At 66.2% G+C, this 57671-nt stretch carries 46 protein-coding genes and 1 tRNA gene (2 of these 47 only partly in view); 33 read left to right on the forward strand and 14 right to left on the reverse strand.

Annotated elements, in window-relative coordinates; translation table 11 throughout:
* The 3 genes in view from FB548_RS15740 to FB548_RS15750 are tightly spaced (at most 56 nt apart) and all read left to right on the forward strand, a layout consistent with a single transcriptional unit that may run on beyond the window.
* A protein-coding gene (locus tag FB548_RS15740; protein WP_142125918.1) for a fimbria/pilus periplasmic chaperone crosses the window boundary here: on the forward strand, positions 1–311 show its final stretch. It extends 442 nt beyond the left edge of the window; only the last 311 of its 753 coding nucleotides appear in the window; its start codon lies off the left edge, out of view; it ends in the stop codon at positions 309–311.
* 56 nt (positions 312–367) lie between these two features.
* On the forward strand, positions 368–2737 hold the full coding sequence (locus tag FB548_RS15745) for a fimbria/pilus outer membrane usher protein (RefSeq protein WP_185742140.1): 2370 nt from the start codon (positions 368–370) through the stop codon (positions 2735–2737).
* Positions 2725–3777 carry a spore coat U domain-containing protein gene (locus FB548_RS15750; protein ID WP_185742141.1) on the forward strand — a complete coding sequence of 351 codons (1053 nt, stop codon included), beginning with the start codon at positions 2725–2727 and terminating at the stop codon, positions 3775–3777. Before FB548_RS15745 ends, FB548_RS15750 begins: the two co-directional genes overlap by 13 nt.
* Before the next feature lie 274 nt (positions 3778–4051).
* Here FB548_RS15750 and ybaL read toward each other — a convergent pair whose 3' ends face one another.
* A complete protein-coding gene (gene ybaL / locus FB548_RS15755; protein WP_142125743.1) occupies positions 4052–5740 on the reverse strand; it encodes a YbaL family putative K(+) efflux transporter in 1689 nt (562 codons plus the stop codon).
* A 171-nt stretch (positions 5741–5911) separates the two neighbouring features.
* Entirely contained in the window at positions 5912–8311 is a 2400-nt protein-coding gene (locus FB548_RS15760) for a TonB-dependent receptor (protein ID WP_142125744.1), read from the reverse strand.
* 204 nt (positions 8312–8515) lie between these two features.
* On the opposite strand from FB548_RS15760, the gene FB548_RS15765 reads away from it, so the two are divergent.
* Genes FB548_RS15765 through FB548_RS15775 form a run of 3 tightly spaced genes read left to right on the forward strand, consistent with a single transcriptional unit; the run spans position 8516 to position 11419 of the window.
* Positions 8516–10366 (forward strand): ABC-F family ATP-binding cassette domain-containing protein, encoded by a 1851-nt coding sequence (locus tag FB548_RS15765; RefSeq protein ID WP_142125745.1) that lies wholly within the window; start codon positions 8516–8518, stop codon positions 10364–10366.
* 54 nt (positions 10367–10420) lie between these two features.
* Positions 10421–10756 carry a zinc ribbon domain-containing protein gene (locus FB548_RS15770; RefSeq protein ID WP_142125746.1) on the forward strand — a complete coding sequence of 112 codons (336 nt, stop codon included), beginning with the start codon at positions 10421–10423 and terminating at the stop codon, positions 10754–10756.
* Between the two features lie 45 nt (positions 10757–10801).
* Complete coding sequence (locus FB548_RS15775) at positions 10802–11419, forward strand: hypothetical protein (RefSeq protein ID WP_142125747.1); 618 nt, start codon at positions 10802–10804, stop codon at positions 11417–11419.
* Between the two features lie 168 nt (positions 11420–11587).
* Here the strand turns inward: FB548_RS15775 and FB548_RS15780 are convergent, their stop codons facing one another.
* A complete protein-coding gene (locus FB548_RS15780; RefSeq protein WP_142125748.1) occupies positions 11588–12508 on the reverse strand; it encodes a DUF3011 domain-containing protein in 921 nt (306 codons plus the stop codon).
* Between the two features lie 165 nt (positions 12509–12673).
* On the opposite strand from FB548_RS15780, the gene aspS reads away from it, so the two are divergent.
* The 3 genes from aspS to FB548_RS15795 are packed head-to-tail and all read left to right on the forward strand — an operon-like array spanning position 12674 to position 15262.
* Positions 12674–14425 carry an aspartate--tRNA ligase gene (aspS, locus tag FB548_RS15785; protein WP_142125749.1) on the forward strand — a complete coding sequence of 584 codons (1752 nt, stop codon included), beginning with the start codon at positions 12674–12676 and terminating at the stop codon, positions 14423–14425.
* 16 nt (positions 14426–14441) lie between these two features.
* The gene (locus FB548_RS18830; RefSeq protein WP_185742142.1) at positions 14442–14738 is read left to right on the forward strand and encodes a DNA primase; all 297 of its coding nucleotides are present in this window, start codon (positions 14442–14444) and stop codon (positions 14736–14738) included.
* Between the two features lie 2 nt (positions 14739–14740).
* Complete coding sequence (locus FB548_RS15795; RefSeq protein ID WP_142125751.1) at positions 14741–15262, forward strand: GNAT family N-acetyltransferase; 522 nt, start codon at positions 14741–14743, stop codon at positions 15260–15262.
* Between the two features lie 275 nt (positions 15263–15537).
* On the opposite strand, the gene FB548_RS15800 is transcribed toward FB548_RS15795, so the two are convergent.
* Together FB548_RS15800 and FB548_RS15805 are read right to left on the reverse strand one after the other, a co-directional pair.
* Positions 15538–16479, reverse strand: a complete 942-nt coding sequence (locus FB548_RS15800; RefSeq protein WP_142125752.1) for an alpha/beta hydrolase — start codon at positions 16477–16479, stop codon at positions 15538–15540.
* A 40-nt stretch (positions 16480–16519) separates the two neighbouring features.
* A complete protein-coding gene (locus FB548_RS15805) occupies positions 16520–16948 on the reverse strand; it encodes an organic hydroperoxide resistance protein (RefSeq protein ID WP_142125753.1) in 429 nt (142 codons plus the stop codon).
* A 123-nt stretch (positions 16949–17071) separates the two neighbouring features.
* Between FB548_RS15805 and FB548_RS15810 the strand changes: the two genes are divergently transcribed.
* The 20 genes from FB548_RS15810 to FB548_RS15905 all read left to right on the forward strand — a co-directional run bounded on the left by FB548_RS15810 (position 17072) and on the right by FB548_RS15905 (position 36540).
* On the forward strand, positions 17072–17899 hold the full coding sequence (locus tag FB548_RS15810) for an AraC family transcriptional regulator (RefSeq protein WP_142125754.1): 828 nt from the start codon (positions 17072–17074) through the stop codon (positions 17897–17899).
* A 43-nt stretch (positions 17900–17942) separates the two neighbouring features.
* Positions 17943–18581 (forward strand): alpha/beta fold hydrolase, encoded by a 639-nt coding sequence (locus tag FB548_RS15815; protein ID WP_185742152.1) that lies wholly within the window; start codon positions 17943–17945, stop codon positions 18579–18581.
* A 57-nt stretch (positions 18582–18638) separates the two neighbouring features.
* Entirely contained in the window at positions 18639–19370 is a 732-nt protein-coding gene (locus tag FB548_RS15820; RefSeq protein WP_142125755.1) for a YebC/PmpR family DNA-binding transcriptional regulator, read from the forward strand.
* A gap of 42 nt (positions 19371–19412) precedes the next feature.
* Entirely contained in the window at positions 19413–19934 is a 522-nt protein-coding gene (gene ruvC / locus FB548_RS15825) for a crossover junction endodeoxyribonuclease RuvC (RefSeq protein ID WP_142125756.1), read from the forward strand.
* Between the two features lie 64 nt (positions 19935–19998).
* Positions 19999–20586 carry a Holliday junction branch migration protein RuvA gene (ruvA, locus tag FB548_RS15830; RefSeq protein WP_142125757.1) on the forward strand — a complete coding sequence of 196 codons (588 nt, stop codon included), beginning with the start codon at positions 19999–20001 and terminating at the stop codon, positions 20584–20586.
* 121 nt (positions 20587–20707) lie between these two features.
* Entirely contained in the window at positions 20708–22567 is a 1860-nt protein-coding gene (locus FB548_RS15835; RefSeq protein WP_255470601.1) for a potassium transporter Kup, read from the forward strand.
* A 56-nt stretch (positions 22568–22623) separates the two neighbouring features.
* Entirely contained in the window at positions 22624–23664 is a 1041-nt protein-coding gene (gene ruvB, locus FB548_RS15840) for a Holliday junction branch migration DNA helicase RuvB (RefSeq protein WP_142125759.1), read from the forward strand.
* A gap of 51 nt (positions 23665–23715) precedes the next feature.
* Positions 23716–24171 (forward strand): tol-pal system-associated acyl-CoA thioesterase, encoded by a 456-nt coding sequence (gene ybgC, locus FB548_RS15845; protein WP_142125760.1) that lies wholly within the window; start codon positions 23716–23718, stop codon positions 24169–24171.
* Positions 24172–24210: 39 nt separating this feature from the next.
* The gene (tolQ, locus tag FB548_RS15850; protein ID WP_142125761.1) at positions 24211–24984 is read left to right on the forward strand and encodes a protein TolQ; all 774 of its coding nucleotides are present in this window, start codon (positions 24211–24213) and stop codon (positions 24982–24984) included.
* A 12-nt stretch (positions 24985–24996) separates the two neighbouring features.
* On the forward strand, positions 24997–25425 hold the full coding sequence (locus FB548_RS15855; RefSeq protein ID WP_142125762.1) for an ExbD/TolR family protein: 429 nt from the start codon (positions 24997–24999) through the stop codon (positions 25423–25425).
* Between the two features lie 6 nt (positions 25426–25431).
* The gene (gene tolA / locus FB548_RS15860; RefSeq protein ID WP_142125763.1) at positions 25432–26466 is read left to right on the forward strand and encodes a cell envelope integrity protein TolA; all 1035 of its coding nucleotides are present in this window, start codon (positions 25432–25434) and stop codon (positions 26464–26466) included.
* Between the two features lie 86 nt (positions 26467–26552).
* On the forward strand, positions 26553–27860 hold the full coding sequence (gene tolB, locus FB548_RS15865; RefSeq protein WP_142125764.1) for a Tol-Pal system beta propeller repeat protein TolB: 1308 nt from the start codon (positions 26553–26555) through the stop codon (positions 27858–27860).
* Between the two features lie 60 nt (positions 27861–27920).
* The gene (pal, locus tag FB548_RS15870) at positions 27921–28436 is read left to right on the forward strand and encodes a peptidoglycan-associated lipoprotein Pal (RefSeq protein ID WP_142125765.1); all 516 of its coding nucleotides are present in this window, start codon (positions 27921–27923) and stop codon (positions 28434–28436) included.
* 15 nt (positions 28437–28451) lie between these two features.
* Positions 28452–29285, forward strand: coding sequence for a tol-pal system protein YbgF (ybgF, locus tag FB548_RS15875; protein ID WP_142125766.1), 834 nt, complete (start codon positions 28452–28454; stop codon positions 29283–29285).
* Positions 29286–29348: 63 nt separating this feature from the next.
* Entirely contained in the window at positions 29349–30032 is a 684-nt protein-coding gene (gene queE / locus FB548_RS15880) for a 7-carboxy-7-deazaguanine synthase QueE (RefSeq protein ID WP_142125767.1), read from the forward strand.
* A gap of 153 nt (positions 30033–30185) precedes the next feature.
* Entirely contained in the window at positions 30186–30851 is a 666-nt protein-coding gene (gene queC / locus FB548_RS15885) for a 7-cyano-7-deazaguanine synthase QueC (RefSeq protein WP_142125768.1), read from the forward strand.
* Positions 30852–30925: 74 nt separating this feature from the next.
* Positions 30926–31001 (forward strand) — tRNA-Lys (locus tag FB548_RS15890).
* 61 nt (positions 31002–31062) lie between these two features.
* Positions 31063–32175: a PLP-dependent cysteine synthase family protein gene (locus FB548_RS15895; protein ID WP_142125769.1), complete on the forward strand. Its 1113-nt coding sequence runs from the start codon at positions 31063–31065 to the stop codon at positions 32173–32175.
* Between the two features lie 24 nt (positions 32176–32199).
* Positions 32200–34227 (forward strand): M3 family metallopeptidase, encoded by a 2028-nt coding sequence (locus FB548_RS15900; RefSeq protein ID WP_142125770.1) that lies wholly within the window; start codon positions 32200–32202, stop codon positions 34225–34227.
* 132 nt (positions 34228–34359) lie between these two features.
* Positions 34360–36540, forward strand: coding sequence for a glycoside hydrolase family 3 N-terminal domain-containing protein (locus FB548_RS15905; RefSeq protein ID WP_142125771.1), 2181 nt, complete (start codon positions 34360–34362; stop codon positions 36538–36540).
* Here the strand turns inward: FB548_RS15905 and FB548_RS15910 are convergent.
* The 5 genes from FB548_RS15910 to FB548_RS15930 all read right to left on the reverse strand — a co-directional run bounded on the left by FB548_RS15910 (position 36537) and on the right by FB548_RS15930 (position 43698).
* On the reverse strand, positions 36537–36989 hold the full coding sequence (locus FB548_RS15910; RefSeq protein ID WP_142125772.1) for a hypothetical protein: 453 nt from the start codon (positions 36987–36989) through the stop codon (positions 36537–36539). The two genes, FB548_RS15905 and FB548_RS15910, sit on opposite strands and share 4 nt — an antisense overlap.
* Positions 36990–37092: 103 nt before the next feature.
* On the reverse strand, positions 37093–38886 hold the full coding sequence (recQ, locus tag FB548_RS15915) for a DNA helicase RecQ (protein WP_142125773.1): 1794 nt from the start codon (positions 38884–38886) through the stop codon (positions 37093–37095).
* A gap of 54 nt (positions 38887–38940) precedes the next feature.
* The gene (locus FB548_RS15920) at positions 38941–40959 is read right to left on the reverse strand and encodes a VCBS repeat-containing protein (RefSeq protein ID WP_185742143.1); all 2019 of its coding nucleotides are present in this window, start codon (positions 40957–40959) and stop codon (positions 38941–38943) included.
* A 41-nt stretch (positions 40960–41000) separates the two neighbouring features.
* Positions 41001–43031, reverse strand: a complete 2031-nt coding sequence (locus FB548_RS15925) for a VCBS repeat-containing protein (RefSeq protein WP_221625981.1) — start codon at positions 43029–43031, stop codon at positions 41001–41003.
* Between the two features lie 112 nt (positions 43032–43143).
* The gene (locus tag FB548_RS15930; protein ID WP_142125776.1) at positions 43144–43698 is read right to left on the reverse strand and encodes a Dps family protein; all 555 of its coding nucleotides are present in this window, start codon (positions 43696–43698) and stop codon (positions 43144–43146) included.
* A gap of 93 nt (positions 43699–43791) precedes the next feature.
* On the opposite strand from FB548_RS15930, the gene hrpA reads away from it, so the two are divergent.
* A complete protein-coding gene (gene hrpA, locus FB548_RS15935) occupies positions 43792–47913 on the forward strand; it encodes an ATP-dependent RNA helicase HrpA (RefSeq protein WP_142125920.1) in 4122 nt (1373 codons plus the stop codon).
* A 15-nt stretch (positions 47914–47928) separates the two neighbouring features.
* On the opposite strand, the gene FB548_RS15940 is transcribed toward hrpA, so the two are convergent.
* The gene (locus FB548_RS15940) at positions 47929–48405 is read right to left on the reverse strand and encodes a hypothetical protein (protein ID WP_142125777.1); all 477 of its coding nucleotides are present in this window, start codon (positions 48403–48405) and stop codon (positions 47929–47931) included.
* A 20-nt stretch (positions 48406–48425) separates the two neighbouring features.
* Positions 48426–48938: a hypothetical protein gene (locus FB548_RS15945; protein ID WP_255470588.1), complete on the reverse strand. Its 513-nt coding sequence runs from the start codon at positions 48936–48938 to the stop codon at positions 48426–48428.
* Positions 48939–49015: 77 nt separating this feature from the next.
* On the opposite strand from FB548_RS15945, the gene FB548_RS15950 reads away from it, so the two are divergent.
* Together FB548_RS15950 and FB548_RS15955 are read left to right on the forward strand one after the other, a co-directional pair.
* The gene (locus tag FB548_RS15950) at positions 49016–51160 is read left to right on the forward strand and encodes a bifunctional (p)ppGpp synthetase/guanosine-3',5'-bis(diphosphate) 3'-pyrophosphohydrolase (RefSeq protein WP_142125779.1); all 2145 of its coding nucleotides are present in this window, start codon (positions 49016–49018) and stop codon (positions 51158–51160) included.
* A gap of 167 nt (positions 51161–51327) precedes the next feature.
* Positions 51328–52764 (forward strand): hypothetical protein, encoded by a 1437-nt coding sequence (locus FB548_RS15955; protein ID WP_255470589.1) that lies wholly within the window; start codon positions 51328–51330, stop codon positions 52762–52764.
* Positions 52765–52772: 8 nt separating this feature from the next.
* Here FB548_RS15955 and FB548_RS15960 read toward each other — a convergent pair whose 3' ends face one another.
* Together FB548_RS15960 and FB548_RS15965 are read right to left on the reverse strand one after the other, a co-directional pair.
* Entirely contained in the window at positions 52773–54080 is a 1308-nt protein-coding gene (locus FB548_RS15960; RefSeq protein WP_142125780.1) for a glycosyltransferase, read from the reverse strand.
* On the reverse strand, positions 54081–55127 hold the full coding sequence (locus tag FB548_RS15965; protein WP_221625982.1) for a glycosyltransferase: 1047 nt from the start codon (positions 55125–55127) through the stop codon (positions 54081–54083). It lies immediately after the preceding gene.
* Between the two features lie 361 nt (positions 55128–55488).
* Here FB548_RS15965 and mrcB point away from each other — a divergent pair, with 361 nt between their 5' ends.
* On the forward strand, positions 55489–57671 hold the 5' portion of the coding sequence (gene mrcB / locus FB548_RS15970; protein ID WP_142125782.1) for a penicillin-binding protein 1B. Its footprint extends 229 nt past the window's final position; 2183 of the gene's 2412 nt are visible here — the first part of the coding sequence; the start codon lies at positions 55489–55491; the stop codon falls past the right edge of the window.

Below are 57671 nucleotides of genomic sequence, written 5' to 3' on the forward strand. Positions count from 1 at the left end.
CTGATACCCGCGGCGATGCGGTAGCAAAGGGCCTGCGCTGGCGACTCCAGCGCGACAAGGGTAGCAGCTACCTGGTGGTACGCAACGAAGGCGCGGTTTCGGCGCGATTGTCGGCAGTCGGTCTGTTGAATCCGGATGGTACAAAGACCGACATCGTCGCCGGGCTGCTCGGGTATGTTCATCCGCGGCGGCAGATGCGATGGAAGCTGCCGGGAGCGCCTGCGGGGAGCGAAGGGCAAACACTCAGTGCGCGGATCAACGACGATCATGCGCCGACCTCCATCGCGCCATCGCCGATGCAGGAAGAATGAGCGTGGCGCGGAGACGAGGCAGGACGTGGGGCTGGTGCGGCGCAATCTGGCTGGCCGTGAGTCTGTCCCCGTTCCGGCTGGCGCTGGCCGGCTCAGAGCCTGCGCCCGACATCGATACGCTGGCGTCCACGCCGCAGGTGTTGTATCTGGACGTGGTGGTGAATGAGGTCGCCACTCATGAAACCATCCAGGTCGCCCTGCGCGACGGTGACCTGTTCGTTGCCAGCGACGTGCTGACCCGGTTGGGCGTTCCAGATCTTCCTTCTGGGCGTGAGCTGGCGCTGGGTCGGATTCCGCGCCTGCTTGCCCGGTACGAGCAGGAGACCCAGCGACTGAAGCTGACCCTGCCGATGGACTGGTTCCCGGTACAGCGGGTCCAGTTGGGGCCGCGCGGGATCGCTTACACGCCCGCACGGGGCAGCCCGGGTGCGGTATTCACCTACGACGCCCACGCCAGTGACGGCAGTGATACGTCGCCCAGCCTGCGCGTGTGGACCGAGACGCGGGTGTTCGCGCCACGCCTCGGGGTGATTGCCAGTACTGGGTTGTGGCACCGGGATGCGTCGCATGGCGGTGGTAGCCGCATTGATCGGCAAGGCTACCTGCGCTACGACACGTTCTGGGAGCGCGTCGATGACAGCGCCCGCAGCCGGCTGGTGGTGGGGGACTTCATCGGCGGGGCGTTGAACTGGACACGTGCAGCACGAATGGGGGGGGTCCAGTTTGCCCGCGATTTCAGCGTCCGTCCCGACCTGGTGACCTACCCACTACCGGAGTTCGACGGTCAGGCGCTTGTCCCTACGTCGGTGGACCTATACGTCGGCAACTACCAGCTTAGCCGCCGCGAACTGCAGCCAGGACCATTCACTCTCAGCACGCAACCGTTCATCAACGGTGCGGGGGAAATGACTGTGGTCACCCGAGACGTACTCGGTCGCGAGATACGGGCCACTGTGCCTTTCTACGTCAGCAATGCGCTGCTGCAGCGGGACTTGAGCGACTGGTCGTTGAATCTGGGAAAGCTGCGCGAACGCTACGGCCAGGCCTCGTTCGACTATGGCCCATGGGTCGGCACCGCGTCCTGGCGACGCGGCATGACAGATACCTTCACCCTGGAGGCTCACGCGGAATTCGCACGCGCGCTCCGCGTGGCTGGCGCGGGAGCGGTGACCCGCCTCGGACGATTCGGCGTGCTCAGCGCATCCGCGATGTACGGCCGCCACGACGCAAGTCCGCTGGCTGATCATGATGGCACTGATCGGGCCGTGGCCCTCGGGGGGAAAGGGGGGTGGCAGTATCGGCTGGGCTACGACTACACCAACCGCCGCTTTGGGTTCTTCGCGCAGCAGGAGCGTACCCACGGCGACTTCGCGGATGTGGCCGCGCTGGTTCCGTCGCATGGCTCGCCCTATGAGCGCCGGACCGCCCGGTACGGCATCGCCGGTGGTCTGCCGCGGTCGGGCACGCTGAGCCTGACCTATCTGGATATCCGTGGCGAAGGTGGCGACGGGGGGGAGCGCAAGCGCCTGCTCAACCTGTCCTGGGGTCGCGGTATCGGCAACAGCAGATCCCTGTATCTGTCCATGAACCGCGACATGGAAAGCGGCGACATGGCCGCCTCCCTGTCCCTGATGGTGCCGCTGGGCACCCGCGCATACGCCGATGGGTCATTGCAGCGCGAAGCGGACGGCGACGTCAGCGCACGCCTGTCGTACAGCCGCCCTGTGCCGGTGGATCGCGGCATAGGCTGGAACGTGGGCGCGTCGTTCGGCGACCAGACTGCGGTGCAAGCCGCACTGGGTTGGCGCAATGGATGGTCGCGGGGGGAGATCGGGGCCTATGACGGCTCGGGACCGGGATACCGTTGGGCGTCGGTGGGAGGATCGCTGGCTGCGATGGGCGGCGGTGTGTTCTTCTCGCCTCCGATCCACAACAGCTTCGCGGTGGTCGACACCGGTTATCCGGGCATTCCGGTGTTGTACGAAAACCAGCTGATCGGCCATACCAATGCCCGAGGTCATCTCTTGGTGCCCACCATCACCGCCTATAACCGCATCAAGCTCAACATCGATCCGCTGGACTTGCCGGCCAACATCGCCAGCCCCGTCACCGAAGTCTACGTGGCGGTGCCGTCGCGCGCGGGAAGCCTGGTCGAAATGAGGGTGGCGGAGGTGCGCGCGGCCAATGTGCGGTTGGTCGGTCTGGACGGAAAGCCAGTGGCGCGCGGCGCGCGCGTGGTCAATTCCGCCGACGGCGCGGAAACCATCGTCGGCTGGGATGGCCTGGTCTTTCTCGAGAATCTTGCCGATCAAAACGAGTTGGACATCGTGCCGCCCGATGGCGTGCCATGTCGCGCCCACTTCGCCTGGAGCGATCCTGGCGATCAATCCCTGCCGACTCTTGGACCGATCGTATGCACGCCATAAAGCCGACATTGAAGGACGACGCGGCGAACCTCCTTTGTCACGACGTCTGGCGATGGCTGTCCGGTGCGTTGTTGCTTCTCACGGGCCTGGGTGCAGTGTCGCCGGCAGTGGCCTGTTCCATCGTTGCCACGCCTACGATTCAATTGGGGACGACATCATCCTTCGCCATCCAAACAGCGGATGGTGAAGCGGGCTCTGGTTCGGGGGGGCTGTCCTGCTCCGGCCTGAGTCTGGCCCTGCTCACGAGCCAGTTCATCTACGTGCGGCTGGACAGCGCCAATCCACTGCAGATGACGCATGCCGCCACAGGTCACAGCATACCGTTTGCCGTTTCCAGTCAGCAGAACGGCGTGCCGATGGGTACGGGGGCGATCAGTCCCAATCTGGCCGGACTGAACCTGCTGTCGTTGGGTGGCACCAACAACGAGGTTCAGATGTTCGTCCAGCGCGGTGGAGCCAATGTTGCCGCTGGCGTCTATACCGGCAGCTTCAATCTGCGATGGTTCTATGCGACCTGTCCGCTGATCAGCGCGGTTGGCATCTGCATCGGCAGCTGGAACACCAGCCCCGGAATCACCCAGAACTGTCTGCTCGGCTTATGCACCCTCGACCAGAGCAGTCTGCCTGGCAGTGGCCTCTCCGTGACGGTGAATGTCACCCTGAGCGTGGCCAAGGACTGCGTCAACCTTGTCGCGCCAGATGTCGATTTCGGCGCTGCTGCGCTGCCGGCGCAATTCCCTGTCGTGGTCCAGTCGCTCCAGGTCAGCTGCACCCTGACCGAAGGTTACGTGCTGAAGCTGGACATGGGTGATCACGCTGCCGCGCCCTGGCGGCAGTTGCAGAACGGCAGCAATGTGCTGCAGTACAACCTCTATCAGGCCGATGGCGTAACGGTGTGGGACGATGCGAGCAATACGGTCAGCGCGGTCGGTACGGGCTTCCCGCAATCCTTCACCTATCATGCCCGCATCAACGCGGTTCAGTCACCGGTACCGGCGGGCGCTTACGCGGACAGCGTGCGACTGATCGTCGAATTCTAAGGTCTGGGCGCAGTGTCGACGGGACTGCGAGATGGTGGGCCATGCCCGTGTCTGGGATTTCCCGTCCTCTATGGCCTGGCTTGGCCTGGCCCACATGCGGTCCAGGCAATGCCTGCGCACACGCGTATCGGACGCGCTCTTGACTGTGGATGGTCGCGCCCGGACGGGCGGCGAGTCCCGGTCCACTCCGCCATTCGGCCTGCTGCGCATGCCGCATGAGATGGCGGCCGATACCGCGACCAAAGTCACGGCCTGCGGCGGCCGATCGACCGGGTCAGCCCGCGACGCGCTGGGGGCGGTAAGGCGGCGTGGACATCACCATTTCCGCCAGCGAGAACGCCAGTTCGCGCTCGGCCAGCACGGCGCCGTCTGCGCCGTGTTCCAGCAGGTGCTTCACTTCCCCCTCGCTGTGCGCGCGGGCGAGCAGGGTCAGCGAGGGATTGATCGCGCGCAGCTTGGCCAGTGCCTCGCCGGCTTCCAGCGGCTGCGGGATCGCCAGTACGGCGATCTTCGCGCGTTCGGGATGCGCCTCTGCCAGCACCTTGTCGGCCGCTGCGCTGCCGCGGATCGCGGGGATGCCGGCATCATGCGCGCGTGCCACGTGGTCGCCGTTGTCGTCGATGACGATCAGCGGCACGCCCCGGTCGCGCAGCACGCGCGCCAGTTCGCTGCCAACGCGGCCATAGCCGATGATGATGGCGTGGCCGGTGACGTCCAGTGACGGGCCCGGCGGTACTTCGGGCTCGGCCGGTACCGGTGCCAGCGCTTCCTGCTTCATCTGCCAGCGGTCAAGCCAAGAGAACAGGAACGGATTGGCGATGATCGAGAGCAGCGAGCCGGCCAGGATCAGGTCGCGCCCCTCCGGCGGCAGGATCTTCAGCGACACGCCCAGTGCGGCCAGGATGAAGGAGAACTCGCCGATCTGCGCCAGGCTGACCGAGATCGTCAGTGCGGTGCCGGTGGGGTGCTTGAACGCCTTGACGATGTAGTACGCGGCTACCGACTTGCCGATCACGATGATGCCGAAGGTGGCCAACACCTGCCACGGATGCGCCACCAGGATCGCCGGGTTGAACAGCATGCCGACCGACACGAAGAACAGCACCGCGAACGCATCCCGCAGCGGCAGCGAGTCGTTGGCCGCTTTGTGGCTCAGCTCGGATTCGTTGAGCAGCATGCCGGCGAAGAACGCGCCCAATGCGAAGGACACGCCGAACAGCGTGGCCGAGCCGAACGCCACGCCCAGCGCGATCGCCAGTACCGACAGCGTGAACAGTTCGCGCGAACCGGTCGCGGCGATCTTTTCCAGCGTCCACGGGATGACGCGGCGACCCACCACCAGCATGAAGGCGACGAACGCGCCCAGCTTGATCAGCGTCCACGCGATGGCGACCATGAAGGCCCCGAAACTGGCCGGCGTGTCGCCCGTGCGCTCGCCAAAGGTCTCCGCCAGCACCGGCAGCATCACCAGCGCCAGCACCATGGCGATGTCTTCCACGATCAGCCAGCCCACCGCGATGCGGCCGCGTTTCGTATCCAGCAGGCGCCGGTCTTCCATCGCGCGCAGCAGCACCACGGTGCTCGCCACCGACAGCGCCAGCCCGAACACGAAGCCGTTCAACGGCGTCCAGCCCATGCCCCATGCCAGCGCCCAGCCCAGCGCCGTGGCGACCACGATCTGCGCGATGGCGCCGGGAATGGCGATCGCCTTGACTTCCAGCAGGTCCTCCAGCGAGAAGTGCAGGCCCACGCCGAACATCAGCAGCATGACGCCCAGTTCCGACAGCTGGTTGGCCAGTGCCTGGTCGGCCACGAATCCGGGAGTGAAGGGGCCGACGAAGACCCCGGCGAGCAGGTAGCCGACCAGCGGTGACAGGCGAAGCTTGTGCGCGAGCGCGCCCAGCACGAAGGCCAGGGCGAGGCCTACCGCGATGATGTTGATCAGGTCGGCGTCATGGTGCATCTAATCGCGCGTTTCCTCTGCATGTCCGTCGAGTGTCGCCGATGCGGGCGCCATGCCGCAAACGGATACCGGCCGCAGCGCGCGTCGTATTCCTGTTTCCGTCGTCATCGCCGCAACGGAAACGCCCCGCGCAGGGCGGGGCGTTCCGAAGAAGTCAGGCGATGCGTCGCCTCACCACGTGTAGGCGACGCGCCCGTACACGTAGGCGCCGTTGAAACCGCCCGGCGACTGGCTGCTGTAGGGGAACTGGCCACTGTTCGAGTTCGGGAAGATGGTGCGGTCCGGATACTCGTCGAGCAGGTTGTCGGCGCCCAGCGTCAGCGTCCAGTTTTCGCTCGGGCGATAGCTGGTGGAGGCATCCAGGATCCACTTGGCGCCGTAGGTCTGGTCATTGACCGGATTGCCCGTCTCGCTGACGCGCGTGGTGAACTCGCCGTAACGGGTGGCGCCGAAGGTGAAGTCCCAGCGTGCCAGGTTCCACGCCGCCGTCAGCGTGGTCTTGTCGCGCGGATAGCCTTCCTCGATACGGCCCTGCTCATCGCGGCCGATGCGCCACAGGTTCGCGCCCAGGGCGGTCAGCTCCGGCGGATTCGGTGCGATGCGCTGGATCTCGGTCTTGTTGTAGTTGTAGCCGGCGGTCAGGTTGAGGGTGCTGTTGGCCAGCGGCACGGTGTACTGCGCGATCACGTCGACGCCGCGCGTGCGGGTGTCGGCTGCGTTGGTGAAGTAACGCGCACTGGTGACGCCGTTGACACCGAGGCTGGCCAGCAACGCTTGCGCCGCCGCATTGCCGCCCAGCAGCAGGTTGGAGGACAGCACGATGCGATCGTCGATGTCGATCTGGTACGCATCGATGGTGACGTACAGGCGATCAATCGGCTGCAGCACCAGGCCCAGCCCGTACGACAGCGAGGTCTCGGCGGTCAGTGCATCGGCCCCCAGCGCCTGCGCGACCGGGCCAGTGGCGGGGAACGTGCCCGATTCGAAGAAGCGATCGAGCGTGGCGTTGTACTGCGAGGTCACCACCTGGTAGTACTGCTGCGCCAGCGCCGGTGCGCGGAAACCGCTTGCCACCGTCGCACGCAGCGCCACGGCATCAGTGAAGGCGTAGCGTGCGGACAGCTTGCCCGATACCTCGCTGCCGAAGTCGGAGTAGTCCTCGTAACGACCGGCGATGCCGGCCGAGAACTTCTCGGTCACGTCGGCTTCCAGGCCCATGTACGCCGCGTAGCTGTCGCGGTCGGAATGCACGGCGTTGGCCGGAGTGAAGCCGGCGAAGCCCTGGGCACCGCTGCCGGCGTACGAGTTCGACTCGCCGGGTGACTGGTTCCACTTCTCCTGGCGGTACTCGGCGCCGAACGACAACGTGGCCGGGTACGCCAGACCGATCTCCAGCGGCTTGCTGATGTCGGCGTTCAGCACGTTCTGGGTGTACTCCAGCGCACCGTCGTAGAAGCGGCGCGGGCTGGTCGCGCCCAGGCTGTAGTTGATGCTGTTCTGGGTGTAGAACTTCAGGTGGTTGTAGCCGTAGTTGTAGCTGACGTCCCACTTCCAGCCGCTCTCCGTGTCGCCCTTGATGCCGGCGACCAGCGAGCGGTCCTGCGACAGCTGGTTGATCTCCGGCACGTAGCCGTCCGGATAAACCTGGGCCAGGAGCGCGCCCTGGCCGCTGTGATTGGGGGAGCGGTAGAAGGCGAACGACACGATGTCGCGGTTGCTGGCGATGGCGGTGGCGTAAGCATCCACCGTGTCGCTGATCGCGAAGCCGGCGTTGGCCGACACGGCGCCCGCATCCACCTGGGGATCGCCGTAGACGAACGCCACCTCGCCGATGGCGGGATTGTTGCCGGTGTTCGGCGCGGTGCCCTGGTAGGGGCCGGCGCGATCGGTCTCGTCCTGCTGGGTCAGCTGCCCGGCGACATGGACAAAGCCACGTCCGTCGCCGAACGACACGCCGGTGTCGCCCGACAACTGCGTGCTGCGGCCGTCGCCGGCGGAATAGCCGCCGACGTCAACGATCAGGCTGCCACCCTTGCCCGAACCTTTCAGCACGATGTTCACCACGCCGGCGATGGCGTCGGAGCCATATTGCGCGGAGGCGCCGTCCCGCAGCACTTCCACGCGTTCGATTGCCGACACCGGGATCGCGTTGAGGTCCACCGCCGACGAGCCGCGGCCGATGCTGCCGTTGACGTTGACCAGCGCCGAGATGTGGCGACGCTTGCCGTTGACCAGGATCAGCACCTGGTCCGGCGACAGGCCGCGCAGTTGCGCCGGGCGGACGCCGCTGGTGCCGTCGGTGACGGCCGGGCGCGGGAAGTTCAGCGAGGGCAGGGCGCGTGCCAGTGCCGTTGCGAGTTCGGTGGTACCGGTGGCCTGCAGGGCCTCCGGCGTGATGATGTCGATCGGCGACTGCGATTCGGCGACGGTGCGGTCGGAGACGCGCGTGCCGGTGACGATCAGGGTGTCCAGCGTGCGCGCCTCGGCAGGGGCGGATTCCTGGGCGAATGCGGCGGGGGCGACCAGCGCCAGGCTGATGGCGAAGGTCAAGGGCGACAGTTTGCGGGTCATGGGGGAGCTCCGGGAAGGACTGCGAAGTGATGCTTGAAATGGATCAGGGCTCGCAAAGTTTCCTTTGAAACCATGGACTTAGGTGCTACAGACTCTGGTTACAGGGCCATGACATGGATGTCAATGGTTTCTTAACATCTGTGGACACAGGCGCTATCGATAAACTACGCGGCCGCTTTCCCCCAAATCCCCTTAGGTTGTTTCTTGATCTCCCTTCGTAATTTCGCGCTGCGCCGCGGTGAGCGCCTGTTGCTGTCCAATGTCGACCTGACCCTGCATGCGGGCTACCGCGTGGGCGTGGTCGGCCGCAATGGCGCGGGCAAGTCCAGCCTGTTCGCCGCCGTACAGGGCGAACTTGAAGCCGACAAGGGCGACCTCGACCTGCCCGGCAAGGTACGCATCGCCAGCGTGGCGCAGGAAACCCCGTCGCTGCCCGATCCGGCGCTGTCGTTCGTGCTCGGGGGCGACACCGAGGTGGCCGCCGTGCTGCAGGCCGAAGCCGACGCCACCGCGCGCGAGGACTGGGAGGCGGTGGCCAACGCGCATACCCGCATGGCGGAGATCGGTGCCTACGACGCCGAGGCGCGCGCCGGCAAACTGCTGCATGGCCTGGGCTTCCCGGCCGACACGCACCACCGGCCGGTGTCGTCCTTCTCCGGCGGCTGGCGCGTGCGCCTGAACCTGGCGCGTGCGCTGATGATGCCCAGCGACCTGCTGTTGCTGGACGAGCCCACCAACCACCTCGACATGGACGCGGTGCTCTGGCTGGAGCAGTGGCTGCTGAAGTACCCCGGCACACTGCTGCTGATCTCGCACGACCGCGAGTTCCTCGACAACGTCGCCACCCACACGCTGCACCTGCACGGCGGCGGCGCGAAGCTGTATACCGGCGGCTACACCGACTTCGAACGCCAGCGCGCCGAGCAACTGCGCCAGCAACAGATCGCGCACGAGAAGGAGCAGGCCGAGCGTGCGCACCTGCAGAGCTTCATCGACCGCTTCAAGGCCAAGGCCTCGAAGGCCGCGCAGGCGCAGAGCCGCATGAAGCGCCTCGCCAAGCTGGCCGGCACCGAGGCGGTGCGCGCCGAGCGCGAATTCCGAATCGAGTTCGCCGAACCGGCCAAGCTGCCGTTCTCCCTGATCCGCTTGAATCATGTCGAAGCCGGCTATGGCGGCGACGCGGTGATCCTCCACGATGTCGGTTTCGGCCTAGAAGCGGGCCAGCGCATCGGCCTGCTCGGCCCGAACGGCGCGGGCAAGACCACGCTGGTGAAGACCCTGGTAGGTGAGCTGCCGGTGATGAGCGGCGACCGCATGGCGCACCCGGACCTGCGCATCGGTTACTTCGCCCAGCACACGGTGGAGTCGCTGCATGAAGGCCAGTCGCCGATGGACCACTTCCGCGATCTGTCGCCGGATGCCAGCAACCAGTCGTTCCGCGACTTCCTCGGCAAATGGAATTTCCCCGGTGACCGCGCGTTCGAACCGGTCGATGGCTTCTCCGGCGGCGAGCGCGCGCGCTTGGCCCTGGCGCTGATCGCCTGGCAGCAGCCCAACGTGCTGCTGCTCGACGAACCGACCAACCACCTTGATCTTGAAATGCGCGAAGCATTGGCCGAAGCGCTCAGCGACTTCGATGGCGCCATCGTCATGGTCTCGCACGACCGCCACCTGATCGGCCTGGTCTGCGATACGTTCTGGCGCGTGGCCGATGGCGTGGTCGAACCGTTCGATGGCGACCTGGACGAATACGCCGCATGGCTGCGCACGCGCGCCTCCGCGCAGGGCAGCAAGCCGCTGCGCAGCGAACCGGCGCCTGCGCCCAAGCCTGCTCCCGCACCGGCGAAGAAGGTCAATCCGGTCAAGCTGGCCGAGGCGGAAGCGAAAGTCGCTGAACTGGAAGGCAAGCTGGCGGACGTGGACGCGCAGCTCGCGGACTCGCAGACCTATGTCGATGCCGACCTGGCCGCGCGGCTGGGTCGGGATCGGGAGGCGTTGCAGCAGCAGCTCGCCAGGGCGGAGCAGGCCTGGTCGGCGTTGTACGACGACGCTTGATTCGCGCACCTCGCATCCCCACAACACCCCCCGTCCGTTTGGCCCATCATCCCCATGCCTATTTACGCCTTCGAATGCACCCAGTGCGGCCACAGTTTCGACCGCCTGCAGAAGCTGTCCGACCCTGATCCCGATACCTGTCCGTCCTGCGGCGCGCAGACGGTCAAGCGGCAGCTGACGGCGCCGTCGTTCCGGCTGGCCGGCAGCGGCTGGTACGAGACCGATTTCAAGAAGGACGGCGACAAGAAGCGCAACTTGGCCGACGGTGGCGAAGGCGCCAAGCCGTCCAGCGAGTCCAAGCCTGCCGAGTCGACGCCGGCGAAGACCGAAAGCGTGCCTGCGAAGACGGACGCCAAGCCTGCAACGCCGTCGTCGACGTCCTCGACCTGAGGCCGGCGGTGTAAGGTGCATCCCTTCCTGTAAAGAAGGGATGCCATGAAGAAGACCCTGCTCGCGTTCGCTGCGCTGTCCGTCGCAGGCTGCGCCACGTCGTCCAAGGGGGCGTCGACATCGACGCCTGCCGACACGTTCCTCGCTGCGCTGGCGACCCAGTGCGGCAAGGCCTACGCCGGCCGTATCACTGCCAACCAGCCCGCGTCTACCACGCCGGACGCGTTCGAGGGCAAGGCGCTGGTGATGCATGTCCGTGGCTGCGATGACCCTGACCGCGAGATCCGCGTGCCTTTCCATGTCGGTGACGATCATTCGCGTACCTGGGTGATCACGCGTACGGCGGCTGGCCTGCGTTTGAAGCATGACCATCGCCATGAAGACGGTACGCCGGATGCGGTGACGATGTACGGTGGAGACACGGTGGATGCGGGCACGGCGCAGCGGCAGGCGTTTCCCGTGGATGCCGAATCGGTGGCGATGTTCAAGCGCGAAGGCCTGAATGCTTCGCTCAACAACACCTGGGCCATGGAACTGGTGCCAGGCAAGATCTTTGTCTACGAACTGAGCCGGCCGAATGGCCGGCTGTTCCGGGTGGAGTTCGATCTGACCGCGCCGGTCGGACTGCCGCCAGCGCCGTGGGGTAGCAGCGGGGGCGGCTGAGGCGCGAGCCTCGTTGCCTAGCGGGAGGTAAGAGCCCCAGTGGGTCCCTGCTTTCGCTGGGACGGCGAAAGCCTGCGATCACCCGACTCCGTGGTCCCAGCGAAAGCTGGGACCCAAGTGGACGTTGCCGTTTGGTCCGTTGACGGGAACGCAACGAGCGGCGGCGGCTCAGCGCGGCCCGAAACGCCCGCGGCATCCGCGATCCACCCACACCTGGGTGCCGGTGTAGCCCCAGGAGTAGCCTTCGCGGCAGCTGGTGTTGGAAAGTTGCTGCTGCAGGACCGGCCGGCCTTGGCGCGGGTCATAGGCGCAGGTCTTGCGGCGGTTGTCGTCGCTGCTGCACGTGATGGTGTAACCGCTGCCACCACCCCCGCCCCACCCGTTGCCCGAGTCGCGGAACTCGGCGCGGCAGCCGCTCCGTACCCAGATCATGCCTCGGCGCTGGCCCCAGTTCTGGTTCTCGTTGCAGCGGGTCGAGGACAGGTTGCGCTGGACCACTGCGCGTCCGCGGAAGTTCGTGCGGCACTCGCGGTAGGCATTGTTGGCGCTTTCGCAGACCACGGTGGAGCCGCCCGAACCGCCCCAGCCTCCGCCCGACCCTTCGGTGAAACGGCCGCGGCAGCCGCGATCCACCCAGACCATGCCATTGCCGCTGCCCCAGTTCTGGCCCTCCACGCAGCGGGTGTTCGAGAGGTTCTGCGCGAGCACGGCGTTGCGCCGGAAGCCGGTCCGGCATTCGCGGCGACGGTTGTCCTTGCTCTCGCAGGTGACCTGGCCGTTGGCGGGTGGATTCGGATTCCAACCGCCATTGTTGCCGCCAAGCGACTGGGCGATGTCCTGCTTGATGCGGCTGAAGGTCCAACGGGAACGGTTGACCTGGTCAAGGTAGAAGCGGAGCTGGTCGTCCGGGATGCGGCGACCGCGGGACTGCTCCGAATATTCCAGGCTGATGACGCGCGTCTGGTCCTGGATGGACAACTGGCGCAGGTCCTCCGGGGCGTAGGCCCGTGTACCGACCTGGGCGACCGCGCTGCCGGCCACGAAGGCCAGCAACAGTACGAGGACGGACTGCAACAACGGCTTCTTCATGGCGGTACCCTCCGAGGGAGGTGCCAGCATACGCCGGCCCCGTTAAGGCCATGCAGGGAAGGCTGGGAGGGTAGGCGGGCGGTTGACCGGGTAAACTAGCCGGCTTGACCAGCCAGTGGCTGTTTTGAAACCTTCCGGCGCTGCCGGACGACCTGTGGAGCCCCCATGCGTACCCATTTCTGCGGCCTCGTCGACGAGGCCTTGATCGGCCAGACCGTGACCCTGTGCGGCTGGACCGATGTCGCCCGCAACCTCGGCGGCGTGTGCTTCATTGACCTGCGCGACCATGAGGGCATCGTGCAGGTGACGGTGGATCCGTCCAATGCCGAGGTGTTCAAGGTCGCCGCGTCGCTGGGCTACGAGGACGTGCTGCAGGTGGAAGGCATCGTGCGTGCGCGCGAAGCTGTCAACACCAAGATCCGCACCGGCCAGGTGGAAGTGATCGCCACCCGCATCACCGTGCTCAACAAGGCCGAGCCGCTGCCGTTCCACGCGCACGAGAACCCGGGCGAGGACATCCGCCTGAAGTACCGCTACCTGGACCTGCGGACCCCGGAGATGCAGCGCAAGCAGCGCACCCGGATCAAGCTGGTGCAGGCCCTGCGCCGCTGGCTGGATGCGCGCGGCTTCCAGGACATCGAGACGCCGATCCTGACCAAGGCGACGCCCGAGGGTGCGCGCGACTTCCTGGTGCCGGCGCGCATGCACCCGGGCGAGTTCTACGCGCTGCCGCAGTCGCCGCAGCTGTTCAAGCAGATCCTGATGGTGGCCGGCTTCGACCGCTATTACCAGATCGCGCGCTGCTTCCGTGACGAGGCGCTGCGCGCCGACCGCCAGCTGGAATTCACCCAGCTCGACATGGAGTTCGCCTTCGTGCGCGAGCGCGACGTGCAGGACGCCGTGGAAGGCATGATCCGCGACATCTTCGCCGAGGTGATGGACGTGCAGCTGGACGCGCAGTTCCCGCGCATGACCTGGGCCGAGGCGATGCGTCGCTATGGTTCGGACAAGCCGGACCTGCGCATCGCGCTGGAGCTGGTCGACGTGGCCGAGCTGGTGAAGAGCAGCGAGTTCGCCGTGTTCACCGCTTCCGCAAATGATCCTGACGGCCGCGTGGCCGCGCTGCGTATCCCCGGCGGTGCGTCGCTCAGCCGCAAGCAGATCGACGAGTACGCCGCGCATGCCGCGAAGTACGGCGCCAAGGGCCTGGCCTACATCAAGATCGACGAAGCGGGCGCCATCAGCTCGCCGATCCAGAAGTTCTTCGCCGAGGACGCCTTCGCGGCGCTGGTGAAGCACGTCGGTGCCGGCAGCGGCGACATCGTGTTCTTCGGCGCGGGCGGATACAACAAGGTGAGCGACTTCATGGGCGCGCTGCGCCTGAAGGCCGGCAAGGACTTCGGCCTGGTCCAGGACGGCTGGAAGCCCCTGTGGGTCACCGACTTCCCGATGTTCGAGTGGGACGAGGAAGCGCAGCGCTACGTCGCGCTCCACCATCCGTTCACCGCGCCGGCCGTGGATGACATCGCCGACCTGCGTGCCAACGCGAAGACGGCGGTGTCGCGCGGTTACGACATGGTGCTGAACGGCAACGAGATCGGCGGTGGTTCGATCCGTATCCACCGCCCGGAGATGCAGAGCACGGTGTTCGAGCTGCTCGGCATCGGCGCGGAAGAGGCGGAAGCCAAGTTCGGCTTCCTGCTGGACGCGCTGCGTTTCGGCGCGCCGCCGCACGGTGGCATCGCGTTCGGCATCGACCGCATCGCGGCGCTGATGGCCGGTACGGAGTCGATCCGCGACGTCATCCCGTTCCCGAAGACCACCACCGCGCAGTGCCTGATGACCGGCGCGCCGTCCCCGATCCCGGATGAGCAGCTGGCGGAAGTGCACATCCAGGTTCGTCCGAAGAAAGACTGATCGAGAGAACCAAGAAATGACGGAAGTTGCTTTTTCGCTGGAATGGGAACGCCTGGGCAATGAAGGCGCCGATGCGGCACTGGTGACCGAACGCGCGCGCGTGTTCGGCGGCTGGCTGGTGCGCGTCGGTACGTCGCCGGCGGCGATGGCGCTGACCTTCGTGCCGGACGGCCAAGGTCGCTGGGACGGCGAGGACTTCGGCGAAGACGATTACGAAGAAGAAGACGAAGAAGAGTACGAAGAGGAAGAAGACGAGGACGCCGACGAGGAAGACGAGGCGGACGAAGAGGAAGAGGAAGAAGAGGACGCGTAAGCGTGCAGATCCGCCGCGCCACTGTCGATGACGCTGCCGTGCTGTCCGATCTGGCGTCGCGCACCTTCACCGAGACGTTCGGCCATCTGTATCCGGCCGAGGATCTGGCGGCGTTCCTTGCCGATGCCTACGAAGTCGGCAAGCAGGGGACGATCCTGTCGCACCCGGACTACGCGGTGTGGTTGCTGGAAGACGACGGCGTGGCTGTGGGGCATGCGGCGGCGGGGCCGTGCGGGTTGCCGCATCCGGGTGTGGCGAAGGGCGACGGCGAATTGAAGAGGCTCTATGTGCTGGCGTCGCACCAGAATGGTGGGTGGGGCGGGAAGTTGTTCGCGGAAGTCGAGCGGTGGTTGTTGAAGGATGGGCCGCGGACGGTGTGGATCGGGGTGTGGTCGGAGAATTTCGGCGCGCAGCGGTTCTATGAGCGGCAGGGGTTCTCGCGCGTGGGGGGATACAAGTTCGCGGTGGGTAAGACGCTCGATGATGAGTTCATTCTGCGGCGTGATGCGTCTGCTGTCGGTTGATGTAGGAGCTTCCGCTGACCCTGCGGGCCAGCGGGTAACTTTTCTTTGTCTGGCCAAAGAAAAGTCACCAAAAGAAAGGCCATTCCCCGACGAAGCATTCCCATGATTTGACTGCTATCGGGATTTTCCGACTCGCCATCCTGGCGAGGCGGAAAACGGCGGACATCCTTGTCCGCCGCCCTCCGGGTCTGGTGGGCTCGCTAGCGCATCGGGATGGCGAAAGAACAAAAGCAAACGGCCGCTGATGCGGCCGTTGCTGTTTGCGGGGGATGCTTTTACTTCTGGAGGAAGTCGAGCAGGTCCTGGTTGACGCGGTCCTTGTGGGTATCCGTGAGGCCGTGCGGGGCGCCGGGGTAGATGATCAGTTGGGCATTCTTGATCTGGGCGGCCGAGGCTTTGCCGGAGGCGTCGATGGGGACGATCTGGTCGTCGTCGCCGTGGATCACCAGGGTGGGGATGTCGAATTTCTTCAGGTCGCCGCGGAAGTCGGTGGCCGAGAACGCGGCGATCGAGTCGTAGGTGTTCTTGTGGCCGGCCTGCATGCCCTGTGCCCACCAGCTGTCGATCAGGCCCTGCGACACCTTGGCGCCAGGGCGGTTGAAGCCGTAGAACGGGCCGGAGGCGATGTCCAGGTAGAGTTGCGAGCGGTTGTCCAGCGAACCCTTGCGGATGCCGTCGAAAACTTCCACCGGCAGGCCGCCCGGGTTGTCGGCGGTCTTCAGCATCAGCGGCGGCACGGCGCTGATCAGCACGGCCTTCTTGACCCGGCCGGTGCCGTGGCGGCCGATGTAGCGCGCCACTTCGCCGCCGCCGGTGGAGAAGCCGATCGCGGTGACGTCCTTCAGGTCCAGCGTGTTGATGACCGTGGCCAGGTCGTCGGCGTAGTGATCCATATCGTTGCCGTCCCACGGCTGGCTGGAGCGACCATGGCCGCGGCGGTCGTGGGCGACCACGCGGTAGCCCTTCGAGGCCAGGAAGATCATCTGCGATTCCCAGCTGTCAGACGACAGCGGCCAACCATGGCTGAAGGTGACGACCGGGCCGTTCTTCGGGCCCCAGTCCTTGTAGTACAGCTGCACGCCATCGGCGGTGGTGAGGTAGTTCGCCGTGCGTTCGACGGCGACCGGCGCGGTGGCGGGCGCGGGTTGCGCGGCGAAGCTGGCTTGGGTGGCGACGGCCAACAGCGTGGCGGCGATCGTGCGAGTGAATGCGTTCATGGTGTCGGTTCCTGCAAAGGGTGGTGGGTCAGGAAGGAGGTCAGTCGGCCAGCCCCAGCGTCACGTCGATGTTGCCGCGCGTGGCGTTGGAGTACGGGCAGACGATGTGGGCGGCGTCGACCAGGGCTTGCAGCTGCTCGCGGGTGACGCCCGGGGCGGCGATGGTCAGTTCGGCCTGGATGCCGAAACCGGTGGGGATCTGGCCGATGCCGACCTTGCCGGTGACGGTGGTGGAGGCGGGCAGGGCCACCTTCTGCTTGCCGGCGACGAACTTCAGCGCGCCCAGGAAGCAGGCCGAGTAGCCGGCCGCGAAGAGTTGTTCGGGGTTGGTGCCGTCGCCGCCGGCGCCGCCCAGCTCGCGCGGGGTGGACAACTTCACGTCCAGCACGCCGTCGGACGAGGTGGCCTGGCCTTCGCGGCCGCCCGAGGCGGTGGCGGTGGCGGTGTAGAGGATCTTTTCGATGGACATGGTGGTGTTCCTTCTGGTGAGTAGGTGGTCCAGACGGGGTGTCGTCCGGTGAGGTGTACTTTGCGCGCCCGGCATGGACGTTTGGTGATGTAGAATCCTGAAAACTTGATCGGGAGTATTTCCATGGTCGACCGGCTCGCGGTCCTGCTGGAGCGGTTCTCGGTGTCGGCGGAGGTCTTCCACGCCGGTGCGCTGTGCGGCATCAATACGTTGGAGGCCGAACCCGGCGTCGGCCAGCTGCACCTTGTCCAGCGCGGACCGCTGGAGGTGTTCCACGGCGCGACCTCGCTGCGCATCGATGCGCCCAGCCTGCTGCTCTATCCCCGCGCCATGACGCATCGCTTCGTCAGCGACGCGACGCACGGCGCCGACATGGCCTGCGCCAACGTGCGGTTCGAAGGCGGTGCGCAGAATCCCATCAGTGCCGCACTGCCTGACGTCGTCTGCGTGCCGTTGGACCACCTGCACGGAGCGCAGGACGTGCTGCCGCTGTTGTTCGAGGAAGCCTTCACCCAGCGCTGTGGACGCACGGCGCTGGTCAACCGGCTGTTCGAGGTGGTGATGATCCAGGTGCTGCGCCAGCTGATGGAAACCGGCGAGGTGAGGGGCGGCATGCTGGCCGGCCTGTCGCACCCACGCCTGCGCAATGCGATCGTGGCGATGCACGAGGCCCCGGCGAAGGAGTGGACGCTGGACGAACTCGCGCGCGTGGCCGGGATGTCGCGCAGCGTGTTCGCCAGCCAGTTCCGCGAGGCGCTGGGCACCACGCCGGGCCAGTACCTGCAGGGTTGGCGCGTGGGCCTGGCGCAGCAGGCGCTCCGGCACGGCAAACCGCTGAAGGTGGTGGCGTCGGACGTGGGCTACGGCAGCGAGGCGGCACTGTCGCGCGCGTTCAAGGCGCACAGCGGCGTGTCGCCGCGGGAATGGAAGCGGCTGCATGCGACGCATTGACCATGGCAGGCACGGGGCAGGTCTTTCGTCCAAACTGCCGCGCATGACGGAACAGCAGGACATCACCACGCGCGTGCTGCTGGTGCACGGCATCTGGAACGCGAAATCCTGGCTGGCGCCGCTCGCACGGCGACTCCGCCATGAAGGCTTCGAGGTGGACGTATTCGGCTATCCCAGCATCCTGGGCGGACCGGAGCCGGCCATTGCCGCGCTGATCGAGCGGTTGAAGAACGCGCCGCCGCTGCATCTGGTCGGCCACAGCCTGGGTGGATTGATCGGGTTGGAAGCCTTGCGGCGCGCGCCTGGCCTGCCGGTGCAGCGCATGGTCTGTCTCGGCTCGCCTTTGCTGGGCAGTGGGGCAGCACGCCGCCTGGGCCGCCGTGCGTGGACCGCACCGGTGCTGGGCCGCAGCGGTGCACTGCTGCAAGCCGGTTGCCCGCCTTGGCAGGGGACGGTGCCGGTGGGCATGGTGGCCGGCAACGTCGCACGGGGCATCGGTCGGCTGATCACCCGGTTCGATGGCGAGTCGGATGGCACGGTCGGGCTGGACGAAACCCGCCTGCCGGGGCTGGCCGCGCATTGCGTGGTGCCGGCCAGCCATACGGGGCTGGTGTTCTCGGCCGATGCCGCACGCCAGGCGGCCCGCTTCCTGCGTGATGGCCGCTTCGACGTGCAGGACTGACCTGCGCATGGGGGCGCGTATAATCCGCGCCCTTGTCAGTGCACTCCGGAACTCACCATGGGCAGAGGCCCGTCCATCGAAGCCCGCAAGAACGCCACCGATGCCAAGCGCGGCAAGATCTTCACCAAGATCATCCGGGAGATCGGCGTGGCGGCCCGCGCCGGCGGCGGCGAGCCGGCCAACAATCCGCGCCTGCGCGCCGCGGTGGACAAGGGCCTCTCGGCCAACATGTCCAAGGACGTCATCGAGCGCGCCATCAAGAAGGCGACCGGTGAACTGGAAGGGGTCGTTTTCGAAGAGATCCGCTACGAGGGCTATGCCCCGGGCGGTGTCGCCGTGATCGTCGACTGCCTGACCGACAACCGCGTGCGCACGGTGGCCGAAGTCCGCCACGCGTTCGGCAAGTGTGGCGGCAACATGGGCACCGAAGGCTCGGTGGCTTTCATGTTCAAGCGCCTGGGCGTGCTCAGCTACGCGCCGGGTGCGGACGAAGAGAAAATCACAGAGGCCGCGATCGAGGCCGGTGCCGACGACATCGTGGTGTATCCGGATGATGGGTCCATCGATGTGGTCACCACGCCCGAAGCGTTCTCGTCGGTGAAGGACGCGATGGAAGCCGCGGGACTGGAGCCTGGCCACGCCGAGATCACCTTCCGTGCCGACAACGACATCGCCGTGCAGGGCGACACCGCCGTGCAGGTGAAGAAGCTGCTGGACATGCTGGAAGACCTGGATGATGTGCAGGATGTTTACTCCAACGCCGAGTTGGGCGCGGATGCGTATGCGTAGTCACTGTGCGTGGGAACGGGTGATGGCGGGCCATCACGTCCCGTGACCCGCATCCTCGGCATCGACCCGGGTTCGCAGCGTACCGGCGTGGGCATCATCGACGTGGATGCGGCGGGCAAGACCACGCATGTCTATCATGCGCCTCTGGTGTTGCTGGGTGCCGACGACTTCCCGCAGCGGCTGCGCCGCCTGCTGGATGGCCTGGCCGACATCATCACCACCTGGCAGCCGGACGAAGTGGCGATCGAGAAGGTGTTCATGGCACGCAACCCCGATTCGGCATTGAAGCTGGGGCAGGCGCGCGGCGCTGCCATCAGCGCGGTCGTATTGCGCGACTTGCCGGTGCACGAGTACGCGGCCAAGGAAGTGAAGCTGGCCGTAGTCGGCCGCGGCAGTGCCGAGAAGGGCCAGATCCAGCACATGGTCGGGATCATGCTGAACCTGCATGGCAAGTTGCAGGCCGACGCCGCCGATGCGCTGGCGGTCGCCATCACCCACGCGCATGTGCGCGCCACGGCCAAGCGGCTGGGCGTGAGCTCGCAACTGGCCTGGAGCCGGAAATGATCGACACACGCGGACTGTCTGGGCCCCTCTCCCTGCGGGAGAAGGAAAACGCGGGAGTTTCATCATGATCGGCAGGCTTCGCGGCATCCTGGCGTACAAGTCGCCCCCCTGGCTGGTCATCGATGTGGGCGGTGTCGGCTACGAGCTGGAGGCGCCGATGAGCACCTTCTACGATCTGCCCGATGTCGGCCGCGAGGTGCTGCTGTTCACCCATTACGCGCAGAAGGAAGACAGCGTGTCGCTGTACGGCTTCCTGCGCGAAGGCGAGCGCAGGCTGTTCCGCGACGTGCAGAAGGTCAGCGGCGTGGGCGCGAAGATCGCGCTGGCGGTGTTGTCCGGCGCCAGCGTGGACGAATTCGCGCGCATGGTGCAGGCCGGCGACATCACTGCGCTCACGCGGATCCCCGGCATCGGCAAGAAGACCGCCGAACGCATGGTGGTGGAACTGCGCGACCGCGCCGCCGACCTGATGGGCACCGGCGTGGGCGGCATCAGTACGTTGCCGGCCGATCCACAGTCCGAAGCCACCATCGCGCTGCAGCAGCTGGGGTACAGGCCGGCGGAAGCGACCCGCATGGCGCGCGACGCGACTGCCGCGGGCGACGATGCCGCCACGATCATCCGCAAGGCCCTGCAGTCCGCCTTGCGCTGATCGCGGCTTTAGAGCACCTCTTCACTCACCGAGCGCTACCCTCCCGGCCGCCATGTCCAGCCCTTCCTCTCCCCATACCGATGCCGGCAACACCGGGCAGCACGGTCATTCGCAAGCGGGCATGGCTGCCCTGGTGGCCGGTGCGGTCGGCGTGGTGTTCGGCGACATCGGCACCAGCCCGCTGTACACCATCAAGGAAATGTTTCACCCGCACTTCGGCCTGACGCCGGACGCGGACACCGTGCGCGGCCTGCTGTCGCTCGGCTTCTGGTCGCTGCTGCTGGTAGTGACGTTGAAGTACGTCATCGTGATCATGCGCGCCGACAACGACGGCGAGGGTGGCATCATGGCGCTGACCGCGCTGGCGCAGCGCAGCCTGACCAAGGGCTCGCGCCTGAGCTATACGGTCGGCATCCTCGGCATCTTCGGCGCGGCCCTGTTCTTCGGCGACGGCATGATCACGCCGCCCATCACCGTGCTGGGCGCGGTGGAGGGCCTGGAGGTGGTATCGCCGGTCTTCACCCGATGGGTGGTGCCGATCAGCCTGGTGATCCTGACCGGCCTGTTCGCGTTCCAGCGCTTCGGTACGGCGAAGGTGGGGAAGGCATTCGGGCCGGTGATGATCACCTGGTTCATCGTGCTGGCCGGCTTCGGCATCTACAACATCGCGCACAACCCCTCGGTGCTGGCCGCGCTGAACCCTTACTGGGCCTGGCATTTCTTCGTCACCCACGACTGGCACGCGGTGCTGATCCTCGGTGCGGTGGTGCTGACCGTGACCGGTGGCGAAGCGCTGTACGCCGACATGGGCCACTTCGGCAAACGCCCCATCCGCTGGGGATGGTTCGCCTTCGTGCTGCCCGCCCTGGTGCTGAACTACTACGGCCAGGGCGCGGTGCTGCTGAAGCATCCGGAAGCCGTGGCCAATCCGTTCTACATGTCGATCCCGGAGTGGGCGCAGATTCCCATGCTGGTGCTGGCGACCACGGCGGCAGCGGTGGCGTCGCAGGCGGTGATCACCGGTGCGTTCTCGGTGACGCGCCAGGCCATCCAGCTGGGCTACCTGCCGCGCCTGCACATCAAGTACACCTCGAAGGACACGATCGGCCAGATCTATGTGCCGTCGATCAACCTGATGCTCTACCTGGCGGTGATCGTGCTGGTGCTGAGCTTCCAGAGCTCCGGTGCGTTGGCCACGGCCTACGGTCTGTCGGTCACAGGCACCATGCTCATCGACACCTTGTTGCTGGCGATCGTGGCCTATACGCGCTGGCCGGATTCCCGCAAGTGGGTGCTGCCACTGTGTGGCGTGTTCCTGGTGATCGACCTGGCGTTCCTGTTCGCCAACGGCGCCAAGCTGGTCACCGGCATCGGCGCATGGGTGCCGCTGTTCATCGGTATCACCGCCTTCACCATGATGCGGACCTGGCGCCGCGGCCGCGAACTGCTGCATGGCGAAGTGCAGAAGGAAGGCATCCGCCTGGACACCTTTCTGCCCGGCCTGATGCTGGCGCCACCCGTGCGCGTACCCGGCACGGCGATCTTCCTCACGGCGGACAAGGGGGTGGTGCCGCATGCTCTGCTGCACAACCTGAAGCACAACAAGGTGCTGCACGAGCGCAACGTGTTCCTCACGGTCGAGACGCTGACGGTGCCTTACGCGCCGAAGAAGAAACGGCTGAAGATCGAGCCGATCGGCGATGATTTCTATCGCGTGGTGATCAGTTACGGCTTCGCCGAGACGCCCGATGTGCCGCAAGCGCTGATGGGTTCCTGCGACCAGGGTGGCGTGTACTTCGACCCGATGGAGACCACGTATTTCGCCAGCCGCGAAACCATCGTGGCAGCGCGCCACGGCGGCATGCCGGTGTGGCGTGACAAGCTGTTCGCCGTCATGCACCGCAATGCCGCGCCCGCGACCGGCTTCTTCCGCATTCCCGGCAACCGGCTGGTGGAGCTGGGGGCACAGGTCGAAATCTGACCTGTGCGGTGCGGGAAAGATGAAGCACGGCGGGCGGTTTCACGCATAATCCCCGCATGACCGCAGACCGCATCATCACCTCGTCCGCCACGCGCGAAGACGAGGCCATCGAGGCCAGCATCCGCCCCAAGCGGCTGGACGAGTACCTGGGCCAGAAGCCGGTCCGCGAGCAGTTGGACATCTACATCCAGGCGGCGAAAGGTCGCGGTGAGGCGCTCGACCATGTGCTGATCTTCGGGCCGCCGGGGCTGGGCAAGACCACCTTGAGCCATGTCATCGCCAACGAACTGGGCGTGAACCTGCGCTCCACGTCCGGCCCGGTGATCGAGAAGGCGGGCGACCTGGCCGCGCTGCTGACCAACCTGCAGCCGCATGACGTGCTGTTCGTCGACGAGATCCATCGCCTGTCGCCTGTGGTCGAGGAAGTGCTGTATCCGGCGATGGAGGATTTCCAGATCGACATCATGATCGGCGAGGGACCCGCCGCGCGGTCGATCAAGCTGGACCTGCCGCCCTTCACCCTGATCGGCGCCACCACGCGCGCCGGCCTGCTGACCGCACCGCTGCGCGACCGTTTCGGAATCGTGCAGCGCCTGGAGTTCTACACACCGGACGAACTCACCCGCATCGTGCAGCGTTCGGCCCGCATCCTGGGCATGGACTGCGTGCCGGAAGGGGCAGGGGAGATCGCTCGTCGCGCGCGCGGCACCCCGCGCATCGCCAACCGGTTGCTTCGTCGCGTGCGCGACTATGCGCAGGTCAAGGCCAATGGCCACATCGATATCGACGTCGCACGCGCCGCGATGCAGATGCTGAAGGTGGACCCGGAAGGTTTCGACGAACTCGACCGCCGCATGCTGCGCACTATCGTGGACAACTTCGATGGCGGCCCGGTGGGCGTGGAGTCGCTGGCGGCGGCGCTGAGCGAGGAGCGTGGCACGCTGGAGGACGTCATCGAACCCTATCTGATCCAGCAGGGCTTCCTGGTGCGCACCGCGCGCGGCCGCATGGCCACCCGCAAGGCCTACCTGCACCTTGGGCTGACGCCCAAAGGTCGCGCACCCGAAGCGAGCGATGTTCCCGGCGAGCTCTTCTGACGACAACTGGTTTCAGGATGGTATGCACGACAACGTGCGGGAGCGCATGCTTTGACGACTGATTCGACGACGATCGACGGGGATTCGGCTCCGTTCATCTTTCCGACACGCGTCTATTGGGAAGATACCGATGCCGGTGGCGTGGTGTACCACGCGCAGTACGTCGCTTTCCTGGAACGGACCCGAACCGAATGGTTGCGGGCCCGTGGATACGCCCAGGAGCAACTGCGCCAGACCCACGACCTGGTGTTCGCCGTCCGAGCGATGCGCCTGGATTTCCTGCGCCCCGCCCGGTTGGACGATCTGCTTCAGGTGAGCGCGCGCATTCACCAATGCAAGCGGGCCAGCGTGGTCTTCGCCCAGTCCATAGAGCGGGGTGGTGAAGTGCTGCTGACCGCCGAGGTGAAAGTCGCCGCGCTCAGCGCCTCGGGTTTCAGACCCGTTGCGCTGCCCGAGGCGTTGTATGAGGAATTCCGCCGGCTCGAGACACCGGGCCGTCCGCTCTAAGCCGATACGCAACACGAACCGAGACTCGAGGAACAACGGATGATCGCAACGCTGCTGGCCTTCCAGGACACCGTGGTGGAGGCGTTGCCGCCGGAGACCGCGGCCGCTGCCGCCGAGGCCACGGCTGGCACCGTGCACAGCGGGATCAACTACATCAACCTGATGCTCAAGGCGAGCCTGCCGGTTCAATTGATCGTGCTGCTGCTGCTGGCCGGATCGTTGATCAGCTGGGTGATCATTTTCCGGAAGGCGCGCATATTCAAGACCGCCAACCGCGACGCCGACGAGTTCGAGGGGCGGTTCTGGTCCGGCGCGGAGTTGCACAAGCTGTATGCCGGCGCCGCGGATCGCAATCGCGTGGTGACCGGTCTTGAAGCGATCTTCGAAGCGGGTTTCCGCGAATTCACCCGCCTGCGCGACAAGCGCGGGCTGGACGGCCGCGCGCAGTTGGAAGGCGCGCAGCGCGCCATGCGCGTGACCTATACGCGCGAAGTCGACCAGCTGGAACGCAATCTGGAACTGTTGGCCAATATCGGCTCCACCGCACCCTACGTGGGCCTGGTCGGCACGGTGTTCGGCATCATGGTGACCATGCACGACATGCTCAACAGCGGTGAGCAGGCGGGCATCGCGGCCGTCGCGCCGGGCATCTCGGAAGCGCTGTTCGCCACCGCCATCGGCCTGTTCGTGGCGATTCCCGCCGTGTGGGCCTACAACCGCTTCACCACCCGCGTCGAGCGGCTGTCGGTGCGCTACGAGAGCTTCGCCGAAGAGTTCAGCTCCATCCTGCAGCGCCAGAATTCGGCCGAGTAAGCGGAGCCCACCATGGCCGGAAGCATCTTCCATCGCAAGCGGCGCAAGCTGAAATCCGAGATCAACGTCGTCCCCTACATCGACGTGATGCTGGTGCTGCTGATCATCTTCATGGTGACTGCGCCGCTGCTGACGTTGAGCGTGGACGTGAAGCTGCCGTCGTCGACGGCCAAGGCCGTGGAGACCAAGAACGACCCGATCATCGTCGTCGCCTACCCTGATGGTCGGCTGGGGCTGCAGCTGCCGGGCGACAAGGCGCCGCGGACGGTCGATGCGGCGCAACTCGAGGCGATGCTTGCGCCCATCAAGGCCGAGCAGGGCAACGAATTGCGCGTGCTGCTCGCGGGAGACGCAGACGCTCCTTACCAGCGTGTGATCGATGCCACCGAGGCGCTGAAGAAGGCCAAGGTGACCAACGTCGTCCTGTGGACCAAGCAGTAACGCGCCATGCACGCTGAAGCCTTCCAGCGACAGACGCTGCCGCAGGACGCAGGGCTGGGCCGTGCGGTCGCGTGGGCCATCGGCCTGCACCTGCTGCTGCTCGTGCTGCTGTTGGTGTCTCCGTACTTCAAGTGGGATCGCGAGCGTCTGAACGCAGCCGGATCGCAGTCGATGGAGGCCACGCTCGACGTCTCGGCCTCCGACGCGCGCGCCGTCGAACGGGCACTCGATTTCCAGCCGCAACCGATGCCCGAGCCCGTGCAGGAACCCGCACCGGAAGACACCATCCCGCCCCCGCAACCGATCCCCGAGCCTGCGCCACAGGATGCGCCGGTCGAACGGCAGGCACAGGCGCAGGAGCGCGTGCCGGTGCCGGACGACGTGGACCAGGACGAAGCCCGTCGCGATGCCATCTCTCAGGAGAAGGCGCGCCAGGAACAGGAAGCCAAGCGGCGCCAGGAGCAGATCGACCTGACCGAGCGCAAGCGCCAGGAGCAGGCCGAACAGCAGCGCCGCCTTGCCGCGCAGCAAGAAGAAGAGCGCCAGAAGCGCGTGGCGGCCGAAGCCCAGCAGAAGGCCGCTGCAGACCAGAAACGATTGGAGGAAATCCGGCGCCAGCGCGCGCAAGCCGCACGCGAGGCACAGCTGGCTGAGCAGAAGCTGCGCCAGCTCGCCGATGCGCGGGCCCGCCAGGCAGCGGCGTCGGCCACGCCTGCAGCGAGCAATGGTCAGGCGGCGGGCGTGGCGGGAGCCGCATCCGGCCCCTCGCAGGGAGAGTGGGTGGGGGCGATGGTCGCCGCCATCGAGCGCCAGTGGGTACGCCCGCCCAACGTGAGCTCCGGCCAGATCTGTCCGATCCGCATCAAGATGCTGCCCGGCGGCGAGGTGATGTCGGCGGAAGTGCAACCCAGCTGCCCCTATGACCAGGCGGCGCGCGACAGTGTGGAGCGCGCCGTCCTGAAGGCCAGCCCGCTGCCCTATGCGGGTTTCGAGAAAGTGGCGGCCCGCGATTTCGTGGTGCGTTTCCAGCCGTCCAGATGACCCTGTTCAGCCGACGGACGGCAATCTGCCCCTGCTGCTTCCCGAATTCACCTAGATGAAACAAGCCACTGAGTGAGAATCGAGCCATGACGCGACGACTGCTACTCCTGCTGATGTTCCTGGGCTTCTGTGGCCCGGCGATGGCCCAGCAACTCGAGGTCGACCTGATCGGCGGCCGCGAATCCGCCCTGCCCATCACCGTGGTGCCGATGCCCTACCAGGGCAGTGCGGGTACACCGCCGACGGATGTCTCGGCCGTGGTGCGCGCCGATCTGGAGCGTTCCGGCGCATTCCGCACGCTGCCCGAAGCCAGCATCACCGAGCGTCCGACGCGCGGCGGGGAAATCCAGTACCCGACATGGCGCGCGCTGCGCCAGGACTACATCGTCGTCGGCCGGGTCGTGGACGCGGGCGATGGTGGATATCGCGTGGAGTACGAACTGTTCGACGTCGCCAAGCAGGAGCGCATGCTCGGTCTGGCGATGACGGCCCGCTCGAATGCCTTGCGTGATGTCGCCCATCAGATGGCCGATGCCATCTACGAGAAGATCCTCGGCGTGCGCGGTGCGTTCTGGACCCGTATCGCCTATGTCACCGCCGCCGGCACCGGCAAGGCCACGCGTTACGCGCTGATGGTGGCGGATTCGGATGGTTTCAATCCGCAGACCGTGGTGCGCTCTGCCGAGCCGCTGCTGTCGCCGTCATGGAGTCCGGACGGCCGGAAACTGGCCTATGTCAGCTTCGAGAGCGGTAACTCGGCCATCTACATACAGGACATTTCGACCGGTGCACGCGAGAAGGTCTCCAGCTTCCGCGGCATCAATGGCGCGCCCTCGTTCTCGCCGGACGGACGCCAGCTGGCACTGACCCTCTCGCGCAGTGGCAATCCCGAGATCTATGTGATGGACCTGGGCAGCCGGTCGCTGCGCCAGCTGACCAACACCTCGGCCATCGATACCGAGCCGGTGTGGAGTCCGGATGGCAGCAGCATCTATTTCACCTCCGACCGCGGTGGCCGCCCCCAGATCTACCGGGTGCCCGCCAGTGGCGGTAGTGCGAGCCGGGTGAGCTTCGATGGCAACTACAACGCCACTGCCAGCGTGTCCTACGACGGCAAGAAGATCGCGGTGGTGCAGGGTGCGGGCAACAACTACCGCATCTCGCTGATGGACAGCAGTCTGGGTGGCGCGCGCTGGTCGTCGCTGTCGCCGGGATCGCTGGACGAATCACCCAGCTTCGCCCCCAACGCCAGCATGGTGCTGTACGCCGCGCGCGAAGGCGGGCGAGGCGTGTTGTACGCGGTCTCCGCCGATGCGCGCGTACGCCAGCGTCTGGTCGTGGCCAATGCGGATGTGCGCGAGCCGGCGTGGTCGCCCTATCGCACCGCGCGTTAAGTTTCTGTCTACAATGTCCGTCCCCTGACCCCCCCCCGTTTTACCGACGAAGGAATCACCATGAACAACACCGCCCGTGTTCTGATGCTGTCCCTGATGTCCGTCGCCGTGCTGGCAGGCTGCAAGAAGGCCGTCAAGCCGGAACAGCCGACCGATACCACGACGACGACACCCACCACGCCGACCACCCCGACCACTTCCGGTGTGTATGGGCCGAACGACCTGGACACCGACGCCTGCCTGCGCCAGCGCGTGGTCTACTTCGACCTCGACCAGGACGCCCTGAAGCCGGAGTTCCAGGCCATCATGGGTTGCCACGCCAAGTACCTCCGTGACCGTCCGTCCTCGCGCATCACGCTGGAAGGCCACGCCGACGAGCGCGGCAGCCGCGAGTACAACCTGGGCCTGGGCGAGCGTCGCGGCAACGCGGTGAATTCGGCCCTGCAGGCCAGCGGTGGCTCGGCCGCCCAGCTGACCGTGGTCAGCTATGGCGAAGAGCGTGCGGTCTGCACCGACTCCAGCGAGTCCTGCTGGTCGCAGAACCGTCGCGTCGAGATCGTGTACACGGCGAAGTAAGCCGTCATCGCCACGATGAGCGTGAAGACGTACATGCTGGTACTGGCGGCGGCCTTGGTGGCCGCCGCCCCCGCCCAAGCGCAACGCGTCAGCTTGGCTGACCGCGTTGCGGCGCTGGAAGCGAAGGCCAACAACCCGCAACAGAACCTCGACCTGCTCAACAAGCTCACGCAGCAGGAAGCGGAGTTGCGCGAACTGCGTGCGCAGCTGGAACAGCTGCAGAACGAGAACGAGCAGCTCAAGCAGCGCGGCCGCGACCAGTACCTCGACCTGGACGGTCGCCTCAACCGCCTCGAGGGCGGTACTGCACCGGCCCCTGTCGGTACCACGCCTGCCAGCCCGCCCCTCGGTAGCCAGGCTCCCGCATCGCCGCCGGCCACCGTGCCGGCGCCCGCCGTCGTAGCCACCGCCGAGCCGCCGCCCAGCGTCCATGGCGACATGGGGGCGATGTCAGCTGCCGGCGATGAGCGCACCGCGTACAACGTCGCCTTCGATCGCCTGAAGGCGGGCGAGTACGCCGATGCCGCGCAGCTGTTCACCAGCTTCCTCCAGCTTTACCCCGGTGGCGTGTATGCGCCCAACGCGCTGTACTGGCTGGGCGAGAGCTATTACGTCACCCAGAACTACGCGCTGGCTGCGGACCAGTTCCGTGCGTTGCTGGCGCAGTACCCCACCCACGACAAGGCGCCCGGTGCATTGCTGAAAATGGGCCTTTGCGACTACGGCTTGGGCAAATTGCCTGAAGCCGAGCGCACCCTCGGCGAGGTCGTCGCCAAGTATCCGGGCACCGACGTCGCCCGCACCGCCGACGACCGACTGCGCGCCATCCAGCTCGGCCGCCTGCGCTGAAGAAACGCCGTCTCCGGCCCCTCCTGGGGCCGCCGGGCCGGCAGGGCGTATCATGCGCACCCCATGAATGACGCCGCCCGCCCCAGCGAGATCGTCCAGTCCCCGCTGGAACGCCTCAAGATCACCGAGATCTTCCTCTCCCTGCAGGGAGAGGCGAATGCGGTCGGCTGGCCGACGGTCTTCGTCCGTCTGACCGGCTGCCCGCTGCGCTGCCAGTATTGCGACACCGCCTACGCCTTTCATGGAGGGCAGTGGCGCGAGATCGACGACATCGTGGCCGAGGTCGCCCGCCATGGCGTCCGCCATGTCTGCGTGACCGGCGGCGAACCGCTCTCGCAGAAGCGCTGCCTGCTGCTGCTGAAGAAGCTCTGCGATGCCGGCCATGACGTCTCGCTGGAAACCTCCGGCGCTATCGACATCGCCGACGTGGACCCGCGCGTTTCACGCGTGGTGGACATGAAGACACCCGGCTCCGGGGAAATGGCCCGCAACCGGCTTGAGAACCTGCCGCTGCTGACCGCACGCGACCAGGTCAAGTTCGTGCTCTGCGGCCGCGTCGATTACGAGTGGGCGCGCGGGATGCTCGCCGAACACCGCCTGGCCGAGCGCTGCGACGTGCTGTTCTCGCCCAGCAAGTCCGAACTGGAGCCGCGCGAGCTCGCCGACTGGATCATCGCCGACCGCCTGCCGGTGCGCTTCCAGATGCAGTTGCACAAGCTGCTGTGGAACGACGAGCCGGGGCGGTGATCTTTTTCTCCTTCTCCCGGCGGGAGAAGGTGGCGCGGAGCGACGGATGAGGGGCGAGCGAAGACGCGGCGCATCACTCTCCGTGGCTTGCGTCACCCCTCACCCCAACCCCTCTCCCGATGGGAGAGGGGCTCATCGCGATACACTTCCCCCATGAAAAAAGCCGTCGTCCTTCTCTCCGGTGGCATGGATTCCGCCGTCGTCGTCGCCATCGCCCGCGAGCAGGGTTTCGCCGTGCATGCGCTGAGCGTGCGCTATGGTCAACGGCATACCTCGGAACTGGATGCCGCCGCGCGTGTCGCCGCCACGCTCGGTGCCGCTGCGCACAAGACCGTGCACGTGGACCTGCGCAGCATCGGTGGCTCGGCGCTGACCGACGACATCGACGTGCCCGAAGCCGGCGGCCCGGGTATCCCAGTCACTTACGTGCCCGCCCGCAATACCATCATGCTGTCCGTCGCGCTGGGCTGGGCCGAGGTACTGGGTGCCAACGACATTTTCTGCGGGGTCAACGCGGTGGATTACTCCGGCTATCCGGACTGCCGCCCGGAGTTCATCGAAGCATTCGAGAAGCTCGCCAACCTTGCCACCAAGGCGGGTGTCGAGGGGGCGGGCCTGCGCATCCAGGCGCCGCTGCTGCACATGAGCAAGGCCGATATCGTGCGCGAGGGTGTGCGGCTGGGCGTCGACTTCGCACAGACCGTGTCCTGCTACCAGGCCGACGGGCAGGGCCACGCCTGTGGCCACTGCGATGCGTGTCGCCTGCGCGCCGCGGGTTTCGCCGATGCCGGCGTGCCGGACCCCACGCACTACGCGTGAACCGGGAGGGTTTCGCCCCATCGCGGACGATGCGTTAGAATGCGCATCCCGGTGCAAGGCCGGGATGCGTTCCCGGGCCGTTAGCTCAGTCGGTAGAGCAGAAGACTTTTAATCTTTTGGTCGAAGGTTCGAATCCTTCACGGCCCACCACGCACATCCCGCCGCGTCATCATCGCGCCGTATTCGCGTCGGCGCCCGCGAGGAAATCGGCGTGACCACGGCAGCGCGTGACTGGACGGCGCAGGCGATACAGCGCATCGAAGCGGACTTCAACCGGTCCGCTGACACCCATCTGATCCCCTTGCCGTTGCCGGGTTTTCCCGGCATCGATGTCTACCTGAAGGACGAATCCAGCCATCCCACCGGTAGCCTGAAGCACCGGCTGGCGCGCTCGCTGTTCCTGTACTCGCTGGCGAATGGCTGGCTGCGCGAGGGCGCGCCGGTGATCGAGGCGTCCAGCGGCTCGACGGCCGTGTCCGAAGCCTATTTCGCGCGGCTGCTGGGGCTGCCGTTCATCGCCGTGATGCCGTCGTCCACGTCGCCGGACAAGATCGCCGCGATCCAGTTCCAGGGTGGTCGCTGCCATCTGGTCGAGGCGGCGGGCGCGATCAACGCCGTGTCACGGCAACTCGCGCGCGAGACCGGTGGCCATTTCATGGACCAGTTCACCTATGCCGAACGCGCCACCGACTGGCGCGCGAACAACAACATCGCCGAATCCATCTTCAAACAGATGGAGGCCGAGCCGCATCCGGTCCCGGCATGGATCGTGTGCAGCCCGGGCACCGGAGGTACCAGCGCCACGCTGGGGCGTTACGTGCGCTACCGCCGGCATCCGACGCGGGTGCTGTGCGCGGACCCGGAGCACTCGGTGTTCTTCGATCAGTACCGGGGCGCATGCGGGGGCTGCGATGACACCACGCTGACCTGCGGGCGAGGCTCCGGCATCGAAGGCATCGGTCGCCCGCACTGCGAACCGAGCTTCATCCCGGCTTGCATCGACGCAATGATCAAGGTGCCGGATGCGCTGAGCCTGGGCGCCATGCGCCATGTCAGTGCTGTGCTGGGGCGGCGTGTGGGCGGATCGACCGGCACCAATTTCGTCGGCATCCTCGCGGCCGCCGCGCGCATGCGCGAAGAAGGCCTGGCTGGCTCCATCGTCAGCATCCTGTGCGACAGCGGTGAACGCTACGCGCACAGCTACTACAACCGGGACTGGTATCTGGAGCGCGGCATCCCCATCGTGGAGAGCGACGATGCCATCGCCGCCGCCGTTGCCGGACGCGGGCTGCCCCCGCTGGCGCAGGCCGACTGGCCGAACTGATCTCCTATTGCAGAAGGTATTCCCATGACCAATCCGTTGCTCGACTTCTCAGGCCTGCCGCGTTTCGACGCGATCCGGCCCGAGCACATCGCGCCTGCCGTCGACCAGTTGCTGGCCGAATCCGACGCGGCCGTGAAAGCGGCGGAAGCCGTTGCCCCCGTGACGTGGGATGCGTTTGTCGTGCCGCTGGATGACGCCACCGAACGCCTGGCCCGCGCCTGGAACCAGGTGACGCATCTGGAAGCGGTGGCGAACACCCCGGCGCTGCGCGGCGCCTACAACGCGCAGTTGCCCAAGGTGACGCGCTTCTGGAGCGCATTGGGGCAGAACCTGGCGCTGTACCGCCAGTACCGCGCATTGGCAGACGCACCCGAAGCGGCGCAATACGGCGAAGCTCGCCGCAAGGTGTTGGACAACGCCTTGCGCGACTTCCGCCTGGGCGGCGCCGAGTTGCCGGACGCACAGAAGGCACGCTTCGCCGAAGTGAAGGAAGAACTCGCCGGCCTGTCGGCGACGTTCTCGCAGAACGTGCTCGACGCCACCGACGAGTACGAATTCTGGATCAAGGACAAGCAGCACCTCGGTGGCCTGCCGGGGGACGTGGTGGCCGCGGCGCGGGCCGCGGCCAAGGCCGACGACGAGCCGGGCTGGAAGTTCACCCTGCAGATGCCGTGCTACCTGCCGGTGCAGGCCTACGCGGATGACCGCGCGCTGCGCGAGACGCTTTACCACGCCAACGCCGTGCGCGCATCGGAACTCGCCGACAACGCGGCGCTGGACAATTCCACGCTGATCGATCGCATCCTCGCGCTGCGCACGGAACTGGCCACGCTGCTCGGCTTCGGTAGTTATGCGGAATACTCGCTGGCGACCAAAATGGCCGATACGCCGGACGAGGTGCTGCAGTTCCTGCGCGACCTTGCCACACGTGCCAAGCCGCATGCGCAGCGCGACCGAGAGGAACTGGAGGTCTTCGCGCGCGGGCAGCTCGGCCTGGAAACCGTCGAAGCCTGGGACCTGGCCTACGCCAGCGAGAAACTGAAGCAGGCGCGCTACAGCTTCTCCGCGCAGGAGGTGAAGCAGTACTTCACCGAGCCGGCGGTGCTGAAGGGCCTGTTCGGCGTGATTGGCGATCTGTATGGCCTGCGCGTCGAGCAGGACCAGGCGCCGACCTGGCATCCCGATGTGCGCTTCTACCGCCTGATCGATGGTGAAGGTGCGCTGGTGGGCCAGTTCTATCTCGACCTGTACGCCCGCGAGGGCAAGCGGGGCGGTGCATGGATGGATGACTGCCGCAACCGTCGCGATACCGCCCGTGGCGTGCAGACGCCGATCGTCTACCTGGTCTGCAACTTCGGCAAGGGCATGGACGGCAGGCCGGCCACGTTCAGCCACAACGACGTGACCACGTTGTTCCACGAGATGGGCCACGGCCTGCACCAGCTGCTCACGCAGGTGGGCGAACTGGGCGTCGCCGGCATCAATGGCGTGGAATGGGATGCGGTGGAGTTGCCCAGCCAGTTCATGGAGAACTTCTGCTGGGAATGGGAGCGCGTGCAGGCGATGACCGCGCACGTGGATACCGATGAGCCGCTGCCGCGCGAGCTGTTCGACAGGATGGTCGAAGCCAAGAACTACCAGAGCGGCATGGCCACCGTACGACAACTGGAGTTTGGTCTGTTCGACATGCAGCTTCACAGTGGCTTCGATGCCGCCACCGACAACGTGCTCGCACTGCTGGATCGCGTGCGCGGAGAAGTGGCGGTGAACCACCCGCCGGCCTGGAATCGCTTCCCCCACCAGTTCAGCCACATCTTCGCCGGTGGCTACGGGGCCGGCTACTACAGTTACAAGTGGGCCGAGGTACTCAGCGCCGATGCCTACGCGGCCTTCGAGGAGGCGCCGGCCCAGATCGCCGACACGGGAACGCGGTTCCGCCATGAAGTCCTGGCGCGCGGCGGCAGCCGCAGTGCGGCCGAGAATTTCCGTGCCTTCCGCGGCCGCGCGCCGCGCATCGACGCCCTCTTGCGGCACTCCGGCATGGCGGGCTGAGCCGGAGGAATGTGGCCCGGGATGCCTTGGCGAGGGTGGCCCGGGCAGGGGACCCGGTGGGTTTGACCATGACTGTAAACGTTTTCATAATGGCTCCCCCGTAACACCCGCGTTCCCGGGAGGATCGCTTACATGCCGCATCAGCGAAGGATCGAGGGCCTGATCGCCGACATGACGCTGGAGGAGAAGATCGGCCAACTCGGCGCGTTCGCCGACGCACTGCGGCCGTTCGCCTTCGAGGTCAACCCGGAAACCTTCGCGCGCGATGCAGAGCAGGTGCGCGAGCAGATCCGCAGTGGCCGCGTGGGTGCGCTATTCAACGGCGTGGGTGCGGCAGAAGGACGCGAAGCACAACGCATCGCGGTGGAAGAGAGCCGACTCGGTATTCCGCTGCTGCTCGGCGCCGACGTGATCCATGGCATGCGCACCGTCTTCCCGATTCCGCTGGGCGAGGCCGCCAGCTTCGAGCCGGACCTGGCCGAACGCACCGCGCGCGCGACCGCCAAGGAAGCCACTGCCGCCGGCATCCACTGGACGTTCGCACCGATGGTCGACATCGCGCGCGACCAGCGCTGGGGCCGCGTCGCGGAAACCTCCGGCGAAGACGTCCATCTGTCGTGCGAACTCGCGGCAGCGCGCGTGCGCGGCTTCCAGGGCACCGACCTGACCGCCCCCGATTCGCTGCTGACCACGCCCAAGCACTTCGCCGCCTATGGCGCCATCTCCGCCGGCCTGGACTACAACTTCGTCGACATGGCGCCGCAGACCCTGCGCGACGTGCACCTGCCGCCGTTCAAGGCTGCCATCGACGCCGGCGCGCTGACGCTGATGAGTTCGTTCAACGACATCAACGGAGTGCCGGCCTCGGCCAACCGCGAACTGCTGACGGACATCCTGCGCGGCGAGTGGAAGTTCGAAGGCTTCGTGGTCTCCGACTACACCTCGGACCTGGAACTGATCGCGCATGGTTACGCCAGCGACGAAGCCGACGCGGCGCAGAAGGCGCTGTCGGCCGGCCTGGACATGAGCCTGCAGAGCGGCATCTATGCCGGCCACGTCGCCACGCTGGTCGAAGAAGGCCGGCTGACACTGGCCGAGGTCGACGAAGCCGTGCGCCGCGTGCTGCATGTCAAGGCCGCGGTCGGCCTGTTCGACGATCCGTACCGCTGCCTCGATGCCGAACGCGAGGCCGACCAGTCGCACATCCCCGTGCACGATGCACTGGCGCGAGACTGCGCGCGGCGCTCCATCGTGTTGCTCAAGAACGACGGCGACCTCTTGCCGCTGAAGAAGTCCGGCCAGCGCATCGCGCTGATCGGTCCGTTTGCGCAGGACACTGTCAACCTCGGTGGCTGCTGGAACATCTTCGGCGACGCTGCGCGCATGGTCGATCTGGAAACCGGGCTGCTCGCCGCGCTGGATGATCCATCCGCGCTGACGGTGGTGCCGGGCAGCGGTATCGAGGAGGCCCTCGACGGTGGCATCGACGCAGCGGTCGCCGCCGCGCGCGGTGCCGACGTGGTGCTGTTGGCCGTGGGCGAGCCGCACGAGTTTTCCGGCGAGGCGCAGTCGCGCACGCAGATCGTGCTGCCCGCCCCGCAGCAGGCGCTGGCGGAGGCGGTGGTCACCACCGGCACGCCGGTCGTGGTGTTGCTGCGCAATGGCCGCGCGCTGGCGCTGGAGGGCGCGGTACGCGATGCGCAGGCGATCCTGGTCACGTGGTTCCTTGGCACGCAGACCGGGCCGGCGGTGGCCGACGTAGTGTTCGGCGACTACAGTCCGTCCGCGCGCCTGCCGGTGAGCTTCCCGCAGGACGCAGGCCAGCAGCCGTACTTCTACAACCATCCCGCCAGCGGGCGTCCCAACGTGCCGGGCACGCCCCGCGCCTTCCAGACGCGCTGGCGCGAGGTGACGCACGCCGCGCTGTATCCGTTCGGCCACGGCTTGTCGTACACGCGCTTCGATTACGGCGTACCGCAGCTCAGCACCTGGGCGCTCGGCTGGGACGACACGCTGACCATCCGCACCCGCATCACCAATGCCGGCACGCGCGAGGGGGAAGAAGTGGTGCAGCTCTACCTGCGCGACCGTACCGCCAGCCGCGTGCGGCCAGTGCGCGAATTGAAGCGCTTCCGCAAGATCACGCTGGCAGCGGGCGAATCGCAGGACGTGGAGTTCACCCTGACCCGTGCCGATGTGGAATTCCACGGCGTAGACAATCGTCCGGTGGCCGAGCCAGGCCTGTTCGACCTGTGGGTGGCGCCCTCGAGCGCCGTTGGCGAGGCGGTGAGTTTCGAACTGCTGCCGCGTTAGCGGCGCGGCGTGCCGCGCGTCATCGGCCCGCCGGGATAGGCATCGTAGGGCCCGTAGTAGCCGCCGGGGCCGTCATAACGGTCGACGTTGATGTTGAGGTTGAACGTGCGCGGCTTGCCTTCGTCGTTGTACGTGGTCTTGCACAAGTTGAGGTTGACCGCGTTGTAGGTGCTGCGGCCGTGCCCCTTGCTGTAACCGATGCCGGTGGTCACGCTGCCCGAGACGCCATCACCGTCGTCATCGCCGTACCAGACGCAGGGATCGACGGGGGCTGCGGGCGCCGTCGATTTCGGTCGCGTCGGCCGGGTGTCGCCGTACCAGGTGCCGGGAGGATCCTTGGCATAGGCCGCTGCCTGCGGCAGGCTGAGGTCCAATGCCTCCGCACTCGACTGCGCCCACGCGGGCACGGTGGTCAGCAGGGCCAGCAGTGCGAGGGGCAGGGTCTTCATGGGGGATCCCGGAGCGGCGGTGCGCCGGGTGGCGGACCTGCATGGCAACGTAACAGCCGTGGATTGAATGCCGGCTGATGGCGGCGGTCGGCGGTCGGGAACTTCAGCCGGCGGTAGCCAGCGCCTCCAGCACGCGCTGCCCATAACGCTCCAGCTTGGCGCCGCCGATGCCGCCCACCCGGCCCAGTTCGTCAAGGGTAGCGGGCTGCAGTTCGGCGATGTTGCGCAGGGTACTGTCGTGGAAGATGACGTAGGCCGGCACATTCTGTTCGCGCGCCAGCTGCGCGCGCAGGTCACGCAGCAGCTGGAAGCGCGGCAGGTCCGCGGCCTCCACCGGCAGTCCGCTGCGCGGGCCACGCTCGCGTTCGCGGCGCTCGCGCTGTTCCTTGCGCAACTGCAGGCGCCGCTCGCCCCTCAGCACTGCGCGGCTGCCTTCGGTCAGGCGCAGGCTGCCGAACTCGGCCTCCACTTCCAGCAGCCCGCAGGCCACCAGCTGGCGGAACACGCTGCGCCACGTGGTGGCATCCAGGTCCTTGCCGATGCCGTAGGTGGACAGGTGTTCGTGGCCGCATTGCTGGATGCGCTCACTCTGGCTGCCACGAAGCACGTCGATCACGTGGTTCACGCCGAAGCGCTGGCCGCTTCGGTACACGCAGCTCAGCGCCTTCTGCGCGGCTTCCGTGGCATCCCAGGTTTCGGCCGGGCTCAGGCAGTTGTCGCAATTGCCGCAATCGTGCGGATAGGTTTCGCCGAAGCCCGCCAGCAGTACCTGCCGCCGGCACTGGGTGGATTCGCAGTAGCCCAGCAGCTGGTCCAGCTTGCGCCGTTCCAGCCGCTTGCGCTCCTCGCCGGCCTCGCCTTGTTCGATCATCTGCTTCAGCAGCACCACGTCTCCCAGGCCATAGCAGAGCCACGCTTCGGCAGCCTCGCCATCGCGGCCGGCGCGGCCGGTTTCCTGGTAGTAGCCTTCCATCGACTTGGGCAGGTCCACGTGCGCCACGAAACGCACGTCGGGCTTGTCGATGCCCATGCCGAAGGCGATCGTGGCCACCATGACGATGCCGTCCTCGCGCAGGAAGCGGCGTTGGTTGTGCGCGCGAACGCTGGCATCGAGGCCGGCGTGGTACGGCAGTGCATTGAAACCCTGTTCCGCCAGGTAGTCGGCGAACTGCTCGACCCGCTTGCGCGACAGGCAGTAGACGATGCCGGCCTCGCCCTTGTGCTTGCGCAGCATGTCGCGCAGCTGGTGCCGGGCGTTGTCTTTCTGCACCACCGTGTAGCGGATGTTGGGGCGGTCGAACGAGCTGACGAATTTCTCGGCGTCCACCAGGTTCAGGCGCTCGGCGATCTCGCGCTGGGTAGGCGGGTCGGCGGTGGCGGTCAATGCGATGCGTGGAACGTCCGGCCAGCGTTCGTGCAGCAGGGCCAGTTCCAGATATTCGCGGCGGAAGTCGTGGCCCCAGGCGGAGACGCAATGCGCCTCGTCGATGGCGAACAGGGCGATCCGGCTGCGGTCCAGCAGCGACAGGAAGCGGCCGGTCAGGAGGCGTTCCGGCGCGACGTACAGCAGGTCCAGTTCGCCATTGAGCAGCGCCTGTTCGACCTGCACGGCTTCGGCGGCCTCCAGCGAGGAGTTCAGGAATGCGGCGCGCACGCCCAGTTGGCGCAGCGCGTCCACCTGGTCCTGCATCAGCGCGATCAGCGGCGAGACGACGATGCCGGTGCCTTTACGCAGCAGCGCCGGCACTTGGTAGCACAGCGACTTGCCGGCGCCGGTCGGCATGAGTACCAGGGCATCGTGGCCGGCGGCGAGGTGTTCGACGATGGTCTGCTGGTGACCACGGAAGGCGCTGTAACCGAAGACGCGCTTCAGCGCCTCCAATGAAGCGGCATGCATGTCGCCTTCTTTCATTTCCACTCGAAATTCGATCGTTTCGCCAACGCGTTTATTCTATCGCACAACCCTCCAGTCGGCGCCCGTTCGCGGGTCGACCTTGAGCTGTTGGTTGTAGTTGGCCGATCTCCATAAGACGTTCTGCCCATTGGAGGGATTGCGCCACAGGAGGTCGTCCTTCCCGTCACCGTCGTAGTCGCCGGCTGCCACGACCTGCCAGGCGAGGTTGGTCACGCTGGTGAGTGAGATCTTGCTGGTGGCATTGCCTCCCGGCCATAGCTCATTGGCTCCCGTGGTTGCATGGCGCCAGACCACGTCATCCCGGCCATCGCCGTCGAAGTCGCCGGATCCCGCGACTCTCCAGGCCGTCATCGCCGGGGTCATCGGCTGCTGGGCTTCATAGTTGCCGGCTTTCCAGATGGTGTTGGCGCCCGTGCTGGTGTTGCGCCAAAGGACGTCGTCCCGACCATCGCCGTCGAAGTCGCCGATGTCCGCGACCTGCCACTTGTTTCCGGATACGCCCATTACGGATTGCTGCGTAGTCGAGTCTCCGGAATGCCAGATGACGTTGGCGCCGGTACTGGCGTTGCGCCAGAAAATGTCGTCCCTGCCATCGAAATTGAAGTCTCCTATCCCGGCCACCGCCCACTGGGTATTGGTAACGGTAGTGACGGGAATCTGCCAGGCATAGTCGCCGCCTTTCCAGATCGCATTGGCGCCGGTGGTGCTGTTGCGCCACAGCAGGTCGGAAGAGCCGTCCCCATCGAAATCCCCGCGACCGGCGACGGTCCACGCCCTGTCCGTGACCGTGCGCAGGCTGCGCTGGGTCTGGGCGTTGGCCGAGTACCACAAGGAGCCCTGTCCGTTGCCCCGATTGTGCCAGGCAATGTCCGATCGCTCGTCGCCGTTGTAGTCGGCTGCAGCCCCGGACAGGCAAACGCCGAAATTGATCTGGACGCTGAGGCCGCCGGTCACGATGTCGTTGCATCCATCTCCGTTGAGGTCCCCCAAGGCCATGATGTTCGTCCCGTGGGTTGTACGGATGGGAGCAAGACGCTCGTGGCTCGCCAGTTGGCCGTTCACGGACATGTATCGCCCCACCGCAAACCAGCCAGAGTGGCTTACCAGGAGATCGTCGAGTCCATCACCATCGAGGTCTTGCACCAGGAGCATTCCCGGACCGTCGTAGGTCTCCAGGCGCTTCGCGAGCGTAAAGCTTCCATTGCTGGTGCGCCTGTAAACGAGTATCCGTGGGCACGGCGAATTGCATGTCTTCGCGACGATTATCTCCAGCGATCCGTCGCCATCCGTGTCCATTGCCTCGATGGTATGGGAGTAGAGATCGACGTCTTCCGGGTACGGGTAAGCGTATGCTGGCCAGAAGCCTCCCATCCGGTGGTTGGGGTATACGAAGAAGCTGTTGGTCATGCCCGATGCGATCAACATGTCCGGCCATCCGTCGCCTGTGACATCTTTCAGTTGCACGTGGGATGCACTATTGAAATGGCCCAGTCCTGCCGTCTGGAAGCTGGTGGACGGCGCGAATCCTGATCGTGTGTTGTTGATGTAGAGGCTGGCAACGCCTTGGTGGTCCAGGCATGCGACGTCAGGGAATCCGTCGAGGTTCAGGTCGCCGGTGGCAGCGTAGGGACAGCCCGCATCGGATGCATATGTAGTTGCACGGAACCCACCGTTGCCATCCCACGTGTATACGAGTAACCCGCGCTCAAGGCCGACGATGATTTCCTTTCTGCCATCGGCATTCAGATCGACTGCTCGCGCGGTGGTGTAGTCGGCATTCCGCAGGGGGCCCTGTCGCATGCCCGTGCCGAGGCTGCCTGATGAGTTCTGCAGGTGAACCTGCAATTCAGGGGTGCCATCAAGGTTGAGCAAGAGGGCGAGATCTTCACGCCCGTCCCCATTCACGTCGCCGATAGTCACGGCGGGAGTGGCATTGAAGTCGAAGTAAATCCAGGATTCCAGGAAATCGATGTGTCTCGCTGATGCATGCGCGGACAACAAAGCGCAAGCGATGAAGAGGATGGCAGCAATCGCCGCCCTGATCGACGACTTCATCGTGGGCTTGAAAATGGAGTGACGGAGGGCGGAGTGTGCGATCACGGTGTAACCCTCCAGTCGGCGCCCGTTCGCGGGTCGACCTTGAGCTGTTGGTTGTAGTTGGCCGATCTCCATATGACGTTCTGCCCATTGGAGGGATTGCGCCACAGGAGGTCGTCCTTCCCGTCACCGTCGTAGTCGCCGGCTGCCACGACCTGCCAGGCGAGGTTGGTCACGCTGGTGAGTGAGATCTTGCTGGTGGCATTGCCTCCCGGCCATAGCTCATTGGCTCCCGTGGTTGCATGGCGCCAGACCACGTCATCCCGGCCATCGCCGTCGAAGTCGCCGGATCCCGCGACTCTCCAGGCCGTCATCGCCGGGGTCATCGGCTGCTGGGCTTCATAGTTGCCGGCTTTCCAGATGGTGTTGGCGCCCGTGCTGGTGTTGCGCCAAAGGACGTCGTCCCGACCATCGCCGTCGAAGTCGCCGATGTCCGCGACCTGCCACTTGTTTCCGGATACGCCCATTACGGATTGCTGCGTAGTCGAGTCTCCGGAATGCCAGATGACGTTGGCGCCGGTACTGGCGTTGCGCCAGAAAATGTCGTCCCTGCCATCGAAATTGAAGTCTCCTATCCCGGCCACCGCCCACTGGGTATTGGTAACGGTAGTGACGGGAATCTGCCAGGCATAGTCGCCGCCTTTCCAGATCGCATTGGCGCCGGTGGTGCTGTTGCGCCACAGCAGGTCGGAAGAGCCGTCCCCATCGAAATCCCCGCGACCGGCGACGGTCCACGCCCTGTCCGTGACCGTGCGCAGGCTGCGCTGGGTCTGGGCGTTGGCCGAGTACCACAAGGAGCCCTGTCCGTTGCCCCGATTGTGCCAGGCAATGTCCGATCGCTCGTCGCCGTTGTAGTCGGCCCTGATGCGGAGTACGCAGATTCCTCGGCCGATTGCGATGGCCCCAGTCAGCGCTACAGCCATGTCGGCACAATCATCGCCGTCGATGCGACCAAGGGCGATGGCGTTGGCGTGCCCGGCGAAGCCAGTGGCTGTCGAGAGCCTCTCGCTCTCAAGTCGGCCATCCTCGTTCAGCAGCCAGCCGACGGCATTGAACTCGAAATGCCCGGCAGCCAGGTCCTCGTCTCCATCTCCATCCACATCGTGGGCACGGAGTGCCGTCGTACTGTCATGGAGAGGCAGGCTGGTCGAGAGCTCAAAAAAGCCCGTGTTTTGGCGGCGGTAGACGTAGAGGCGGGCATCCGGCTGGTTGTAGGGGTTCGCGGTGACAATCTCGGTTGCACCATCTCCATCGATATCTAGGGCCTCGATCGAGGCCGGCCAGACGGTCATGCCTCTTGGATGTGGGTAGGCGCGCGCAGTGAGCAGGTTGCCATACCCATCGTTCTCGTGAACGAAAAAGCTGTTGACGGACGAGGCGGTAATCAGGAAATCCGGCGCTCCGTCGCCGGTCACGTCCTTCAACTGCATCTGCTTGTAACTGTCCGTGTAGTTGCCGGCAGGTGTCGGCACGTAGACGCTGTTACGGAAGCCCGCTGCGTCCGTGCCCAGGAATACGTTCGCGGACGTCTTCCAGTCATGGCAAATGACGTCCGTGTTGCCATCGCTGTTCAGGTCGCCGGACACCGCATAGCGGCATTCGTTAATCCCTTCATGGGGTGTGAGGGAGAACTGGCCTGGTACCGTCTCTCGCAGGACTGCAATGCCCTTGAGTTTGCCTACTATGATTTCGGCCTTCCCGTCATGGTCGAGATCTTCCAGCAGGATGGGATTGCTTTCGACGAAGCCGCGGTAAGTGGGTATCTGCAGCGGAGTAGCCTGGAACGAGCCGTTCCGGTTGATGAAAACCGAGACAAGATGCGCGAACGCGCCGTCCAGATATTGCTCGCTGCGCGACGTCGCGACGATATCGTCCAATCCATCGCCATTCACGTCGCCCAGCGCCACATTGGCGATCACTTGTCCAGGAAGATTCAAGTTCTGGGACAGAAAAAGACGATACTCAGTCGCCGACACACAGCAACAAGCGGAAGCTAACAGGCCCCCGCCTATCAATTTCAGTGTATTCACGTTGTACGCACCCCTGCGATCGGCCCTATGGAGCCGGGGGCCAATATAGCGTACCGCCCTCCGTGCAAGGGGGCGGCCACCCAACCTCTGGGTGGCCGCTACGGGACGAGGGCTACTGCAATAGCGAACGCAGCATCCAGGCGTACTTCTCGTGGGTCTGCAGGCGCTGCGTCAGCAGGTCCTCGGTCGGCGCGTCATCGGCGTCGTCGGCGATGTCCAGCACCTTGCGCGCGGTGCGGCACACGGCCTCGTTGCCGATCACCAGCTGGCGGACCATCTCGCGCCAGTCGGCGCTGTCGGTCAGGCCCGGTTCTTCGGGAATCGAGGTCAGGTTCACGAACTCGCGGTATGAACCCGGTGCGTTGAACCCCAGCGCGCGGATGCGCTCGGCGATCTCGTCCAGCGCCATCCACTGCTCGGTGTACTGCGTCTCGAACATCGTATGCAGCGAATTGAACATCGCGCCGGTGATGTTCCAGTGGAAATTGTGGGTCTTCAGGTAAAGCGTGTAGCTGTCGGCCAGGAAACGCGACAGGCCGTCGGCGATCTTCTTGCGTTCGCCTCCGCTGATCCCGATATCGATGTTCGGCGCCGACGGGGCCGATGCGAGCGGCGCGGTGACGGGCGCGGCCTTGGTTTTGGCGGGCTTTGTCTTCGGCTTGGCCATGCGGATTCTCCTGAGGGTGGGTTGAGACGGCACAATAGACACACTAGAACATGTGGCGTGAGCAAAAAGTTTCAAGCGCTTGCTGTAAAGATGATGATGTCCCGCGACCCTTCCCCTGCCAGCCCCGACCGTGCCGCCCTCGATCAGGCGCGGCGATCGTTCGACCGCGCCCTGAGCCGTGATCGCGGCCGCCTGCACGGGCTGTGGTCACGCTGGCAGGGCAAGCCGGCCGATGCCGGCTTACGGCAGGCCTTCGAACAGGCATTGAATGCGTCCATCGCCACCCGCGAACGCCGCAAGTCCTCCGTGCCGGCCGTGACGCTGGATGAGTCCCTGCCGATCGCCCGCGAGGGCGAGCGCATCATCGAGTTGATCCGCAACCACCAGGTGGTGGTGATCGCGGGCGAAACCGGGTCGGGCAAGACCACCCAGCTGCCCAAGCTGTGCCTCGCGGCCGGGCGCGGCGTGGCCGGCATGATCGGCTGCACCCAGCCGCGCCGGATCGCGGCCCGCGCAGTGGCGCGGCGCGTGGTAGAGGAGCTGAAGACCGAGGTGGGGCGGGGCGTGGGCTTCCAGGTGCGCTTCAACGACCAAGTCGGCGAGGACACCCACATCAAGTTCATGACCGACGGCATCCTGCTGGCGGAAATCGCCAGCGATCGCTGGCTGTCGGCCTACGACACGATCATCGTCGACGAAGCGCACGAGCGCAGCCTCAACATCGACTTCCTGCTCGGCTACCTGAAGCAGCTGCTGCGCAAGCGCCGCGACCTGAAGGTCATTGTCACCTCGGCGACCATCGATACCGAACGCTTCGCGCGCCACTTCGACGATGCCCCGGTGATCAGCGTGGAAGGCCGCACCTACCCGGTGGAGGTCCGCTACCGGCCGCTGGAAGGAGAAGGGCACGAGGGCGAGGAAGACCGCGGCGGCGACCGCACGGTCAACGATGCCATCGTCGGCGCCGTCGACGAGATCACCCGGCTGGATGCGCGCGGCGACGTGCTGGTCTTCCTGCCCGGTGAGCGCGAGATCCGCGATGCGCACCAGGCGCTGGAGCGGCGCAAGTACCGGCAGACCGAGGTGCTGCCGCTGTATGCGCGCCTGTCCAACCAGGACCAGGACCGCGTGTTCAACCCGGGGCCGAACCGCCGGATCGTGCTGGCGACCAACGTGGCCGAGACCTCGCTGACCGTGCCGCGTATCCGCTACGTGGTCGACCCCGGTTTCGCGCGCGTCAAACGCTACAGTCCGCGGAACAAGCTGGACCGCCTGCACATCGAGCCCATTTCGCAGGCCAGCGCCAATCAGCGCAAGGGGCGCTGCGGACGCATCGCCGAAGGCATCTGCTACCGGCTGTATGCGGAATCCGATTTCCAGTCGCGTGCCGAGTTCACCGATCCCGAGATCCGTCGCTCCAGCCTGGGCGGGGTGATCCTGCGCATGCTGCAGCTGGGGCTGGGCCGGATCGAGGACTTCCCGTTCCTGGAAGCACCGGACGAGCGTGCGGTTGCCGATGGCTGGCAGCAGTTGGCCGAGCTGGGCGCGATCGACGGCGGACGCCGCATGACCGCCATCGGCAGGCAGATGGCGCGGCTGCCGGTGGACGTGAAGCTTGCCCGCATGCTGGTGGCCGCGCAGACCGCGGGCTGTCTGCGGCCGATGCTGGTGATCGCTTCCTTCCTCGGTATCCAGGACCCGCGTGAGCGACCCGCGGATGCACGCGGTGCGGCCGACGCCGCGCATGCGCAGTTCGCCGATGGCCGCTCCGAATTCGTCGGCGTCCTGCGCCTGTGGGATGCCTATCGGCAGGCCCACGAAGACCTGACCCAGTCGAAGCTGCGCGACTGGTGCGGGCGCCATTTCCTGGGCTTCTTGCGCATGCGCGAGTGGCGCGAGCTGCATCGGCAGTTGCGCCTGCTGTGCGAGGAGCTGGGCTGGAAAGAAGAAGATGCTGATGCTTCGATGGCGCCGTTGCTGGACGGTAGCCGTGCGCCGCCGGTCGCGCGCGATGACGTGGCGGCCGTAAAGGCCACACGTGGCCAGTTGCACCGCGCCGCACGATTGGCCCGCGAAGGGAAGGCCGATGTCGCACCTGCGCCGGTGGCGGCGCGCGCGCAGCAGGACCAGGCGCCAGCCGCTGGCGGCTACAGCGAACGCGCGCGCGCCAGCGCCTACCAGACCTTGCACCGCGCGCTGATCGCCGGCCTGCCGACGCAGATCGGCCATCGCACCGAAAAGGGCGACTTCCAGGCGCCGCGGCAGCGCCGCTTCCTGCCGTTTCCCGGTTCGGCACTGTCCAAGCGACCGCCGCCGTGGCTGTTGGCGGCCAACCTGCTGGACACGCAGAAGGTGTGGGGCATGACCCTGGCGGCGATCGAACCGGACTGGGTGATCGCCGAACTGTCGCACCTGCTGCTGCGCAAGCATTTCGATCCGCACTGGTCGCGCGCGCAGGGCCAGGTGCTGGCCTCCGAGCAGATCAGCCTGTTCGGACTGGTGCTGGCGCCGAAGAAGCCGGTGCACTACGGCGGCATCGCGCCGGGCGAGGCGCACGACATCTTCGTACGCCAGGCCCTGGTCACGGGCGAGATCAATACGCGCGCCGCGTTCGTGGCTGACAACCTGAAGACGCTGGAGCAGGCCCGCGAGGAAGAAGCCAAGCTGCGACGCGCCGGCCTGGTCGCCGACGAGGACTGGCAGGCGCGCTGGTACCTCGACCGCGTGCCGTCCGACCTCCATTCCGCCGCCGGCCTGGATGCCTGGTGGAAGGCACTGCCGGCAGACAAGCGTCGCGCATTGCACTGGTCACTCGTGGATCTGTTGCCCGGCGAAGGCAGCGAGGAGGATCGCTATCCGAAGTATTTGGCCCTCGGCGATGCGCGGCTGCCGTTGCACTACAAGTTCGAGCCGGGTGCGGCTGATGACGGCGTGACGCTGGAAGTGCCATTGCACCTGCTCAATGCGCTCGACCCGGCGCGGCTGTCTTGGCTGGCACCGGGGTTCGTCGCCGACAAGGCGGCCGGCCTGATCCGCAGCCTGCCCAAGGCGATGCGGCGCAACTATGTGCCGGCGCCGGATTTCGCGCGGGCATTTTTCGAGGCGTTTCCGAAGCCGAGCGCCGACGACATGCGCGGCGAACTCGCGCGCTTCCTGTCGCGCGCCACCGGCGTGGCCGTGACCGCCCTCGATTTCTACGAAACCGCGCTGGAGCCGCACCTGCGCATGAACCTGCGCCTGCGCGAAGACCCGCGTGGTGGCGGTGAAGGCCGCGTGCTGGCCGAGTCGCGCGATCTTGAGGACTTGCGTGCGCGCTTCGGTGATCGCGCCGGGCAGGCGTTCGCCGCGCGTGCGGGCCGCGAGATGGCCGCGACGGGTCTGCGCGAGTTCCCTGCGCAGGCGATTCCGCTGCAGGTGCCGGGCGAGGCGGGCGTGCCCGCCTATCCCGCGTTGCGCGATGACGGTGAGAGCGTGGCCCTGCACGTGTTCGCCGACCGCGCGCAGGCGCAGGCCGCGCATCCGCTTGGCGTGCGTCGCCTGCTGGAATTCGCGCTGGCCGACAAGATGAAGCAGGCGCGCAAGCAGTTGCCGGTGTCGCCTAAGACAGGGTTGCTGTATGCCAGCATCGAATCGCAGGAGCGCCTGCGTGGCGACATCGTCGATGCCGCGCTCAATGCGGTCCTTGTCGAGGGGCTGGAAAGCATCCGCGATCGTGCCGCGTTCGAGCAGCGTCGCGAGGATGCCGGCAGGCGCCTTTTCGGCGAAGCGATGGAGCGACTGAAGCTGGCGGACGCCATCCTGTCCGCCGTGGCGGAGCTGAAGCCGCAGCTGGAGGCGCCGCTGATGGGATGGGCGCGCGGCAACCTGGATGACCTGCGCGAGCAACTGGCGGCGCTGGTGCATCCGGGCTTCCTGCGCGAGACGCCCGCCGATGCGCTGGCGCAACTGCCACGTTACCTGAAGGCGATGACGCTGCGTGCCGAACGTGCCAAACGCGATCCGGCGCGCGACCAGGCACGGATGCTCGAACTCAAGCCCTTCGTGGATGCCTTGCAGGGCGCCTATGCGTCCGGTGTGGCGCATGACGCCGGCTGGCAGGCGTTGCGGTGGGAACTGGAAGAACTGCGGGTGTCCGTGTTCGCCCAGGAGCTTGGCGCGCGCGCGGGCGTGTCGCCGAAGAAGCTCGCGCAGCGCCTGCAGGCGCTGCGCGGTTGATGCACGTCGCGGACGTCAGTCGATGCGGGTGACCTTGGGCCTGGGTACATGTCCCTCGACCTGCAGGTACCAGCCGCCCACGAGTCCCGGCGTGATGGTCACGTTCGCGTTGGAGATGCGCTTCATCGAGGTGTAGTCGCCCTCGGTGACGCGCCAACGCTGGCCGTTGGCGAGGGTTAACTCCGTGCCGCGGGTCCAGCCTCGCAACTCGCCCACCAGTGCGCTGGAGATGGATTTGACGCCTTCGTCCGAGAACGAAGCGCCGCGCACCTTCGTGGCGCTGTCTTCGCGTGCGGCCTTCACGACGGCTTGCTGGTCGTCGCTGAGCAGGCGGTTGAGCAGGTCGAGCTGTTGCCCGGTCAACTGGTCCAGGCCGGTGGCTTTCATCTGGTCCGCGGACAGCCGCTTCTCGATGGCGACGTACTCGCGGGCCTGCAGGGGCAGGGTAGCGGCGAACAGTGCGGCGAGCAGGAAAAGGCGGTTCGGGCGCATGGGCATCCTCGAGGTGGGCATCACTTGATGCGGCGGACGGGGGCGGCGGTGTTGTAGCCGTCGATCTTCAGGAACCACTTGTTGCCGAAGCGGGAGGGCGTGATGTTCACGGTGGGGTCCTGGCGACGCACCCCGGCCAGGGAGACCGCTTCGACCTGCTCCCAGACCTGTCCGTTGGCGAGCGTGTACTGGCGGCCCTGAGCGAAGCCGCTGAAGGCCCCCACGATGGTGCTCTTGATGGGTTCGGCGGTGCCGAAATCGAAGAAGCCGCGCGTCTCCTGTTCAACTTCCTTGCGGCCTTCCTGCTTGGCCTGCTGTACGGCCTGCGCCGTCTGCTGGCCGATGCGACGCTGCAACCATTCGTCCAGCGCGGCGAGTTCGGCGGGACTGAGCTTGTCCAGGCCGGCCGCCTTGAACTCCGTGTCGGTCATCGCCTCGCGCAGCTTGCCCAGCTGCGCGTCCTTCGCGGCGTCCTGCGCGAACACCGGCGATGTGGCCACCAGTAGTGCGATGGACAGAAACAAGCGGCTCATCTTCATGGTTGTTCCCTTGGGCGACTGGCCGGTAGTGTAGTCATTCTGGCGGCGACTGACCGCCACGCCGAATCCCGATGACCCCCCCCGATCCTGACATCGCCACGCTGCTGCAGAGGCCCGCCCTGGAGGCGCTGCCCGCACCGCTGCGACACGCGCTCGCGGACGCCTCGGCCGCACCGGGCGCCGGCGAGGGCATGCCCGATCCGGTGGGCGTGCTGGCGGACACGCTGGATACCCTGACGACGCTGGGCGCGGATGGCGATGTCATTCTCGCGGCGATCCTGCATGGGCTGCCGGCCGTGCAGCCCGCTGTCGCCAGGCTGGCACCCGGATTGGCCGACCTGCTGGAAGGCCAGGTCGCTGCGGCGCAGGTGTGGGCCCTGCACGCGGAACAGGCGCGCGGGGCGAACACCGAGGGTCTGCGCCGGCTGTTGCTGGCGATCGTGCGGGACCTGCGCGTGGTGCCGATCCTGCTGGCCCGCCAACTGGCCCGCATGCGCGCCGCCGGCGCCCTGCCGGAGGAGGAGCGGCAGGCGCTGGCCAGGCTCACGCGCGACATCCATGCACCGCTGGCGAACAGGCTGGGCATCTGGCAACTGAAATGGGAGCTGGAAGACCTGGCATTCCGTTACCTGCAGCCGCAGACCTACAAGCAGATCGCCACGCAGCTGGACGAGAAGCGTCTGGGGCGGGAGCGCTACATCGGCGGGGTCATCGAAGCGCTCCGCGCCGCTCTTGGCGAGAACGGCATCCGTGCCGACGTCAGCGGGCGGCCGAAACACATCTACAGCATCTGGCGGAAGATGCAGCGCAAGCAGGTGGCGTTCGACGAGCTCTATGACCTGCGCGCGGTACGCATCGCCGTGGACGATGTGGCTGCCTGTTATGCCGCGCTCGGTATCGTGCATGCGCTGTGGGTGCCGATTCCCAGCGAGTTCGACGACTACATCGCACGGCCCAAGGCCAACGACTACCGGTCGCTGCACACCGCCGTGGTGGGCCCCGAAGGCCGCACGCTGGAAGTGCAGATACGCACGCACGAAATGCACGCGCAGGCCGAGCTGGGCGTGGCGGCGCACTGGAAATACAAGGAAGGCAAGGGTGGTGGCGATGCGTTCGATCGCAAGATCGCGTGGATGCGCCGGCTGCTGGACGGGGCGGCCGAAGGTGCCGCGGGCGACGGCGCGCTGGCGGGCGACCTGGATGCGGAGCTGGTCGAGGACCGCGTCTACGCGTTGACGCCGAAGGGCGAAGTCGTCGACCTGCCGCAGGGCGGCACCGTGCTCGACTTCGCATATCACGTACACACGATGGTCGGGCACCGCACGCGCGGTGCGAAGGTCAATGGCCGCATCGTGTCGCTCAATCATGTGCTGCGCAGCGGCGACCGCGTCGAGATACTGACTTCGAAGGAACCGGAGCCGCGTCGCGACTGGTTGCTGCAGGCGAATGGATTCCTGGCGAGCGGACGCTCGCGCGACAAGGTGCGGGCCTGGTTCCACAAGCTGGACCGGGCACGCAATCTGCAGGCCGGACGCGAGCTGCTGGAGAAGGAGCTCAAGCGACTGGGCCTGCACCACGCCGACCTTACCGGCGCGGCGAAGAAGTTCCATGCCGACAGCGTCGACGAGCTCTACATCCAGGTGGCCCTCGGCGACGTGGGGCCGCACCAGGTAGGCCGCGCGCTGCACGAGGAGCAGCGCGCCGCCGTCGAGCCCGACCCAACGTCGCTGCCGCTGCGCCGGCCCCCGAGGAAAGTCGCCGCGCCAGGTAAATCGAAGTTCACCGTGCAGGGCGTCGGCAACCTGCTCGTGCAATTGGCGCGCTGCTGCCAGCCCGTGCCCGGCGAACCCATCGCGGGCTATCTGACCCGCGTGCGCGGGGTCACCGTGCACCGCGCCGATTGCGCGGCGTTCGCCCGGCTCGCGGCGGCCAGTCCGCAGCGGGTGCTGCCGGTGGAATGGGGGCAGGCGGGCGGCGGCTACGAGGTCGACGTGCAGGTCACCGCGCTTGACCGCAAATGGTTGCTCAAGGACATCACCACGCTGATCGCGCAGGAAGAAGCCAACGTGCTGGACATCAACAGCCAGGGCAACCGTGCCAGCGGGCGTGTTCATCTGCGACTGCGTCTGAAGGTGGCCGATTTCGGCCAGTTGTCGACATTGCTCGGGAAGTTGGACGCGCTGCCGGGCGTTGAAGACGCACGACGTTCAGGCTGACTCGTTATGCTGCGGGCGTGACCCGCGAAGACCACCATGACGCCGGACGGGGCCGTCGCATCGAGCCGCGCATCGATTGGACGCGCGCGGCGGCGACAGGGGCGTCATCCCGTGTCGCGCCGGTCCCCGCATGGCGTGACCGACGGCATTGGCGTTGGGCAGCGGCATTGACCGTCGTCCTGATCGCGCTGGTGGTGATGCTGCGCCGCCCGCTGGCGGACGTGCTGTGGCCGGAGACGCGCGTGCAGGCGTTGCTTGGTCAGGCGGATCATGCCCTGCACGAGGGGCGCCTGGATGCCACCGATGGCACGGGCGCGCGCCAGCTCTACGAAGCGGCCCAGGCGCTCGATGCGGATCGCAACGAGGCCGCGAAGGGCCTTGCGCGCGTCGCCCAGGCCGCCTTGCGCGCAGCGGGGCAGGCGCTGCAACAGAACCGCTTCGACGAGGCTCGCGCGCACCTTCTGCTGGCGCGTGAACTGCAGGTCCCGCGTCCACAGGCCGATGCGCTCGCCGCACGCTTGCGCGCACGCGAAGCCGAACACGCCGGCATCGACGGGGTGCTCCAGGCGGCCTCGCAGGCGCATGCCGCGCATCGGTTGTTGGGTAGTGAGGATGCCGCGCTCCCGCTCTACCAGCGCGTGCTCACCCTGCAGCCGACACGCATCGAAGCGCTGGAGGGGAGGGAGGATGCGTTGTCCGATCTCCTCCTGGAAGCGAACAGGCATCTCCAGCGCCATGAACTCGTCGAAGCCGCGGCGCGGATCGCGGCGGCGCGCGGATTCGACGCCGGCCATGTCGATCTGCCCCAGGCGGAAGCCGCGTTGACGAATGCGCTGGACGCGCGGCGGCGTGCCGGTGCACGGGATCTGGCGCGGGGACGCCTGGAGTCCGCGCGCTCGGCATACGAGGCGGTGCTCGTGGCTTTGCCGGAAGACGCCGCCGCGAGGCAGGGACTGGAGCAGGTGGGCATCGGATACGCCCGGCAGGCGGAACGGCAGGCGGCCGATTTTCGCTTCGGACCGGCAGAGCACCAACTCGGTCTGGCGCGCGCGCTGGCGCCGCAGTCGATGCGCGTGGCACAGGCCGAACAGGCCGTGGCGCGCGCGCGCGCGGCGCACCAACGACAGAGCCGGGAGCCCAACGTGCCGGCGCGCGAGCGCGAGCAGCGCGTGCGTGCATTGCTCGCTGCCATGGAACAGGCCGAGACGAAAGGGCAATGGCTGACCCCTCCCGGGGAAAGCGCCTACGACACGCTGCGCGCGGCACAGGCGTTGTCGCCTGACCACCCCGCGGTCAGGCAGGCCGCAGCGCGGCTGTTGCCGGCGGTGCGCGACTGTTACGAAGACGAGTTGCGCGCCAATCGCATCCGTCGCGCGCAAGCCTGCCAGCAGGCATGGCAGACCCTGCAGCCCCGCGATCCTGCGTTGGCCGATGTACGCAGGCGGCTGGCGGAAAAATGGATCGCGGTGGGCGACGAACGGCTGCGTGCGGGCGAGGTCGGTTTTGCCGTTGACGCGCTGGGGCAGGCGCGCAGCCTCGATCCTCTGGCAAACGGATTCAGTGAGTTCGAGCAGCGCGTGCGCTCAGTGGCGGGCGAAAACTGATCGTAGTCTCACGCCTTGGCGCTCAATGATCGCGAGATGGTTTCGATCTTGAGGGCGAGTTCCTTCCAGTGCCACTGCATCACGGAGGCGGTTCCCAGATCCAATCCTCGCGCAAGCTTGCCGTCGCGCTTGCTCGCGATCAATGCCGTCAACTGAGCTGCGATCGCATCACTGCGGTTCATGCATGACCATCCTCGACGTAGTCCGGCAATGAACTGCGCGATGGCGTCATCTCCGTTGCCGAGATGGAGGATTGGACGGCAGGCTCCCAGATACTCGTAGATCTTTCCCGGCACCTGTGCCGGGTCCGCATTGCCGATATTGACAAGGATGTCAGCGTGCCGCTGCAGCTCCAACGCTAGATTATGAGGAAGAAAACCCAGCAGTCGGATCTGGTCGGGCAGTTCCTGAGCGAACCTCAGGATGCTTGGTGGCAACGTCACTGAAGCAATGTTGAGCCTCGCTTCCGGAAGGCTTCGCAATGCTTCGAGCAGGGCTTCAGGTCTGCGGAAGCTGTAGAAGCTGCCGGTATAGAGCAGCTCTAGGCGTCGGACGTCGTACGTGGCGGCACCAGATGCATCGCTGCTGGAGACAGCAATGGCATCGGCAGCATGCCCTTGGGTCACCACTGTTACGCGCTCCTTGCGCTCATGCCGCTCCGCGAGGAGCGCTGCGGCAGCGGGGGTGGTGACCAGGACATGATCGGCGAGGTTTGCAACCTCTCGCTCCAATCGCCAGGCGCGTTTCTGCCATCGGGGCGGCGTATAGGCTGCCAATACCGGATCACCCAGGTCAGCGATCCATGGCAAGCCTCTATGTTTCGCTAGAAGACCGAGCTCGAGGGAGGTTGCGGGTTCATGCGAGCTGATGACGATGTCCGGGGTGTCCGTTTCCAGAATTTTCTCCAAACGACGCCATGCCCAAGGGAACCACTCGCCCCTCACATCTGGGAAAATGGCCATCGCTGCCGCACCCTGCAGGGTGTTGGAGAGTGCCTGCTTCCAGCCTTTCCCACTGCGTGGCGTCGTGATCGGAAGTTTGTAGGTGCCGGCGGGTCGCGTGTCTGTTCGCGCGCTGCGCCGACGGCGGAGGTCTCTCAGTGCAGCCAGGCTGCCGCGCACTGGTCCGGCATATGTCCTGTGGAAACTGATGGAGGCGGGAAGTGCAGGGAGCCCTTCGGGCTCGCCGCCGAGGTGGATGGTGAGCACGCTAACGCGATGCCCCTGCTCCACCAAATGGCGTGTCAAGTAGGCCCAACGCAGCGACTGGGGCGACGGACTGGGAGGAAATTCGTAGGCGATGACGAGGATGTGCATCTAGCGGAGACGAGTGCGACGTTGGTGCATGAATGTGGCCTGGATCCCAGGTACGGCCGATTCCATGGAGAAGTGGCGCCGGACATTCTCGCGACCTTGGTATGCCAGCGTGTCCCATAGGTGCCGGTCGTCGAGCAAGCGAATCACCGCATCGGCAAAATCGGGCGCATCCCCTGCGACTAACACGTCCTGGCCATGCCTTAGGTGCATTCCTTCGATCGCATTCGGTGTCGCTATGGTGGGAAGGCCGAAGGCCATGTACTGGTTGATTTTTCCCTTGACGCCCGCACCAAAGCGGAGCGGTGCCAGACCTACGCAGCAGGAACGGAGCAGGCCCCCAAGATCGTGCAGATGACCGTGAAATATGATGCCCGGTGGCAGCGGGAGATCCTTCGCGCAGCTTTCAAGGCCCAGGCCCACCAAGTGCAACTTGCATTCTGGACGACGGGCGAAAATTCGCGGCATGATCTCGGTCAATAGCCAGCGCACACCGTCCGCGTTGGGCGGATGGTGCGCGCCCCCCACGAAGAGCAGGTGTGCGCCGCTTTCGCGGCTATTCACTGGAGGCGGCAGTTCGTGCACATTGGAAATGACTTCCACCTGCGCCTCCGGAAGCTCACCTTTCAGGATGCGATGCTCGACATCGCTCACGACCCAGGTGACGTCCGCCTCCTGTATGGCATGCAACTCGTGGCGGCGGGTAGCGTTTGCAGCGAGGCGCATGAGCACGCTGTCACGGAGAGTTGCCTCGCGCAGTTCCCTTACATGGTGGAGGTCCACGGTGTCGAGTATCCGCAGTGCGTCCGGATTCACGCTGCGTACGAGAGGGAACCACTGCTGTGCCAGATGATAGCGACTGACGATCACCGCGCCGAAACTGATCTCCTGACGTTCAAACCAGCGCGCAGGTCCCTTGGCCACCGTGGAAACGCAATGCACGCCGATCTCGCGCAAGCGATGACGATGTACCGGATCGTCGATCCTCGAGGTGGTGAGGACGTGTACGGAGTGTCCCATCGCGACCAGTAGGCGCAACAGGTTGAACATCCTCAGGGAGCCTGAGTCGCGCGCCGGATCAGGTAGTTGCTCTTCTACCCACAACAGGGACATCGGGTGCATCGCACGCGGCATGATCAGTTCAGCAATCTTCTGCTCGGGTTGCGGCTTTGCGGCGGAGGGAGGGGTGGAAGAGACAGTGGTTGGCGCGGACGTCACTCGGGCGAGCAATGCCCGCCAGCCTCTTGAATGAAGCATGACCCTGGCGCGGTGCAGCCGGGAGATGGCGGTTTGGAGGTGGTAGCGGAGCAGTCGAAGCACGAATCTCAGTCTGAATCAATGGATTTCGGCTTGTCGGCCATCCCCTTGGGACTGCGCTAGACTCGCCCGAATTCCCATTGTCGCATCCCCTGTGGCCCGCAACGACTACGACGACGAAGCGCTGGACGAAGACGACATCGATGACGGCGTTGGGCCCGGCTGGCGGCAGCGCCTGCTGACCTGGGGTCTGGCCGCGGTGGGCCTGGGCCTGGGATTTCTCATCCCGTACACGCTGTATCTGAACCATCAGGTCACCGAGCGCTTCGGCGAGCTGCGCTGGCAGATCCCCACGCGTGTCTATGCGCGTCCGTTGCAGGTCGCGCCAGGGCTGGCGATGGATGCGCAGACGCTGAAGACCGAGCTCGATGCCGCGTCGTATCGCGACGATGGCACGGGCCAGGCTCCTGGCACCTACGCCCGGGAAGGGGGTCGCTTCACCATTTCCAGTCGCGGCTACATCGACGTGGACGGCCGCGTGGCGCCCCGGCGTATCCAGGTGAGCCTGTCCAATGGCCGGGTGGCGACGGTCCGCGACGTGGTGCGCAAACAGAACCTGAAGGCGGCGCGGCTGGATCCGGCGCGCATCGCCACGCTGTACGGGCAGAAGCAGGAAGAGCGCCGGCTGGTGCGGCTGGAGGAAGTGCCGGAACTGCTGGTGACCGGCCTGCAGGCGGTCGAGGACCGTGATTTCAAGGATCACCACGGCGTCGACCTGTCGGGCATGGTGCGCGCGGCATGGTTGCTGGTTCGCTCGGGCGGCGACACGCGCCAGGGCGCCAGCACGCTGACGCAGCAACTGGCCCGCAGCGGCCTGCTGGGCATCGGCAAGGAACAGACGCCGACGCGCAAGTTCAACGAGATCCTCTATGCGCTGATCCTGGAAGCGCGCTACGACAAGCGCACCATCCTGGAGGCGTACTTCAACCAGGTGTATCTGGGCCAGCGCGGCAGCCAGGCGATCCATGGCGTGGCCGCAGGGTCGGAATTCTGGTTCGGTCGCGATCTGGACAGCCTGACGACGGAGCAGGTCGCGTTGCTGATCGGCATGGTGAAGGGTCCCTCGCACTACGATCCACGACGCAATCCGGATCGCGCCAAGGACCGTCGCGACTACGCACTACTGAAACTTCATGAGACCGGGCTGATAGACGACGCCGAATTCAAGCGCGCGCTCGCCGCGCCGCTGGGTGTCACCAAGACCCCGGGCATGGCGGCCGCCAACCGCTTCCCCGCCTATGTGGATCTGGTCCGCCGCCAACTGGCACGCGACTACCCCGAGAGCGCGCTGCAAGGCGCGGGCCTCAGCGTGCTGACCGGCATGTCGCCGTCGGCGCAGGCCTATGCCGAAGCCTCGGTGATGCGAACGATCAAGGCACTGGAGAACAAGCGCCGTCCGCCGCTGCAGGCGGGCATGGTGGTGACCGACGTGCACGATGGTGACGTGCTGGCCGTGGTCGGCAGCCGCAACGTGTCGGAGGTGGGCTTCAATCGTGCGGTGGAAGCGCAACGTCCCGTGGGCTCGCTGCTCAAGCCGTTCGTCTATCTGCTCGCGCTTGCGCAGCCGGACCAGTATTCGCTGGCCTCGTGGGTCGACGATTCACCGGTGACCGTGCAACTAGGCAAGAACCGGCGCTGGACGCCGGCCAACGCCGACCGTCGCAGCCACGGCACCGTGCGCTTGGTCGACGCACTGGCGCGTTCGTACAACCAGGCCACCGTACGGGTGGGCATGAAGGTGGAACCGGATCGCCTGGCGCAGCTGATCCGCGTGCTGGCCGGTATCGAAGCCGAGCCGAATCCTGCCTTGATCCTCGGGGCGACCGACCAGAGCCCGTACGCGATGGCGCAGCTGTACCAGTTCCTCGCATCCGGCGGCGAAATCCAGCCGCTGCACGCGGTGCGCGGCGTGCTGGATCCGGATGGCAAGCTGCTCAAGCGCTACGACAAGACACCGGCGCCGGCACAGGAAGGCGATTCCATCGCCGCCAACCTCATCACCGTCGCCCTGCAGCAGGTGGTATCCAGCGGCACCGGCCGGCAACTGGTCGGCGATGGCCTGGGCCGCTTGCAGTCGGCCGGCAAGACCGGTACCAGCAACGATGGTCGCGACAGCTGGTATGCCGGCTACACCGGCGATCACCTGGCCGTGGTGTGGATGGGCAACGACAAGAACGAACAGACCGGCCTGTACGGTGGCACGGGCGCGATGCGCGTGTGGTCCGGATTGTTCTCCCGCCTGCCCACCGCACCGCTGAAGGTTTCTGACAAGGGCCT

This window comes from Pseudoxanthomonas sp. 3HH-4, from assembly GCF_006716465.1.
GTDB lineage: Bacteria > Pseudomonadota > Gammaproteobacteria > Xanthomonadales > Xanthomonadaceae > Pseudoxanthomonas_A.

Bases quoted from the DNA above. Each gene is read 5' to 3' on its own strand.
- FB548_RS15960 (WP_142125780.1), bottom strand. From the start codon at position 54,080: ATGCACATCCTCGTCATCGCCTACGAATTTCCTCCCAGTCCGTCGCCC.
- pal (WP_142125765.1), top strand. From the start codon at position 27,921: ATGAACAACACCGCCCGTGTTCTGATGCTGTCCCTGATGTCCGTCGCC.
- FB548_RS15780 (WP_142125748.1), bottom strand. From the start codon at position 12,508: ATGAAGAAGCCGTTGTTGCAGTCCGTCCTCGTACTGTTGCTGGCCTTC.
- FB548_RS15835 (WP_255470601.1), top strand. From the start codon at position 20,708: ATGGCTGCCCTGGTGGCCGGTGCGGTCGGCGTGGTGTTCGGCGACATC.
- FB548_RS15940 (WP_142125777.1), bottom strand. From the start codon at position 48,405: ATGCGCCCGAACCGCCTTTTCCTGCTCGCCGCACTGTTCGCCGCTACC.
- tolB (WP_142125764.1), top strand. From the start codon at position 26,553: ATGACGCGACGACTGCTACTCCTGCTGATGTTCCTGGGCTTCTGTGGC.
- FB548_RS15775 (WP_142125747.1), top strand. From the start codon at position 10,802: ATGAAGAAGACCCTGCTCGCGTTCGCTGCGCTGTCCGTCGCAGGCTGC.
- FB548_RS15965 (WP_221625982.1), bottom strand. From the start codon at position 55,127: ATGTTCAACCTGTTGCGCCTACTGGTCGCGATGGGACACTCCGTACAC.
- FB548_RS15750 (WP_185742141.1), top strand. From the start codon at position 2,725: ATGCACGCCATAAAGCCGACATTGAAGGACGACGCGGCGAACCTCCTT.
- FB548_RS15805 (WP_142125753.1), bottom strand. From the start codon at position 16,948: ATGTCCATCGAAAAGATCCTCTACACCGCCACCGCCACCGCCTCGGGC.
- FB548_RS15815 (WP_185742152.1), top strand. From the start codon at position 17,943: ATGACGGAACAGCAGGACATCACCACGCGCGTGCTGCTGGTGCACGGC.
- FB548_RS15770 (WP_142125746.1), top strand. From the start codon at position 10,421: ATGCCTATTTACGCCTTCGAATGCACCCAGTGCGGCCACAGTTTCGAC.
- FB548_RS15920 (WP_185742143.1), bottom strand. From the start codon at position 40,959: ATGAAGTCGTCGATCAGGGCGGCGATTGCTGCCATCCTCTTCATCGCT.
- tolA (WP_142125763.1), top strand. From the start codon at position 25,432: ATGCACGCTGAAGCCTTCCAGCGACAGACGCTGCCGCAGGACGCAGGG.
- FB548_RS15800 (WP_142125752.1), bottom strand. From the start codon at position 16,479: ATGAACGCATTCACTCGCACGATCGCCGCCACGCTGTTGGCCGTCGCC.
- queC (WP_142125768.1), top strand. From the start codon at position 30,186: ATGAAAAAAGCCGTCGTCCTTCTCTCCGGTGGCATGGATTCCGCCGTC.
- queE (WP_142125767.1), top strand. From the start codon at position 29,349: ATGAATGACGCCGCCCGCCCCAGCGAGATCGTCCAGTCCCCGCTGGAA.
- ruvA (WP_142125757.1), top strand. From the start codon at position 19,999: ATGATCGGCAGGCTTCGCGGCATCCTGGCGTACAAGTCGCCCCCCTGG.
- FB548_RS15950 (WP_142125779.1), top strand. From the start codon at position 49,016: ATGACCCCCCCCGATCCTGACATCGCCACGCTGCTGCAGAGGCCCGCC.
- FB548_RS15900 (WP_142125770.1), top strand. From the start codon at position 32,200: ATGACCAATCCGTTGCTCGACTTCTCAGGCCTGCCGCGTTTCGACGCG.
- tolQ (WP_142125761.1), top strand. From the start codon at position 24,211: ATGATCGCAACGCTGCTGGCCTTCCAGGACACCGTGGTGGAGGCGTTG.
- FB548_RS15910 (WP_142125772.1), bottom strand. From the start codon at position 36,989: ATGAAGACCCTGCCCCTCGCACTGCTGGCCCTGCTGACCACCGTGCCC.
- FB548_RS15945 (WP_255470588.1), bottom strand. From the start codon at position 48,938: ATGAGCCGCTTGTTTCTGTCCATCGCACTACTGGTGGCCACATCGCCG.
- FB548_RS15760 (WP_142125744.1), bottom strand. From the start codon at position 8,311: ATGACCCGCAAACTGTCGCCCTTGACCTTCGCCATCAGCCTGGCGCTG.
- aspS (WP_142125749.1), top strand. From the start codon at position 12,674: ATGCGTACCCATTTCTGCGGCCTCGTCGACGAGGCCTTGATCGGCCAG.
- recQ (WP_142125773.1), bottom strand. From the start codon at position 38,886: ATGCATGCCGCTTCATTGGAGGCGCTGAAGCGCGTCTTCGGTTACAGC.
- FB548_RS15905 (WP_142125771.1), top strand. From the start codon at position 34,360: ATGCCGCATCAGCGAAGGATCGAGGGCCTGATCGCCGACATGACGCTG.
- FB548_RS18830 (WP_185742142.1), top strand. From the start codon at position 14,442: ATGACGGAAGTTGCTTTTTCGCTGGAATGGGAACGCCTGGGCAATGAA.
- FB548_RS15810 (WP_142125754.1), top strand. From the start codon at position 17,072: ATGGTCGACCGGCTCGCGGTCCTGCTGGAGCGGTTCTCGGTGTCGGCG.
- FB548_RS15855 (WP_142125762.1), top strand. From the start codon at position 24,997: ATGGCCGGAAGCATCTTCCATCGCAAGCGGCGCAAGCTGAAATCCGAG.
- hrpA (WP_142125920.1), top strand. From the start codon at position 43,792: ATGATGTCCCGCGACCCTTCCCCTGCCAGCCCCGACCGTGCCGCCCTC.
- FB548_RS15820 (WP_142125755.1), top strand. From the start codon at position 18,639: ATGGGCAGAGGCCCGTCCATCGAAGCCCGCAAGAACGCCACCGATGCC.
- ruvB (WP_142125759.1), top strand. From the start codon at position 22,624: ATGACCGCAGACCGCATCATCACCTCGTCCGCCACGCGCGAAGACGAG.
- ybgF (WP_142125766.1), top strand. From the start codon at position 28,452: ATGAGCGTGAAGACGTACATGCTGGTACTGGCGGCGGCCTTGGTGGCC.
- FB548_RS15930 (WP_142125776.1), bottom strand. From the start codon at position 43,698: ATGGCCAAGCCGAAGACAAAGCCCGCCAAAACCAAGGCCGCGCCCGTC.
- ybaL (WP_142125743.1), bottom strand. From the start codon at position 5,740: ATGCACCATGACGCCGACCTGATCAACATCATCGCGGTAGGCCTCGCC.